General features: G+C 71.9%; 56 protein-coding genes and 1 pseudogene. 21 read left to right on the top strand and 36 right to left on the bottom strand.

Going from position 1 to position 56,557, the window contains the following annotated elements; genetic code table 11:
• Positions 1–19: 19 nt before the first annotated feature.
• Positions 20–1,471, bottom strand: a complete 1,452-nt coding sequence (locus AB0383_RS46835) for a sodium:solute symporter (protein ID WP_366190969.1) — start codon at positions 1,469–1,471, stop codon at positions 20–22.
• 107 nt (positions 1,472–1,578) lie between these two features.
• Here AB0383_RS46835 and AB0383_RS46830 point away from each other — a divergent pair, with 107 nt between their 5' ends.
• The 6 genes from AB0383_RS46830 (at position 1,579) to AB0383_RS46805 (ending at position 6,611) form a co-directional block, all read left to right on the top strand.
• Positions 1,579–3,060: a PucR family transcriptional regulator ligand-binding domain-containing protein gene (locus tag AB0383_RS46830; protein WP_366190967.1), complete on the top strand. Its 1,482-nt coding sequence runs from the start codon at positions 1,579–1,581 to the stop codon at positions 3,058–3,060.
• A gap of 98 nt (positions 3,061–3,158) precedes the next feature.
• Positions 3,159–3,833, top strand: coding sequence for a response regulator transcription factor (locus AB0383_RS46825; protein ID WP_364174304.1), 675 nt, complete (start codon positions 3,159–3,161; stop codon positions 3,831–3,833).
• Positions 3,833–4,978, top strand: a complete 1,146-nt coding sequence (locus AB0383_RS46820) for a HAMP domain-containing sensor histidine kinase (RefSeq protein ID WP_220238357.1) — start codon at positions 3,833–3,835, stop codon at positions 4,976–4,978. Before AB0383_RS46825 ends, AB0383_RS46820 begins: the two co-directional genes overlap by 1 nt.
• A 30-nt stretch (positions 4,979–5,008) precedes the next feature.
• Entirely contained in the window at positions 5,009–5,521 is a 513-nt protein-coding gene (locus AB0383_RS46815) for a hypothetical protein (RefSeq protein ID WP_366190964.1), read from the top strand.
• 160 nt (positions 5,522–5,681) lie between these two features.
• Positions 5,682–6,023: a hypothetical protein gene (locus AB0383_RS46810; protein ID WP_366190962.1), complete on the top strand. Its 342-nt coding sequence runs from the start codon at positions 5,682–5,684 to the stop codon at positions 6,021–6,023.
• A 57-nt stretch (positions 6,024–6,080) separates the two neighbouring features.
• Positions 6,081–6,611 (top strand): permease-like cell division protein FtsX, encoded by a 531-nt coding sequence (locus AB0383_RS46805; protein WP_366190960.1) that lies wholly within the window; start codon positions 6,081–6,083, stop codon positions 6,609–6,611.
• 41 nt (positions 6,612–6,652) lie between these two features.
• On the opposite strand, the gene AB0383_RS46800 is transcribed toward AB0383_RS46805, so the two are convergent.
• The 7 genes from AB0383_RS46800 to AB0383_RS46770 form a co-directional block, all read right to left on the bottom strand.
• On the bottom strand, positions 6,653–8,764 hold the full coding sequence (locus AB0383_RS46800) for a 3-hydroxyacyl-CoA dehydrogenase NAD-binding domain-containing protein (RefSeq protein ID WP_366190958.1): 2,112 nt from the start codon (positions 8,762–8,764) through the stop codon (positions 6,653–6,655).
• Positions 8,764–9,954, bottom strand: a complete 1,191-nt coding sequence (locus tag AB0383_RS46795; RefSeq protein ID WP_364174918.1) for a thiolase family protein — start codon at positions 9,952–9,954, stop codon at positions 8,764–8,766. The genes AB0383_RS46800 and AB0383_RS46795 overlap by 1 nt, the downstream gene beginning before the upstream one ends.
• A 162-nt stretch (positions 9,955–10,116) precedes the next feature.
• Positions 10,117–11,706 carry an allophanate hydrolase gene (locus AB0383_RS46790; RefSeq protein WP_366190956.1) on the bottom strand — a complete coding sequence of 530 codons (1,590 nt, stop codon included), beginning with the start codon at positions 11,704–11,706 and terminating at the stop codon, positions 10,117–10,119.
• Positions 11,703–15,281, bottom strand: a complete 3,579-nt coding sequence (uca, locus tag AB0383_RS46785) for an urea carboxylase (RefSeq protein ID WP_366190954.1) — start codon at positions 15,279–15,281, stop codon at positions 11,703–11,705. Before uca ends, AB0383_RS46790 begins: the two co-directional genes overlap by 4 nt.
• Positions 15,278–15,898 (bottom strand): urea amidolyase associated protein UAAP2, encoded by a 621-nt coding sequence (locus AB0383_RS46780; protein WP_364174282.1) that lies wholly within the window; start codon positions 15,896–15,898, stop codon positions 15,278–15,280. The genes uca and AB0383_RS46780 overlap by 4 nt, the downstream gene beginning before the upstream one ends.
• Entirely contained in the window at positions 15,895–16,725 is an 831-nt protein-coding gene (locus AB0383_RS46775) for an urea amidolyase associated protein UAAP1 (protein WP_364174279.1), read from the bottom strand. The genes AB0383_RS46780 and AB0383_RS46775 overlap by 4 nt, the downstream gene beginning before the upstream one ends.
• A gap of 10 nt (positions 16,726–16,735) precedes the next feature.
• The gene (locus AB0383_RS46770; protein ID WP_364174276.1) at positions 16,736–18,235 is read right to left on the bottom strand and encodes an amino acid permease; all 1,500 of its coding nucleotides are present in this window, start codon (positions 18,233–18,235) and stop codon (positions 16,736–16,738) included.
• Positions 18,236–18,394: 159 nt separating this feature from the next.
• Between AB0383_RS46770 and AB0383_RS46765 the strand changes: the two genes are divergently transcribed.
• A complete protein-coding gene (locus AB0383_RS46765; protein WP_366190950.1) occupies positions 18,395–19,060 on the top strand; it encodes a helix-turn-helix domain-containing protein in 666 nt (221 codons plus the stop codon).
• A gap of 19 nt (positions 19,061–19,079) precedes the next feature.
• Positions 19,080–20,036, top strand: a complete 957-nt coding sequence (locus AB0383_RS46760) for a hypothetical protein (protein ID WP_366190948.1) — start codon at positions 19,080–19,082, stop codon at positions 20,034–20,036.
• 7 nt (positions 20,037–20,043) lie between these two features.
• On the opposite strand, the gene AB0383_RS46755 is transcribed toward AB0383_RS46760, so the two are convergent.
• The 4 genes from AB0383_RS46755 to AB0383_RS46740 all read right to left on the bottom strand — a co-directional run bounded on the left by AB0383_RS46755 (position 20,044) and on the right by AB0383_RS46740 (position 24,594).
• The gene (locus tag AB0383_RS46755) at positions 20,044–21,255 is read right to left on the bottom strand and encodes a hypothetical protein (RefSeq protein ID WP_366190946.1); all 1,212 of its coding nucleotides are present in this window, start codon (positions 21,253–21,255) and stop codon (positions 20,044–20,046) included.
• A gap of 44 nt (positions 21,256–21,299) precedes the next feature.
• Positions 21,300–22,565 carry a ribonuclease D gene (locus tag AB0383_RS46750; protein WP_364174265.1) on the bottom strand — a complete coding sequence of 422 codons (1,266 nt, stop codon included), beginning with the start codon at positions 22,563–22,565 and terminating at the stop codon, positions 21,300–21,302.
• A 71-nt stretch (positions 22,566–22,636) separates the two neighbouring features.
• Positions 22,637–23,353 (bottom strand): response regulator transcription factor, encoded by a 717-nt coding sequence (locus tag AB0383_RS46745; RefSeq protein ID WP_033261886.1) that lies wholly within the window; start codon positions 23,351–23,353, stop codon positions 22,637–22,639.
• A 677-nt stretch (positions 23,354–24,030) separates the two neighbouring features.
• On the bottom strand, positions 24,031–24,594 hold the full coding sequence (locus tag AB0383_RS46740) for a DUF3000 domain-containing protein (protein ID WP_364174262.1): 564 nt from the start codon (positions 24,592–24,594) through the stop codon (positions 24,031–24,033).
• 553 nt (positions 24,595–25,147) lie between these two features.
• Here AB0383_RS46740 and hemE point away from each other — a divergent pair.
• The 4 genes from hemE to AB0383_RS46720 are packed head-to-tail and all read left to right on the top strand — an operon-like array spanning position 25,148 to position 29,777.
• A complete protein-coding gene (gene hemE, locus AB0383_RS46735) occupies positions 25,148–26,245 on the top strand; it encodes a uroporphyrinogen decarboxylase (RefSeq protein WP_364174259.1) in 1,098 nt (365 codons plus the stop codon).
• Entirely contained in the window at positions 26,242–27,651 is a 1,410-nt protein-coding gene (gene hemG / locus AB0383_RS46730; protein ID WP_364174256.1) for a protoporphyrinogen oxidase, read from the top strand. The genes hemE and hemG overlap by 4 nt, the downstream gene beginning before the upstream one ends.
• Before the next feature lie 51 nt (positions 27,652–27,702).
• Positions 27,703–28,395: a hydrogen peroxide-dependent heme synthase gene (hemQ, locus tag AB0383_RS46725; RefSeq protein ID WP_220238375.1), complete on the top strand. Its 693-nt coding sequence runs from the start codon at positions 27,703–27,705 to the stop codon at positions 28,393–28,395.
• Positions 28,396–28,400: 5 nt separating this feature from the next.
• Entirely contained in the window at positions 28,401–29,777 is a 1,377-nt protein-coding gene (locus AB0383_RS46720; RefSeq protein ID WP_366190942.1) for a CoA transferase, read from the top strand.
• Here the strand turns inward: AB0383_RS46720 and AB0383_RS46715 are convergent.
• From AB0383_RS46715 to AB0383_RS46680, 8 genes are all read right to left on the bottom strand, one after another.
• On the bottom strand, positions 29,767–30,039 hold the full coding sequence (locus AB0383_RS46715; RefSeq protein ID WP_366190940.1) for a hypothetical protein: 273 nt from the start codon (positions 30,037–30,039) through the stop codon (positions 29,767–29,769). The two genes, AB0383_RS46720 and AB0383_RS46715, sit on opposite strands and share 11 nt — an antisense overlap.
• Positions 30,040–30,087: 48 nt before the next feature.
• Positions 30,088–30,891, bottom strand: coding sequence for a DUF692 domain-containing protein (locus AB0383_RS46710; protein ID WP_366190938.1), 804 nt, complete (start codon positions 30,889–30,891; stop codon positions 30,088–30,090).
• Positions 30,884–31,864: a TIGR04222 domain-containing membrane protein gene (locus tag AB0383_RS46705; RefSeq protein WP_366190985.1), complete on the bottom strand. Its 981-nt coding sequence runs from the start codon at positions 31,862–31,864 to the stop codon at positions 30,884–30,886. The genes AB0383_RS46710 and AB0383_RS46705 overlap by 8 nt, the downstream gene beginning before the upstream one ends.
• A 115-nt stretch (positions 31,865–31,979) precedes the next feature.
• A complete protein-coding gene (locus AB0383_RS46700; protein ID WP_366190936.1) occupies positions 31,980–32,273 on the bottom strand; it encodes a hypothetical protein in 294 nt (97 codons plus the stop codon).
• Between the two features lie 636 nt (positions 32,274–32,909).
• Positions 32,910–33,335 (bottom strand): peptide-methionine (R)-S-oxide reductase MsrB, encoded by a 426-nt coding sequence (gene msrB, locus AB0383_RS46695; RefSeq protein WP_220247509.1) that lies wholly within the window; start codon positions 33,333–33,335, stop codon positions 32,910–32,912.
• 19 nt (positions 33,336–33,354) lie between these two features.
• Positions 33,355–33,660, bottom strand: a complete 306-nt coding sequence (locus tag AB0383_RS46690; protein WP_220238380.1) for a hypothetical protein — start codon at positions 33,658–33,660, stop codon at positions 33,355–33,357.
• A gap of 106 nt (positions 33,661–33,766) precedes the next feature.
• Entirely contained in the window at positions 33,767–35,443 is a 1,677-nt protein-coding gene (locus tag AB0383_RS46685) for a serine/threonine-protein kinase (protein ID WP_364188388.1), read from the bottom strand.
• 117 nt (positions 35,444–35,560) lie between these two features.
• Positions 35,561–36,235 (bottom strand): TVP38/TMEM64 family protein, encoded by a 675-nt coding sequence (locus tag AB0383_RS46680; protein WP_366190934.1) that lies wholly within the window; start codon positions 36,233–36,235, stop codon positions 35,561–35,563.
• Between the two features lie 65 nt (positions 36,236–36,300).
• Between AB0383_RS46680 and AB0383_RS46675 the strand changes: the two genes are divergently transcribed.
• The 4 genes from AB0383_RS46675 to AB0383_RS46660 all read left to right on the top strand — a co-directional run bounded on the left by AB0383_RS46675 (position 36,301) and on the right by AB0383_RS46660 (position 39,413).
• Positions 36,301–37,323: a DNA polymerase domain-containing protein gene (locus AB0383_RS46675; RefSeq protein WP_366190932.1), complete on the top strand. Its 1,023-nt coding sequence runs from the start codon at positions 36,301–36,303 to the stop codon at positions 37,321–37,323.
• A 221-nt stretch (positions 37,324–37,544) separates the two neighbouring features.
• Positions 37,545–37,937, top strand: a complete 393-nt coding sequence (locus AB0383_RS46670; RefSeq protein WP_364188227.1) for a DUF6221 family protein — start codon at positions 37,545–37,547, stop codon at positions 37,935–37,937.
• A 48-nt stretch (positions 37,938–37,985) separates the two neighbouring features.
• On the top strand, positions 37,986–38,981 hold the full coding sequence (locus AB0383_RS46665) for an LLM class flavin-dependent oxidoreductase (protein ID WP_366190929.1): 996 nt from the start codon (positions 37,986–37,988) through the stop codon (positions 38,979–38,981).
• A 180-nt stretch (positions 38,982–39,161) separates the two neighbouring features.
• A complete protein-coding gene (locus tag AB0383_RS46660; protein WP_366190927.1) occupies positions 39,162–39,413 on the top strand; it encodes a S1 RNA-binding domain-containing protein in 252 nt (83 codons plus the stop codon).
• A gap of 52 nt (positions 39,414–39,465) precedes the next feature.
• On the opposite strand, the gene AB0383_RS46655 is transcribed toward AB0383_RS46660, so the two are convergent.
• Genes AB0383_RS46655 through AB0383_RS46645 form a run of 3 tightly spaced genes read right to left on the bottom strand, consistent with a single transcriptional unit; the run spans position 39,466 to position 42,224 of the window.
• The gene (locus AB0383_RS46655; protein ID WP_366190925.1) at positions 39,466–39,969 is read right to left on the bottom strand and encodes an AAA family ATPase; all 504 of its coding nucleotides are present in this window, start codon (positions 39,967–39,969) and stop codon (positions 39,466–39,468) included.
• A complete protein-coding gene (locus AB0383_RS46650; protein ID WP_366190923.1) occupies positions 39,966–40,586 on the bottom strand; it encodes a maleylpyruvate isomerase N-terminal domain-containing protein in 621 nt (206 codons plus the stop codon). Before AB0383_RS46650 ends, AB0383_RS46655 begins: the two co-directional genes overlap by 4 nt.
• Positions 40,587–40,628: 42 nt before the next feature.
• Positions 40,629–42,224, bottom strand: a complete 1,596-nt coding sequence (locus tag AB0383_RS46645) for a helix-turn-helix domain-containing protein (protein ID WP_364188240.1) — start codon at positions 42,222–42,224, stop codon at positions 40,629–40,631.
• A 156-nt stretch (positions 42,225–42,380) separates the two neighbouring features.
• Here AB0383_RS46645 and pruA point away from each other — a divergent pair, with 156 nt between their 5' ends.
• Both pruA and AB0383_RS46635 read left to right on the top strand, forming a co-directional pair.
• Positions 42,381–44,009, top strand: coding sequence for an L-glutamate gamma-semialdehyde dehydrogenase (gene pruA / locus AB0383_RS46640; protein ID WP_364188242.1), 1,629 nt, complete (start codon positions 42,381–42,383; stop codon positions 44,007–44,009).
• 13 nt (positions 44,010–44,022) lie between these two features.
• Positions 44,023–44,952, top strand: coding sequence for a proline dehydrogenase family protein (locus AB0383_RS46635; protein WP_366190920.1), 930 nt, complete (start codon positions 44,023–44,025; stop codon positions 44,950–44,952).
• A gap of 84 nt (positions 44,953–45,036) precedes the next feature.
• Here AB0383_RS46635 and trxA read toward each other — a convergent pair whose 3' ends face one another.
• Positions 45,037–45,420 (bottom strand): thioredoxin, encoded by a 384-nt coding sequence (gene trxA, locus AB0383_RS46630; protein WP_364188247.1) that lies wholly within the window; start codon positions 45,418–45,420, stop codon positions 45,037–45,039.
• An 87-nt stretch (positions 45,421–45,507) separates the two neighbouring features.
• On the opposite strand from trxA, the gene AB0383_RS46625 reads away from it, so the two are divergent.
• Positions 45,508–45,750 carry a DUF2630 family protein gene (locus tag AB0383_RS46625; protein WP_366190917.1) on the top strand — a complete coding sequence of 81 codons (243 nt, stop codon included), beginning with the start codon at positions 45,508–45,510 and terminating at the stop codon, positions 45,748–45,750.
• Positions 45,751–46,782: 1,032 nt separating this feature from the next.
• Here the strand turns inward: AB0383_RS46625 and AB0383_RS46620 are convergent.
• From AB0383_RS46620 to AB0383_RS46570, 11 genes and pseudogenes are all read right to left on the bottom strand, one after another.
• The gene (locus AB0383_RS46620; protein WP_366190915.1) at positions 46,783–47,451 is read right to left on the bottom strand and encodes a DNA alkylation repair protein; all 669 of its coding nucleotides are present in this window, start codon (positions 47,449–47,451) and stop codon (positions 46,783–46,785) included.
• 13 nt (positions 47,452–47,464) lie between these two features.
• Positions 47,465–49,030: an alpha/beta hydrolase gene (locus AB0383_RS46615; RefSeq protein WP_366190913.1), complete on the bottom strand. Its 1,566-nt coding sequence runs from the start codon at positions 49,028–49,030 to the stop codon at positions 47,465–47,467.
• A gap of 68 nt (positions 49,031–49,098) precedes the next feature.
• Complete coding sequence (locus tag AB0383_RS46610; protein WP_364188258.1) at positions 49,099–50,178, bottom strand: ATP-dependent DNA ligase; 1,080 nt, start codon at positions 50,176–50,178, stop codon at positions 49,099–49,101.
• Positions 50,179–50,204: 26 nt separating this feature from the next.
• Positions 50,205–50,804, bottom strand: coding sequence for an alkaline shock response membrane anchor protein AmaP (locus AB0383_RS46605; protein WP_366190911.1), 600 nt, complete (start codon positions 50,802–50,804; stop codon positions 50,205–50,207).
• Positions 50,801–51,337, bottom strand: coding sequence for a DUF6286 domain-containing protein (locus AB0383_RS46600; RefSeq protein ID WP_364188264.1), 537 nt, complete (start codon positions 51,335–51,337; stop codon positions 50,801–50,803). Before AB0383_RS46600 ends, AB0383_RS46605 begins: the two co-directional genes overlap by 4 nt.
• The gene (locus tag AB0383_RS46595) at positions 51,337–51,726 is read right to left on the bottom strand and encodes an Asp23/Gls24 family envelope stress response protein (RefSeq protein WP_364188267.1); all 390 of its coding nucleotides are present in this window, start codon (positions 51,724–51,726) and stop codon (positions 51,337–51,339) included. Before AB0383_RS46595 ends, AB0383_RS46600 begins: the two co-directional genes overlap by 1 nt.
• Positions 51,723–51,899, bottom strand: coding sequence for a hypothetical protein (locus AB0383_RS46590; protein WP_220238397.1), 177 nt, complete (start codon positions 51,897–51,899; stop codon positions 51,723–51,725). Before AB0383_RS46590 ends, AB0383_RS46595 begins: the two co-directional genes overlap by 4 nt.
• Positions 51,900–51,940: 41 nt before the next feature.
• A complete protein-coding gene (locus tag AB0383_RS46585) occupies positions 51,941–52,393 on the bottom strand; it encodes an Asp23/Gls24 family envelope stress response protein (RefSeq protein WP_364188270.1) in 453 nt (150 codons plus the stop codon).
• Positions 52,394–52,596: 203 nt separating this feature from the next.
• The gene (locus AB0383_RS46580; RefSeq protein ID WP_366190988.1) at positions 52,597–52,788 is read right to left on the bottom strand and encodes a hypothetical protein; all 192 of its coding nucleotides are present in this window, start codon (positions 52,786–52,788) and stop codon (positions 52,597–52,599) included.
• A 37-nt stretch (positions 52,789–52,825) separates the two neighbouring features.
• A pseudogene (locus AB0383_RS46575) lies at positions 52,826–53,065 on the bottom strand (sigma-70 family RNA polymerase sigma factor); the annotation flags it as partial.
• The gene (locus tag AB0383_RS46570) at positions 53,065–53,814 is read right to left on the bottom strand and encodes a pyrimidine reductase family protein (protein WP_364188273.1); all 750 of its coding nucleotides are present in this window, start codon (positions 53,812–53,814) and stop codon (positions 53,065–53,067) included. The gene AB0383_RS46570 and the pseudogene AB0383_RS46575, both read right to left, overlap by 1 nt.
• A 103-nt stretch (positions 53,815–53,917) precedes the next feature.
• Between AB0383_RS46570 and zapE the strand changes: the two genes are divergently transcribed.
• A complete protein-coding gene (zapE, locus tag AB0383_RS46565; protein WP_364188275.1) occupies positions 53,918–54,940 on the top strand; it encodes a cell division protein ZapE in 1,023 nt (340 codons plus the stop codon).
• On the opposite strand, the gene AB0383_RS46560 is transcribed toward zapE, so the two are convergent.
• Positions 54,903–55,478 carry a phosphatase PAP2 family protein gene (locus AB0383_RS46560; RefSeq protein WP_366190906.1) on the bottom strand — a complete coding sequence of 192 codons (576 nt, stop codon included), beginning with the start codon at positions 55,476–55,478 and terminating at the stop codon, positions 54,903–54,905. The two genes, zapE and AB0383_RS46560, sit on opposite strands and share 38 nt — an antisense overlap.
• A gap of 102 nt (positions 55,479–55,580) precedes the next feature.
• On the opposite strand from AB0383_RS46560, the gene AB0383_RS46555 reads away from it, so the two are divergent.
• Positions 55,581–56,462: an FAD-dependent oxidoreductase gene (locus AB0383_RS46555; protein ID WP_366190904.1), complete on the top strand. Its 882-nt coding sequence runs from the start codon at positions 55,581–55,583 to the stop codon at positions 56,460–56,462.
• Positions 56,463–56,557: the final 95 nt, after the last annotated feature.

Genomic DNA, 56,557 nt, shown 5'->3' with positions numbered 1-56,557 from the left:
CTCCTCGTGGGTGGGGTGTTCAGGCCTTCGCGGCGGCGGGGGTTTCCTGCGCCGCTTTCTCTTCATCTGCCGCGGAACCGTTCAGGCGCCGCGTCCAGACCGACAGGATGCTTTCGGGGGTGCGCGGCGTCGCGAGGCTCACCGCGACGTACACGATCAGGCTCGCGCTGAGGCCCCAGTAGATCGGGCTGTTGGCCTCGACCCCGTCGATGATCATGAACGCGACCACGAACCCGGTGCCGGCCACCATCGACGCGTACGCGCCCTGCCGCGTGCCGCGCTTCCAGAACAACGCGCCGAGGATCGTGACCAGCAGGCCGCCGACGAGGATGTCGTAGGCGATGGTCAGCGCGTTGACGACGTCGTCCACGACCATCGCGATGCCGATGGCGACGATGCCCAGGACCAGCGTGGTGACGCGGTTGCGCAGCACCTCGCCGCCCTTGAGGCCGATCTTGCGCAGCAGGTCCGACGTCGTCGTGGTGGCGCACGCGATCAGCGCGCCGCTGGAGGTCGACATGAGCGCCGACAGCGCGGCGGCCAGCACCAGCCCGCGCACGCCGGTGGGCAGCAGGCGCTCGGCGATGGTGGCGAACGCGTCCTGCGCGCTGCCGAGGTCGGGGTAGAGCACCTTCGCGGCGGTGCCGATGAGCGCGCCGGCCACGCCGTAGACGAGGCAGTAGACGCCGGAGATGATGCCGCCGCCGGTCGCGATGCGCGGGGTGCGGGCGGTGAACACCCGCTGCCAGATGTCCTGCCCGATGAGCAGGCCGAAGGTGTAGATCAGGAAGTACGTGAGGATGGTTTCGCCGCCGATCGAGGTGAACTCGAAGTAGGTGGCGTCGAGCTTCTCGGCCATCCCGCCGAAGCCGCCGGCGGAGACGAGGGCGATCGGCAGCAGCACGAACAGGATGCCGATCGTCTTGATCACGAACTGCGCGATGTCGGTGAGCGTGATCGACCACATGCCGCCCAGCACCGAGTAGAGCACCACGATCGAGCCGCCGATCGCGATGCCGGCCCAGTTCGGGATGGAGAACAGGACCTTGAAGATCGACGCGAACGCCAGCGTCGAGGTCACGGTCAGCATGAGCGTGTAGCCCCACATGACGACCCCGGACACGGCGCTGGTGCGGCCGCCGTAGCGCAGGTCGAGCATCTCGCCGACGGTGTACACGCGCAGCTTCACCAACCGCCGCGCGAACACCGCGTGGAGCACGAGGATGCCGACGCCGATGGTGACCACGAGCCACGCGCCGGAGACGCCGTAGGTGTAACCGAGCTTCACGCCGCCGACCGTGGACGCGCCGCCGAGCACGACGGCCGACATCGTGCCGGAGTACATGAACCAGCCCAGCCGCCGGCCCGCCACGAGGTAGTCGGACTTCGTCTTCGCCAGGCGCAGGCCGATCCAGCCCACTCCGATCATGCCCGCGATGTACAGCGCGATCACCGCGTAGTCGCCGCCCACGGGGTCCTCCTCGGTTCTCTGCGGGGTTGTTCGGGCCACCGTAGGTTCGTGCGCCACCGCTCCGGCATGGGACGATCCGTCCAGGAACCGTCGAAAGCCGGGATGAAATGGCCCAGAACCTCGAGCACGAGTCCGCGGAAGTGAATGTTCCGTTACGGACGGTTGTCGGCAACCCGGAGCTCGCGCTCGACGTCGTGCGGGAGACGCTGCGGCCGGGTGCGCTCGACGCGCCCGTGCGCTGGGCCCACGTGAGCGAGCTCGACGATCCCGCGCCCTACCTGCTCGGCGCCGAGCTGGTGCTCACCGCCGGGGTGAACCTGCCGCGCGAGCCCGGGCACTACGTCCGCCGCCTGCGCAACGCCGGCGTGACCGCGCTGGGTTTCGGCCTCACGCCGACCGTGTCGGAGACCCTGCCGGAGCCGCTGCGCGACGCGTGCGTGCGCCACGGCCTGCCGCTGGTCGTCGTGCCGCCGCGCACGCCATTCCTCGCGATCAGCCGGGCCGTGGCCGTCGCGCTCGCCGAGGCGGGGGAACGCGAACAGCGCCGGACGGCCGTCGCGCGCGAGGCACTCACGCGCGCCGCGGGCGACGGCATGGGGGCGCTCGTGACGGCGCTGGCCGAGCGGCTGCGGGGCTGGGTGGCGCTCGTCGGGCCCGCGGACGCGCTCGTGGCGGGGCACGACGCGCCGCAGCCGTTGCCGCGCGAAGTCGCGGACCTGCTCACGACGTTGCGCGCGGGCACCGGCATCCGCAGCGCGACCACCGAGCTGCCCGACAGCACGTATGTGGTGGCGCAGCCGGTGTACTCGCAGGCGACGGCGGCGCACCTGCTCGTGCTCGGGCGGCGCCGCCGGTTCGACGGTGGTGACCGCGCGATCCTCGCCGTCGGCGCGGCTTTGCTCGGGCTCGTCGGCCGCGGCGGGTCCGACACCGCGCAACTCGGCGCGGCGGCCACCGGGTTGTTGCTGGGGCAGGGCGGCGCGGACGTGCTGACGACGCTGCTGGGCACGGGGGAGTGCCGGCTCGTGGCCGGGATCGCGCACCGCCGGGGCCCCGACGAGGTCGCCGTGCGCCACGACTGGCTGCGCGCGCGGCTCGACACCCCGCTCGTGCGGGTGCTGCCGGGGCCGCGGTTCCTGGCGGTGGTGGGTGAGACGCCGGAGCTCGACGGCTTGCGCGAGCACGGCTGGCTCGCCGTGGCAGGCTCGCCTGTGACCGCGGACGGGCTGCCGGGCGCGCTCGCGGAGGCGGAGCTGCTCCTGGCCCGGGCGCAGGCGCTCGGGCGCCCGGTGGTGGCCGCGGATCCGCTGGGTTTCGACGCGCTCGTCGCGCCCGGTGCTGCGGCGGGGTTCGCCGAGCGGGTGCTCGCGCCGTTGCGGGAGCTGGACCGCGCGCACGACCGGGAGCTGGTGCCGACGCTGCGCACCTGGCTCGCACACCACGGCGGCTGGGACCGCACGGCCGCCGAGCTCGGGGTGCACCGCAACAGCGTCCGGCATCGGATCGGGCAGGCCGAACGGGCGCTCGGCGTGGACCTCTCGGACCCGGAGACGAGGATGCGGCTGTGGTTCGCGTTGCGCTGGTCGTGACGCCGGCTCGAGGTTCGCCGTGAGCTGCGCGTGAGGTGGCCCGGAGTGTCCATTCAGGTCTCTCAGGTGCTCTCAGGAAACTGTGGGATTGTGGTCTGGTGCGTGTTCTGGTAGTCGAAGACGAAGAGCCCTTGGCCGACGCGATCGCCCGCGGCCTGCGCCGTGAGGGCATGGCGGTGGACATCGCGTTGACCGGTGACGACGGGCATGAGAAGTCGTCCGTCACCCGGTACGACGTGGTGCTGCTCGACCGCGACCTGCCCGGGATGTCGGGCGACGAGCTGTGCCGTGAGATCGTCGCGTCGGGCGAGCTCACGCGGGTGCTCATGCTCACCGCGAGCAGTTCCGTCTCCGACCGGGTCGACGGGCTGTCCCTCGGTGCGGACGACTACCTCGCCAAGCCCTTCGCGTTCCCCGAGCTGGTCGCCCGCGTGCGCGCGCTCGGGCGCCGCGCGACGCCAGCCGCGCCACCGCTGCTCACGGCGGGCGACGTGGAGCTGGACCCGGCGAAGCGCATCGTGCGCCGCGCGAGCGGGCTGATCGACCTGACGCGCAAGGAGTTCGGCGTGCTCGAGGTCCTGCTGTCGGCCTCGGGTTCGGTGGTCAGCAGCGAGGAGCTGCTGGAGCGGGTGTGGGACGAGAACGCCGACCCGTTCACCACGACGGTGCGGGTGACGGTGATGACCTTGCGCAAGAAGCTGGGTGAGCCGGGGATCATCGAGACCGTGGTGGGCTCGGGCTACCGCGTGCCGGTCGCGGAGGCCGGCGCGTAGTGAACCTGCCCGGCACACGCAGCCTGCGGGCCCGGGTCACGATCCTCGCGACCGTGCTGGTGGCCGCGGCCGGGCTGCTCCTGCTGTGGCTGGCGTGGTCGCTCGTGGGCGACGCGGTGGACGCCGTGCCGCACATGCCGCCCGGCACGATCGTGCGCGTGGACGGGGTCGACGTCGACGCGTCCACGCTCGCGCAGCACCTGCGTACGCACGCCGTGAACCGGGTGCTGATCTTCGGCTCGCTGGCGTTCTGCTTCGTCGTGGCCGCGGCGGCGATCCTCGCGTGGACGTTCACCTCGCGCGTGCTGCTGCCGCTGCGCGAGATCACCGGCACCGCGCGGCGGCTGTCGGTGGAGTCGATGGGCGAGCGTATCGGCGAGATCCGGTCGCGCGACGAGCTGGCGGAGCTGGCCCAGACCTTCGACGACATGCTCGACCGCCTGCAGGCCGCGTTCGACGCGCAGCGCCACTTCGTCGCCAACGCGAGCCACGAGCTGCGCACGCCGCTTTCGGTCATCCGCACCGAGCTCGACGTCACGCTGTCGGACGAGGAAGCCGACGAGGCAGAACTCCGTCGGATGGGCGGCGTGGTCCGCGATGCCACGGAACGCGCGGGCCAGCTCGTGAACTCCCTGTTGCTCCTGGCCCGCACCGACGGCGCCGGCCTGGTTCTGCGGGAGCCGGTGGACTTGGCGGTGCTCGTCGGGCGCGCGTGGGCAGCCGTGCGCGCGGAAGCTTCGGCGCGTGGCCTGCGGGCCGAGTTCGCCACCGTCGCCGCGCCCGCGTTCGGCGACCCCGCGCTGCTCGAACGCATCGCCGGCAACCTCGTCGAGAACGCCGTGCGCCACAACGTCGACAACGGCTGGCTCGAGGTCACCACAACACCGGGCCCCCAGTGGTCCACGCTGCGCGTGCGCTCGTCGGGCGGCCTGCTGGACCCTGCGGCCGTGCCGGAGCTGTTCGAACCCTTCCGCCGCGCCGGCGTCGCCCGCACCGCCCGCTCCGGCGCGGGCCTGGGCCTCTCGATCGTCCGCGCCGCCGTCCAGGCCCACGGCGGCGCGATCTCCGCGGAACCCGTGGTGGGCGGCGGGTTGACGGTGACGGTGCACCTGCCGGCGGGTCCGCAAGGGGTCCCCGCCCGGTAACGTTCCCGCGCTCCTCGCTGATGATCGTGCGTGGGGATTCGCTCGTGGCGCTGGTTGGCGCCTGTTCTCGTGGTCGCGCTCGGCGCTGGTGTCGGCTTGGCCTTCGTGACCGGGGCATGGCTCCGGCCGCCTCCGCTGCCCGTCGACCGCACCCCGGTGCCCCTGGCCGGCCACCAGCCGTGCCGCGACGCCGACGTGTACTTCCGCACCGACGAGCAGATGCGCCACGCCGCCGCCGCACTCCACGACGACCCCGACGCGCGGCTGGTGTTCGTCGAGACCAAGCACGAGTCCTTCCTGTCCCTGCGCGATGGCTTCAAGGACCACCCGGAGATGCTGAAGGGCTTGGGCGGTGAGGAGTCCTCGCCCGCGGTGGTCACCGTCGTGGCGATGCCCACCACCGACCTCGTCGCCTACGTGGCCAGTCTCAAGACCCGCTTCCCCGAGGCGCAGGACGTCTACTCCATCGACGTCAACGCCTACAACGACAAGTTCGGCAAACCCCGCGACGCCCCGACGTGCCCGCGTGCGGGGGAGTACTGAGGACGTGATGGGAATCCGTGTGTGGCGCTGGTTGGCGCCTGTTCTCGTGGTCGCGCTAGGCGTGGGGGCCGGGGCCGCCTTCCTGGTCGCCGGGTCGGTGCGGGCCGTGGCGGTGCCGGTGGCTCGGACACCGGCGCCGGCAACCCGATACCAGCCGTGCATGTCCGTGCAGGTCTTCTTCCGCGACGACGATGCGATGCGGCGCGCTGCCGCCGTGCTCGAGAACGACCCGAAAGCCCGCCGGGTCGACCTCGACCCCCAGGCCGTGACCTGGATGGAGTTCAAGAAGATCTACAAGCAGGACCCGGCGAAAATCGCCGCGACGAGTGAGAGTGCGATGCCCGCGACGGTGGGCGTCCTTCCGGTTCCGGGCACCGACCTCAATGCGTACGCCGCCGAATTGAAGCAGCGCTTCCCGGACGCCCAGAAGACTCAACTGCTCGACCTCGAGGCCATGCGGGAGAAGTACCACCCGGAGGTCCACAGCGACCTCTGCGCTTGACGGCCCGGTGGCTCCGGAACCGGGACCAGTCCCGCCCGGGTGTGTGATGATCTGACCATGGGGATTCGCATCTGGCGCTGGCTCGCCCCGGTCCTGGTGGTCGCGCTGGGCGCGGGCGTCGGGCTGGCCTTCGGGGTCGCTGCGGTCGTGCGGCCGGCGCCGTTGCCGGTGGATCGCACACCCGTGCCGCTGGCCGGGCACAAGCCGTGCGCGGCCGTGCAGATGTTTTTCGACGCCGGTACCGACGGGCGCGACATCGACCGCGAAATGGGGAGGGTGGACGCGGCGCTCGCGAACGACCCGAAGGCGCGCCGCGTGTACACCCAGACCCAGGCCGAGAGCTGGGCGGAGTTCAAGCGGCTCTTCGCGGATCACCCGGATCTCATCGCACAGGTCAAGGCGGCGGACCTGCCGGCGGTGATCACCGTGATCCCGGTCCCGCGCACCGACCTGACCGACTACGCGGCCGAGCTGCACCGTCGCTTCCCGGCCGCCGACAAGGCGCAACCGTACGACGTCGACTCGTTCGCGAAGACCCTGCCTTCGAACCAGCGCGGCCCCGCCTGTCCACCGGCCGGCGAGCGGTGAACCGGGGCGGCCGTCCACACAGGACAGCCGCCCCGCGAACATCAAGCCACCGGCACCGAAGCCACACCCGGAGCCAGGAACGGCTTCCCGTTCACCCGCTCCGAAACCCCGGCCCGGTCCAGGTACGGCGTGATGCCGCCGTTCCAGAACGGCCAGCCCGCGCCCAGCAGCAGGCACAGGTCGATGTCCTGTGCCTCCGCGACCACACCCTCGTCGAGCATCAAGCGGATCTCCTCGGCGATGGCGTTCAGCGCGCGGTCGCGCACCTGCTCGGCCGTGGACGGGTTGTCGCCCCGGGTCCAGAGGGCGCCGACCTCCGGGTCGACGGACGCGGTGCCCGAGGAGTCCCAGGTCCACACGCCCTTCTTGCCCGCCTGCACGAACTTGGCGAGGTTCTCGCTCACCGTGAAGCGGTCCGGGAACGAGCCGTGCAGCGTCTCGCCCACGTGCAGCGCGATGGCCGGGCCCACGAGCTGCATCAGGTTCAGCGGCGACATCGGCAGGCCCAGCGGCTCCAGTGCCGAATCCGAGACCTCGAACGGCGTGCCCTCGTCCACGGACACCAGCACCTCGCCGAGGAAGCGCAGCAGCAGCCGGTTCACGACGAACGCGGTGGCGTCCTTCACCAGCACGCTCGACTTCTTCAGCTGCTTGCCGACCGAGAACGCCGTGGCGAGCGTGGCGTCGTCGGTCTTCTCGCCGCGCACGATCTCCAGCAGCGGCAGCACGGCCACCGGGTTGAAGAAGTGGAAACCGACCACGCGTTGGGGGTGCTGCAGCTTCGACGCCATCGCGCTGATCGACAGCGAAGACGTGTTCGTCGCCAGGATCGCCTCGGGCGAGACGTGCTGCTCCAGCTCCGCGAACACCGCCTGCTTCACGCCCAGCTCTTCGAACACGGCCTCGATCACGAAGTCGGCGTCGGCGAACGCGGCCTTGTCGAGTGACCCGGTCACCAGCGCCTTGAGGCGGTTGGCGGCGTCCGGCGACACGCGCTTGCGCGCCAGCAGCTTGTCGATCTCGTCGTGGACGTAACCCACGCCCTTGTCCACGCGCTCCTGGTCGACGTCGGTGAGCACCACCGGCACCTTGAGGCGGCGCACGAACAGCAGCGCGAGCTGACTGGCCATCAGGCCCGCGCCCACGATGCCGACCTTGTTCACCTTGCGCGCCAGCGACTTGTCCGGCGCCCCGGCAGGCCGCTTCGCGCGCTTGTTCACGAGGTTGAACGAGTACAGCCCGGCGCGCAGCTCGTCGGACATCAGCAGCTCGGCCAAGCCGTCCGTCTCGGCGGCGTAGCCCCGGTCGAGATCGTTGTCCCGCGCCAGCTCCAGCAGCTCCACGGCCTTCGTCGCACCCGGCGACGCGCCGTGCGTGCGACCGTCGACGATGGACTTCGCGCGGGCGATGGCCGCATCCCAGCCGGCGCCGCGGTCGATCTCGCGTCGCGCGGGGGTGACCTCGCCGTTCACGACCTTGGCGAGCCACAGCAGCGACTGCTCGAGGTAGTCGGCCGAGCCGAACACCTCGTCGACGATGCCGAGCTGGGCCGCCTGCTTCACGTTGAGCATCTTGTTCTGCGCCAGCGCGTTCTCGATGATCACGGTCACGGCGGCGTCGGCTCCGATGAGGTTCGGCAGCAGCTGCGTGCCGCCCCAGCCCGGGAACAGGCCGAGGAACACCTCGGGGAACGCGATCGCGGCGGTGTTCTTCGAGAGCGTGCGGTAGTGGCACGACAGGGCCAGCTCGAGCCCGCCGCCCATCACGGCGCCGTTGACGAAGCCGAACGTCGGGATCTTCGACTCGGTGAGCCGGCGGAACACGTCGTGGCCGGTCTGCGCGATCTTGCGCGCCAGCGCCGGGTCCGATACGGCCTCCACACCGGACAGATCCGCGCCGACGGCGAAGATGAACGGCTTGCCGGTGACCGCGATCGCCGCGGGTTCGGCCTCGAACGCCACGTCCAGCGCGGCGTTGAGCGACACGAGGCCCTGCGGGCCGAACGTGCTCGGCCGGGTGTGGTCGTGGCCGTTGTCGAGCGTGATCAGCGCGACCGGCTTCGCGAGCCCGGGCACGTTCACCAGACGCGTGACGGCGGTGGTCACGACCTCGTCGGGGAACGCGGCCTTGGCCCCTTCAGCGGTGAAAGTCATTACTTCGCCCCCTCGAACGCCGGGTTCTCCCAGATCACGGTGCCGCCCATGCCGATGCCGATGCACATGGTGGTCATGCCGTAGCGCACGTCGGGGCGCTCGGCGAACTGGCGCGCCAGCTGCGTCATCAGCCGCACGCCGGACGAGGCCAGCGGGTGGCCGCACGCGATCGCGCCGCCCCACTGGTTCACTCGCGGGTCGTCCTGGTCGATGCCGAAGTGGTCGAGGAAGGCGAGCACCTGCACGGCGAACGCCTCGTTGATCTCGAACAGGCCGATGTCGTCGATCGACAGGCCGGTGCGCTTGAACAGCTTCTCCGTGGCCGGGATCGGGCCGATGCCCATGACCTCGGGCTCGACTCCCGCGAACGAGTAGCCGACCAGCCGCATCGCGACGGGCAGACCCAGCTCGCGGGCGGTTTCCTCGTCGGCGAGGAGCGACGCCGTGGCGCCGTCGTTGAGGCCCGCCGCGTTGCCCGCGGTGATACGGCCGTGGGGGCGGAACGGCGTCTTCAGCTTCGCCAGCTGCTCGATGGTCGTGCCCGGCCGGGGCGGTTCGTCCTCAGTGGCCAGTCCCCAGCCGAGTTCCTTGGACCGGATGGCCACCGGCACCAGCTCAGGGCCGATCTTGCCGGTCTTCACAGCCTCGGCGTAGCGCTCCTGGCTGCGCGCGGCGTAGGCGTCGGTGCGCTCCTTGGTGATCTCGGGGAACCGGTCGTGCAGGTTCTCCGCGGTCTGGCCCATGACGAGCGCCGTCGGGTCCACGAGCTTGTCGGCGATGATGCGCGGGTTGGGGTCCACGCCCTCGCCCATCGGGTGGCGGCCCATGTGCTCGACGCCGCCGGCGATGGCGATGTCGTAGGCGCCGAAGCCGATGCCGCTCGCGACCGTGGTCACGGCCGTCATCGCGCCGGCGCACATGCGGTCGATCGCGAAACCCGGCACGGACTTCGGCAGGCCGGCCAGCAGGGCGGCCGTGCGCCCGATGGTCAGGCCCTGGTCGCCGATCTGGGTCGTCGCGGCGATGGCGACGTCGTCCACCCGCTCGGGCGGCAGCTCGGGGTGCCGCCGCAGCAGCTCACGGATGGCGTTGACGACCAGGTCGTCCGCGCGGGTCCCGGCGTAGATGCCCTTGTCACCCGCCTTGCCGAACGGGGTGCGTACCCCTTCGACGAACACGACGTTGCGCACCCCACGCGCGGTCGGCGCAAGGGGCGGCGTTGCTGGTGCGGCCACGAATGCTCCTGAAGTAGACAGAAATCCTGTCCGCACGATAGCCCTTGTTACCCACGGGTAACCAGGGGAGTGGCCCGGACGAGTGGGCGACGGCACACTCCCGGACGGCCCCGGTCCTCAGGAACGCAGGTGGGCGAGCCAGCCACCCTTCGCCGAGATGTCCTCCGCGGCGACGAGCGCCGCCGGTTCGCACAGGAACCCCGAGACCTCCGAACCGTCTTGCAGGCGCACCCGCCCGATCGCCAGCGGCGCGGGGACCGCCGCCACGAACGCGCCGAAGCCGGCCACCGGGAGATCCCACACCTCGGCCGCGATCGCGACGCCGTCTTCGGCCACGCGCACGAGCCCCGGTTTCGGCGGGGTCGTGGCCAGCGCGTGCAGCCGGTACTCGGGCGCGGTCTCGGTTTCGGCGACGAAGCGGCCGCCGCGCGAGGTCAGCTCGTGGTTGAGCGGCTGCCCCCGCAGGTGGGCCCCGACGACGGCCAGGCGCACGCGGTCCTCGACGCCGTGGGCCAGCGCGGCCAGCTTCGCGTCCGCGTCGGCCGGGCCGACGAGCATGACCCCGAACGGCCGCCCGCCGACCGTCCCGGCGGGCACGGCGAGCGCGGACAAGCCGAGCAGGTTGGCGAAGTTCGTGAAGCGGCCGAGGGCGGCGTTCGCGCCGACCGGGTCCGCGGCCACCTCGGCGAGCGTCGGGTGCCCGATGGTGGTCGGCAGCAGCAGGGCGTCCACAGTGGAGAGCACGGTGTCGGCCTCGCGTTTGAGCCCGGCGAGCGTGGCCCGGTCGGCGAACACCCGGTGCGCGGGGAGGTCGCGGGCCGCGGTGATGATGGCCGCGACGGTCGGGTCGACCTCGTCGTGGTGCTTCTCGACGAACTCGCCGACGGCGGTGTAGCGCTCGGCGACGAACGAACCCTCGTACAGCAGCCGCGCCGCGGCGAGAAAAGGCGATAAATCCACAGTGGTCACCACCGCGCCGGCCGCGGCGTAGCGCGCCACCGCGGCGGCGTAGGCCTCGGCCCAGCCGTCCTGCAGGGGGCCCAGGGAAGCCGGAACGCCGATCCGGAACGTGCCCGCTTCCGACAGGCACCGCAGCGCGAGCTCCGCCTCGCCCACCGTGCGCGCGAAGATCGACACGCAGTCGATGCTCGCGCACGCCGGCACGACGCCGTCCGTCGGCAGCAGCCCCGGCGTCGGCTTCAGCCCGACGATCCCGTTGAACGCCGCCGGGACGCGGCCCGAGCCCGCCGTGTCCGTGCCGAGCGCGAGGTCCGCGATCCCCAGCGCGACGGCGACCGCGGACCCCGAACTCGACCCGCCCGACACGTACGCCGGATCGATCGCGTTGCGCACCGCGCCATACGGGCTGCGCGTGCCGACCAGCCCGGTTGCGAACTGGTCGAGGTTCGTCGTGCCGAGCACCAGCGCACCCGCCGCCTTCAGCCGGGCGACGACGGGTGCGTCCGCTCGGGGCTCGTAGGCAAACGCCGGGCACCCGGCGGTGGTCGGCAACCCGGCGACGTCGATGTTGCCCTTGACCGCGGCGAGCCGCCCGTAGAGCGGGAGCGGTTCCCCGGCGGTGTACCGATCCTCGAGTGCTTCGGCTTCGGCCAGCAGCTCGGCCTCCGGGCGCAGGTCGACCCAGATCTCGGGCCGGTCGACCTGCTCGATCCGCCGGTAGGCGGCGTGCACGCGTTCGCGGATCATCCGAGCACCACCAGCGGGGTGCCGGGCGCGACCTGGTCGCCGGGGGACACGAGCACCTCGAGCACCTTTCCGTCGGCGGGCGCGGGGATGCGCGCCTCGGTTTTCATGGCTTCCAGCGTGACCAGCGACTGCCTGTGGTCCACCCGCGTGCCGGCCTCGACGTCCACCCGCCAGACGGTGGCGGCGAACGGGGCCTCGACGACGTGGCCGCCCGGCGGTGCCTGCACGCGGGCCGGCGGCCTCGTGACGGGTTCGGGCTTCGGGTCGAACTCGCCCGCGGCGGCCCACGCGCGGCGTTCCGCCTCGAACGCCGCCGACTGCGTGGCGCGGAACCCGGCGATGCTCTCGGCGTTGTCGGCCAGGAATCGCTGGTAGTCGGCGAGGCGGAACTCCCCGTCGGTGATGTCGAGCTCCAGCTGCCCAGCGGAGCCGCGCGCCCGCAGGTCCAGCAGCTCGTCGGCCGACACCGGGTACCACGAGATCCGGTCGAAGAACCGCAGCAGCCACGGCGACCCCGGCTCGAACGCGCCGCGCTGGTGCCAGCCGCTCCACACCTGCACGGTGCGCCCCACGAACTGGTACCCGCCCGGCCCTTCCATTCCGTAGATGCACAGGTAGGCGCCGCCGATGCCGACCGAGTTCTCGGCCGTCCACGTCCTGGCCGGGTTGTACTTCGTGGTCACCAGCCGATGCCGCGGGTCCAGTGGGGTGGCGACGGGTGCGCCGAGGTAGACGTCGCCGAGGCCGAGCACGAGGTACTCGGCGTCGAACACCGTGCGGTAGACATCGTCCACAGTAGACAGACCATTGACGCGGCGGATGAACTCGATGTTCCACGGGCACCACGGGGCGTCGTCGCGCACGCCCGTCATGTACCGCTCGATCGCCTCGCGCGTCGCCGGGTCGTCCCACGACAGCGGCAGCCGCACCCCGCGGCTGGGCACCACCAGGTCCGCGGTGCCCGGCAGGTCGCCCTCCAGCTCGCGCACCAGGCCGAGGGCCTTGCCGACCGGCAGCGCGTCCGGGTCGACGTGCACCTGCAGCGACCGGATGCCCGGCGTGAGGTCGACGATCCCCGGCACGCCTTCGGCGGCCAGCCGCTCGGCCAGCGCGTGGACGCGCATCCGCAGCGCGAGGTCGAGGGTCATGTCGCCGTATTCGACGAGCAGGTTGTCGTCGCCGCTGCGCCGGTAGGTCACCGACGGCTCGCCGTCGTGCGCGGTGCGCCGGGCGAGCACGCCGCCGTCGTCGAGGGCGTCTCGGCTGGCGAGCAGCGGCACCGCAGAACGGCGGCGCAGGGCCGCGGCGTGGTCGGTGTCGATCGGGACGAAGCGCACGGTGTCGCCCGGGCGCAGCTGGCCGAGTTTCCAGCGCTCGCCGGTCGCGACCGTCGCCGGGCAGACGAAACCGCCGAGGCTCGGCCCGTCCGGGCCGAGCAGGATCGGCAGGTCGCCGGTGTAGTCGACGGCGCCGATCGCGTAGGGCGTGTCGTGGATGTTGGACGGGTGCAGCCCGGCTTCACCACCGTCCTCGCGCGCCCACTGCGGGCGCGGCCCGACGAGCCGGACGCCGGTGCGCGCGGAGTTGAAGTGCACCTGCCAGTCGGTGCGGTAGAAGGTCTCGATGTCGGCCGGCGTGAAGAACTCCGGCGCGGCGTGCGGTCCTTCCAGCGCGCCGATCGTCCACTGTGTACCCAGCCGCGGCCGATCGCCGGCGGGGACGGCGCAGGCGACCGGGTCCGCGGGCTCGGCGCCGGGCGTGAGCACGTCGCCCGCCGCGAGCGCCCGGCCGCCGTGGCCGCCGAACCGGCCGAGCGTGAACGTCGCCGCGCTGCCGAGGAACCCGGGCACGGCGAGCCCGCCCCGCACGAGCACGTAGCTGCGCAGCCCGGCCGTGCCCGCGCCCACGTCGAGCGTGCCGCCGGCCGGGACCACGATCGGCGTCCACGAGGGAGCCGGAGCGCCGTCGAGCAGCACGGGTGCCGTGGCGCCGGTGACGCAGACGGTGGTGTCGGCGGAGAACCGCAGCGTGACACCGTCCACAGTGCACTCCAGGCCGGCCGCGCCCTCGGGGTTGCCGAGTGCGAGGTTGCCGAGCCGCAGAGACAGGTCGTCCATCGGGCCGGACGGCGGCACCCCGACGTGCCAGAACCCGGTGCGGCCCGGCCACTCCTGCACGGTGGTCATCGTGCCGCCGCGCACGACGTCGATCCGCGGCTCGTCGTCGGTGACGCCGTCGAGCGTCGCGGTGTCGTGAGTGGCGCTCGTGAACGCTGGATCGACGGCCGCGGCGCGGAGCTGGCCGAGGTTGGTGCGCAGCCCGCCGACAGCGGTGGTCGCGAGGGCGGCACGCAGGTTCGCCAGCGCGTCCGCGCGGTCGGTTCCGGTGCAGATCACCTTGGCCAGCAGGGGATCGTAGTGCGTGGTGACGATGGTGCCGGCCTCGATCCACGTGTCCACGCGGACGCCCGGCGGCAGCGAGACGCCGGTGACCAGGCCGGCGCTCGGCCGGTGGTTCGCGCTCGGGTCCTCGGCGTAGACGCGGGCCTCGAACGCGTGCCCGCGCAGCTCGGGTGCGGTGGTTCCCGGCGCGGTGGTTCCGGGTGCGGTGGCGAACATCCCTCGGTCGCCCTGGGCGAGCCGCAGCATCCAGCCGACCAGGTCGATGCCGTACACCGCCTCGGTCACCGGGTGCTCGACCTGCAGCCGCGTGTTGACCTCGAGGAACGCGGCCTCCTCGCGCACGGGGTCGTACACGAACTCGACCGTGCCGGCCGAGCGGTAGCGCACCGACGAGCACAGTGCCACGGCCGCGTCGGCGAGCTGTCGGCGCACCGCGTCGGGCAGGCCGGGTGCCGGGCACTCCTCCACGACCTTCTGGTTGCGCCGCTGCAACGAGCAGTCGCGCGTGCCCAGCGCGAGGATCGCGCCGGCGCCGTCGCCGAAGACCTGCACCTCGACGTGCCGGGCGCTCGTCACCAGCCGCTCCAGGAACACACCGGAGCTGGCGAAGCTCTTGGCCGCCACGCTGCGCACGGTCTCCCACGCGGCGGACAGCTCTTCGGCCGACGCACACGCGCGCATCCCGATCCCGCCGCCGCCCCCGGTCGCCTTGAGCATCACCGGATAGCCGATCCCGGCCGCTTCCGCCAGGGCTTCGTCGAGGTCGCCGAGCAGCCCGGTGCCGGGCAGCAGCGGCACCCCGGCCGCGATCGCGGCCTCGCGCGCGGTGTGCTTGCTGCCGAACACCTCCAGGTGCTCCGGCGCCGGCCCGACGAACGCGATCCCGGCGCTCTCGCAGGCACGGGCGAACGCGGTGTCCTCACTCAGGAAGCCGTACCCCGGGTGGATCGCGTCCGCCCCGGTGTCGAGCGCGGCCCGGATGATCGCGTCGGCCCGCAGGTAGCTCTCGGCCGCGGGCGCCGGGCCGAGCCGCACGGCCTCGTCGGCCAGGCGGACGTGGGGTGCGGTGCGGTCGGCGTCGGAGTACACGGCGACGGTGGGGATACCCAGCTCGTGGGCTCCGCGCAGCAGGCGCACGGCGATCTCGCCGCGGTTGGCGACCAGCAGTTTCACGCCGCACGCTCCGGTTCGGTCACGACCATCCGCACCGGCGTCGGGTCGAACCCGTTGCAGGGGTTGTTGATCTGCGGGCAGTTGGACACGAGCACGAGGACGTCGGTTTCGGCGCGCAGCCGGACTTCCAGGCCCGGCGCGGAGATGCCGTCGACGATGCCGAGCGTGCCGTCGGCCTCGACGGGCACGTTCATGTACCAGTTGACGTTGCTCACCAGGTCGCGTTTGCCGAGGCCCCACTTGCTGCCCTCGATGAGGAAGTTGTCGGCGCAGGCGTGCTGGAACCGGGTGTGCTGGCCGTAGCGCAGGCTGTTGGACTCCTTGCTGCACGCGCCGCCGAGCGTGTCGTGGCGGCCGCAGGTGTCGGCGACGACGGTGACGAGCGGCGCGCCCTCGCCGGTGCGCAGCACGCTGCCGGTGGTGAGGAAGATGTTGCGCTGCGCGGCGATCGTCGCAGCGGCGCTGTAGCGCTTCGCGGTGTCCGCCGCGTCGTAGCAGAGGAAGTCGACGGCCTGGTTGCCGCCGAGGTCGATGATCGAGAGCTCCTGGCCGCCGCGCAGCACGGTGGAGAACGGCGCCCGCGCGGGGACTTCGACGTCGAGAACGGTCGTGGTCATGCGAGCCCCCGGGCGGTGAGGTAGTCGGCGGTGTTCTCGAACGCGCGCTGCGCTTCCGGGCTGTGGGTCCACTCCGGACTGACCGGGCCGGTGGGCCGGTCGCGCCAGGCGAGGACGCGCAACGGGGTCACGGTGTAGTCCTCGCGGGGGTCGAGCGGGTGCGCGGTGTTGGCCAGGAGGACGACCACCGGCAGTTCGATGCGCAGGTCGACCGAAGCCCCGGCACCCGCAGAGCCGGTGAACTCGAGCCCACCCTCCGCGTTGACCCGCACGCCCTGGAAGAACGACAGGCTGGGCGGCAGATCCCGGGGCCCCAGGCCGTTTTTCGCCGCCGCCAAGGTGAACAGCGGCATCCCGGCCGGCGAGGGGCCTTCGGGTACGCCGTCGCCGTAGCGCGCGGTGTTGCCGTCCACAGTGGATGTTCCGCACAACGCGTCGTGCCGGCCACTGGTGTCGGCCACGACGGTCGCAAGCACCCGGGCCTGGTCCGAGAGCAGTGCGACGGATTCCCCAAGGTAGGCGTTCCACTGCACCTTCACGGTGTCGGCGACGTTGAGCCGTTCCCAGGGCCCGTCGGCGTTGAACAGCAGGAGGTGCGCGCAGGCGTCGCCCTGAAGGTCGGTGAGCCGCAGCCGGGTGCCGCGGGCGAGGACCTTGTGCGTGTAGCCGCCGCCGGCCACGGTCTCGGCCCAGGTCAGGGCGGCGGGCTCGACTCCGGGCGGCGCGGGCCACCCGGTCGCCGGGATCCTCGGCATCGTGTCGACGACCGTGCCGGCCTGGGCGCGGGCGTGGTCGCGCGCGCCGTATGTGGTTGCCGTGGTGCTCATGGACGTCCTCTCAGACCGCGGGTTCGAGGGCGGGGGCGGTGGTCCGGCGCAGCCGCAGCCAGCAGAACCAGCCGATCAGCAGGGCGGCGCCGACGAATTCGACGGGGAACAGCAGTAGCCAGGGCGAACCCGAGCCGGCGAGGTCGTAGATCTCCGCGCGGGGCCAGGCGATGTTGACGATCATCACCACGCCGTAGGCGACCGCGGCGACGTTCACCGGGACCGCCCAGCGCCCCAGCGAGAACAGACCGGGCTCGGCGGGGAACCGCCCGCGCAGCCGGCGCACCAGCAGCGGGCCGGTGACCAGCAGGTAGGCGAGGTAGACCACGACCACCGAGGTGCCGGTGATCGTGCTGAACAGCGTCGGGTTGCCGACGTTCACCCCGAGCAGCGCGATCGCCAGCGCGCCGGAGATGACGGCGGGCCACAGCGGGGTGCCGGTGCGCGGGTTGACGCCCGAGAGGCGTGCGGAGAACGGCAACGCGTTGTCGCGGGCCATCGCGTAGATCAGCCGGATCGTGCCGGTCTGGATGGTGAGGGTGCAGACGATCACGGCGATCGCGACGTCGGCGAGGAAGATCCGGCCGAAGGTGTCGCCGAAAACGGCCGTGATGACGTACGGCAGGCCGTGGCCGGCGAGCTCGCCGTCGGTGAGGCTCGGGGCGGCCATCAGCGCGGTGAGCACCACGGCGAGGCCGCCGAGCCCGGACACCAGCACCGCGCGCAGCACGGCTCGCGGTGCGGCCCGGCGGGCGTCGCGCGTCTCCTCCGCGACCGAGGCCGCGGTGTCGAACCCGTACAGCACGTACGCGGCCATCAGCGCCGAAGCGAGTACGCCGCCGATCCCGGCCGCGGAGGCGCCGTCGCTCACCGGGACGCTGTGCACCACGACCTGCGGCCCGCGCACGGCGAACAGCGCCAGGCCGCCGATGAGCACGACGACGCCGATCAGCTCCGCGGCGACCCCGACGTCGTTGATCCGGGCCATCACACGGACCCCGGCGGCGTTGACCACCGTGGTGAAGACGATCAGCAGCGTGCCGAGCAGCACGGCGTTCGTGGCACCGGTCGGCGAGGTCACCGACGGGTCGCCGCCGACGAGCTGGAACCCGCTCCACACCGAGGGGAGCACGATCTGCAGCGCGATCGCCGCGGCGGCGAGCGCGACGACGCAGCCGAGCAGCATCATCCAGCCCGCGAGCCAGCCGGCGAAGCCGCGCGCGAGCTGCTTGGCCCACTGGTAGACGGATCCGGCGAGCGGGTAGCGGGCGGCCAGCTCCGCGAAGACGAGCGCGACGAGGACCTGCCCGGCGAGCACGAACGGCCACGACCAGAAGAACAGCGGGCCGCCGAAGGTGTAGCCGAAGCCGAAGAGCTGGAAGACGGTGGTGAGGATCGAGACGAAGGAGAAGCCGGCAGCGAAGGCGGAAAACCCGCCCAAGCTGCGGCGGAGCTCCTGGCGATAGCCGAACTGAGTGAGGTCGTCGGAGGGGACCGAGGGCGCGGGCATGCGGGGCTCCCGTCTGCTGGCGGGTATTTCGATCGGTTGACCGAAATTAAGCCGCCGGTGGGTCGCTGCCGTCTCGCTCGCGTAAGGCGAGTGTTAACGGGTGTTTCCGGAAGGGGCTGTCGCGCGTAACACGGCGGGGCGCCTGGCAGGATCGGCGGGGTGGACGGGAAGGCGACGGGAGTGGGGCGGCCTCGCGCGAGTGGCGCGGCGGCGAGCCGCCAGGACGCGCGCGAGGCGGTGCTCGACGCGGCGGGGGAGTTGTTCACCGGCGCCGGGTACGCGGCGACCACCACTCGCGCGATCGCCGAGCGGGCGGGCCTGCGGCAGGCGTCGCTGTACTACCACTTCCCGGCCAAGGAGGACATCCTCGCCGAACTGCTGGCGGCCACGGTCCGGCCTTCCCTGGCGGTCGCGGTCGGGCTGGTCTCCTCGCCCTCGCCCGAGCCGGCGAGCGTGCGGTTGTGGGCGCTGGCCTATGCGGACGTGCGGCTGCTCGGCGGGGCGCGGCACAACATCGGCGCGCTGTACCTGCTGCCCGAGGTGTCGTCGCCGAACCTCGCCGGGTTCCGCGCGGAGCGGTCCGAGCTGAAGGCCGCGTACGGCACGCTCGTGCGGATCGCCGGTGCGCCCGCGATCCGCACGGACCTGGTGTTCGGCCTCGTGGAGAGCACTGCGATCACGCGCCGCGACGACCCGGCGCTCGACGTGGAGGCCCACGCCCGCGAAACGGCCGACGCCGTCGTCCGGCTGGCCGGCCTCGGCGAACCGGACGACACGCTGCGAGCGGCGGCCCGCGCGCTGCTCAACCCGGTTGGTCGGACATAATGCGCATTGTGGACACGTCGTGGGGGTGGCGCTCGTGAAGTTCTTCCGCTCGCGGCCGGTGGACGAGGCGTCCGCGCTGCGCGGATCGGTCGCGTGGTCGCGCGGCCGGGAAGGCGCGCGTGACCTGCTGGAGCGCTTCGGGGTCGCCGTCCGGCTGGGCGAACTGGGCGAATGGCGCGACGCCGAGCCGGTGTTCCGTGAGCTCGTGCCGCCCATGACCCGCGAATTCGGTCCGCGCAGCAAGGAAACGCTGGGCCTCTGGGTGCAACTCGCGATGTCGTGGTCCGGCCAGGGCCGCCCCGACGAGGCCGTACCCCTGCTGGCCGAGACGGAGGACGTCTACGAGAAGACCTGGGGCCCCGAAGCCGCCACGATCTCGTGCCGCCGCATGCTCGTCGAGGCCCTGGGTGTGGCCAACCGCATCGACGAGCGTGTCGCCGCGTCGGCGTCGGTGGTCCGCTACTGCGCCTCCGAACTCGGCGACGCCGACCCGCTGACCCGCGAAGTTCGCTTCGGCGACCTGATCGCACTGTGCGATGCCGACCGCCAGGACGAGGCCCTGCGCGAACTGGCCGAGAAGATCGTGCCGCACTTGAAGAAGCCGTTCGACCTCGACTGGGCGGAAGCCGCGCGCCTGGAGATCACCGCCGAGCTGGGCGACCCTGCTCTTGCGGTGCCGCCATTGCGCGAACTCGCCGCCCGGCACGCGCGCCACGGCTTCTTCCGCCAGTGCCTCGCCGACGTGCTGGTTCTGACCGACGACCACGCTGAAGCGGCCTCCCTGCTCACGTCGCTGGTCGCCGAGTTCTGGAGCGGCTGGCGCCAGACGCTGCGCAACCGCGGGACCCTGGCCCAAATCCACCCGGACCCGGAGGTGGCGGCGTTCCACGCCCGCGAGGTCCTCGCGGCGGTGGCGTGGCCGGTGGGCCATCCGGAAGTGATTGCGGCGCAAGAGGTCCTGGACCGCCTGGGCTGAGCACTCGTCAGGTGGGTGTCCATACGCGAAGCGATCCGTCGCGCAGTTCGGCGAACCGGCCGGTGCGCGGGTCGGCCGCGGTGGGCCGGAAGCCGGGCACGAAGGCGGTCCGGGCACCGTCGGCGGGGTCCCAGACCTCGAACCCCTCGGCGGCGGTCACGTAGAGCAGGTTCTCGACCGCCCACATCGGACCGTTCGGCCCCGCGAACAGCCCGCGGCTTTCGCGTGTGACCGGGTCGAACAGCTCGACTCCGTCGATCGTCTCGCCCTCGTCCGGGCCGGGTTTCTGCAGGGCGAGCAGGTCGTCGGAGATCCAGGCCATCGGCGTGTCCCACACGTATCCACGGTCGGTGAGCACGGGCAGGTCGCGGGGTGCCCGTGCATCGCCGCCGAGCCAGGCCGAAACGTCGATCACGGCCGGGACGCCGGCCGGGGCCCATACCCAACCGTCGTCCACGAGCCAGCGGCCCGACGGACTCGCGGTGAGACGGCCGTGGAAGTAGTCCGGGTCTTCGTCGTCCAGCGGCAGCCGGTCTCCGGTGGCGGCGTCGTACAGGTCGAGCCGGTTCCACGCGCTCGCGGCGACGAAATACCCCGGGAGAAAGGTGAACGGGAAGGGCACCTGCTCGCTGTTGTAGTCCCCGATGTCGAGCCACCGGATTACCTCGCCGGTGCGCGTCGCGAGAACCACTCCGTGGCTGCCGTAGTCGGTCACCACCGCGGTGCGTTCGCCGTCGGCCGACGTGGACAACGCTGGACGCGGTTCGCGCATCCGCAGCGCCTTGTGCTTCTCGGCGGGCAACTGGATCGGACCGGTCAGTCGTTCGGGATCGCCGTCGTCCGGCAGAGCCACGAGGCCCTCGGCGGTCAGCGCGAGCCAGCCATCGGGCAGGGGCGCGAGGCACTCGTCGCCCCACGGCACGACCGCGCACGGGCGGGTGCACCAGGTGCCGCCGAGAGGTGAATCGCGATGGATCGGCTGCGGGGTGCCGACGAGGCGTTCGACGTGGATGGGGTGGTGCGTGGCCGCGACACAGCGCGGGCAGATGGTTCGGAGCTCGGCGGCAGGCCCGTCGGCGCAGGACTCACAGAGCAGGTCGAGTTCACTGGCGACTCCAGTGAAGACCAGACTATGGCGCGGGGAATCAGGAAAACCCAGGTGCGGGCACCGGCGGGTGGCCGAAGCCGGACCCGGGTGCCCGCAGGAAAGCACGTTCACAGCCGTGAGCCTGACAGCTCACGCGCCGCATGCGCACGTGAATTTCAGGCCGTCGCCGTCGTGTGCAACGCCTTGCTCAACGCCCCTACCGTCAGCTCCACCTGCCACGGCCGCGCCCCACCTGCCTGCAGCACCGCCGCCACCCCGTCTTCCGACAGGTCGGCCGGCGGCCGCCAGCACGTGCGCCGCACGAGGTCGGGCAGCATGAGGTTCTCCACCGGCAGCCGGCGGTCCTCGGCGATGGCGGCCAGCGCCGCGCGTGCCGCGGAGAGGCGGGCGGCGGCGTCGGGGTCCTTGTCGGCCCAGCGGTTGACCGGGGGTGGGCCGTCGGACGGCTGGGTGGGGCTGGGGAGCTCGCTCGCGGGCAGCGTCTTGGCCGCCTGCAGGTGCCGCAGCCAGCTGGCTGTGTACTTGCGCTGCACGCGGCCGCTGAACACCGGCAGGGCCTGCAGCTCCTCAACGGTCTTCGGGTCGGCAGTCACGGCGTTGACGATGGCGCTGTCGGGCAGGATGCGGCTGGGCGCGCGGTCGCGTTTGCGGGCCAGCTCGTCGCGGGCCTGCCACAGCTCGCGCACGGCGGCGAGGCCGCGCGGGCTGCGGATCTTGTGCACACCCGACGTGCGGCGCCACGGCTCGGCGCGCGGGGCGGGCGGCGGCGCGGTGCGCACGGCTTCGAACTCCTGCCGTGCCCACTCGAGCTTGCCCTGGGACTCCAGCTCGACCTCGAGACGTTCGCGCAGCTCGTTGAGGAGCTCGACGTCGAGGGCGGCGTAGTTGAGCCAGTCGACGGGCAGCGGCCGCTTCGACCAGTCGGCGGCGCTGTGGCCCTTCTCGAGCGTGTAGCCGAGCAGCAGCTCGACGAGCGTGCCCAGCGCCACGCGCTCATAGCCCGCCAGCCGACCGGCCAGCTCGGTGTCGAAGAGGCTCTTGGGGCGCAGGTCCAGCTCGGCCAGGCACGGCAGGTCCTGGCTGGCGGCGTGGAGCACCCACTCGGTGTCGTTGAGGACTTCGCGCAGGGGCGCGAGGTCGTCGGCCAGCGCGATCGGGTCGAGCAGCACCGTGCCGGAGCCTTCGCGGCGCAGCTGCACGAGGTAGGCCTTGGGGAAGTAGCGGTAGCCGGACGCCCGTTCGGTGTCCACGGCCACGGCACCGGTTCCGGCGGCGAGCCGCGCGCACGCTTCAGCGAGCGCCGCCGGATCGGTCACCACGGGGGGTGTGCCTTCGGCGGGCTCGCGTAGCAGCACGGGCGATCCGGCGTCCTCGGTGGTGGTCTCTCCGGTCCGGGCGCCGTCCGCCTGTGCACTTCCCATAGCTGACGACCCTACGGGACGGGCGTACCGCGCCTGGTCCGCCCGCCCCGCAGGGCCTCTGTCTGCCTTCGTCAGCGGATCACACCGGCGCGCATTGCCAATGCGACCATCTGTGCCCGGTCACCCGTGCCGAGCTTGCGCCCGATGCGGGAGAGGTGCGACTTCACGGTGAGCGCGGAGAGGGAAAGTTCCTCCCCGATCTCCTTGTTCGACTGCCCGTCGGCGACGAGCTGGAGCACCTCGACCTCACGGGCGGAGAGCTCACGCGGGGTGTTGTCGGTACCCGCGACCCGCGTGCCGGTCGCCAAAACCGGGGCCACGCTCGGGTCGGCGTACACGCCGCCTTCCAGGACCCTGCGCACGCCGTCGGTGACAACCACCGGCGACGCGGACTTCAGCAGGTACGCCTGGGCACCGGCCTGGAACGCCGACCGAACCGCGTACGGGTCGTCGGACGATGCGAGCACCACCACGCGCGGCCATCCGTGGCTACGGAGTTCCGTAACCAGCTCGATGCCGCTGCCGTCCGGCAGTCCGAGATCGAGGATCGCCAGGTCGCACGGGCCGGTGGCCTGTGCTCGCGCCCTCGCCTCGGCCACCGTGGCGGCTTCGTGGACCGTGCCCGCACCCATCTGTGCGAGTCGTGCTGCGATTGCCTCCCTCAACAGCGGGTGGTCATCGACCACCAACACGGAAAAAAGCTCTTCCCGCGGGTGCGGAACCATGCTCGCCGGCAATGCACCGGCTGGCGTGGATCGAACGGCCTGAGAAATGCCGACGGTAGCCACGTCACTACCTCCCTGGAGTCGGTCGTGCCCCCCGACCGGCACCGGGACCTTCGGCCGTTCAGCCGCGCCAGCTTTAGACCGAAAGTGGTGTCGTCGAAGGCACTGTAGCCGCCCGGAGGCCGTTACGGGGGGATCGAATGGGTATCTATCTGAAACGACTCGTCACTCAGGGCGTTCACCGTCACACGATCGGGCTAGTGCTGAGCCCGTTGCTAACGGAACGGCTTCCGGAGGCGATGCAACAGAGTTACCGAACCCGAAACGCCCGTGCAGGTGGGCCGTGCACCTGCGGGTGCTTCCGCCCGGACGTCTCGTGAGCAGTCCACCAGACGTCGGAAATCGCCCTCCGCCGGGGCAAGATCAACTTTCTTCACGTTTGCACAGAGGGTCTTCGAGCGGCTCCGGGCGGGGCCGTGTCGGGGGCTCCGCGGGTACTGAGTGGCTTTGTGGGCGTGACCAGGGCATGACAGCCCGTGATCATTGGGTCTTCACGAACGTGGGCATCCGTGCGTGCTAGCGCGTGCGGTCCCAGGTGGACGGACGTGAACGGCTCTCAGAATCGCGTTCGGTCCGCCACCGGTGCCGTCGGTTGTCCAGACCACGACAGGCGCTCCTGGCCGTTCTGAGGGCGCGCGAAGGTCCCGGACGGGCGGCCCGTCCGGGTGAACTTCGGTGGATCAGGAGCTCTGGCGCTGTTCGAACAGCGTGACGCCGACCGGCGGCAGCCCCACGACGCTCGCCATGACCTGGCAGAACGCGTAGCCGTGGGCCCGCAGCGCGGCGTCGGTGGGCGTCCAGGAGGCCCGCAGCTCGAGGTCGTCGGTGCGCGAGGGCCCGGAGATGTCGCCGAACCGCGCCGACGAGGTCTCGGTGACGGTGCCGCCCAGCGCCTTCATCGAGGCGCCCGACGCTTCCAGCGCATCGGTCAGCCACGACCAGCCGACGGCCGGCAGGAAGGGATCGGTGGCCAGCTCACGGTCGAGCTCCGCCCGTACGTACATGACCAGCCGCAGGACGCCGTCCCAGCCTTCTTGGCCGTCGGGGTCGTGCAGCAGTACGAGCCGCCCCGACGCCAGCACGTCCGCCGGGCCCTCCACCTCACAGCTCACGGCGAACGACCACGGCGCCAGCCGCTGCGGCGCCCGCATGGTCTCCAGTCGCACCTCGGGACGCGGCCGCACGGACTTCAGCGCCGCGACGGCTTCGCGGAAGAGTTCGGGCACTGGCGTCATCGCGGTCACGCAACGACTGTAGGGCGGCGACGCCCCGTTGCGGACGCAGGCGCGCCGAGGGACGACCCGACCGGCCCAGTGGTCCGCCGGCGCGTCGCCGGGGCGGACGAATCGGGCGCGGAGGCTTGATCAGGCCGGTCGTGGTGGGAGTTCTGGTCGCGGCTTCGGCGGTCGGGCCGGGGTGGGGGAGCCGCGACTGCGTGCTGACCGAACTTCGGCGATCGGATCCGATGCGCCCGGACTGCGTCGTCCCCGGCCGCTTGTCCGGGCCGGGTGATTCGGGCGCGGCGGCTTGAACCGGCCGGAAGGCTGGTCGGACTTCGCGGGGCGGGCCGGCGGAGCGCGAGGACCGTGGGTGTGGGCAGGCGTGGCTTGACCGGAGGTCGGCGGCCGCTTGCGGCCGGAGCGCCGGTGGGGGTTGTGCGGCCGGTCCGATAACCCGGCCCCGGAGGCCTCCGAGCGGCCCGCCGGCTGCTCGCCGCCCGCGAGCGACGGAGGACGAACGCGGCCGAATCCGGCGCCGGGGCCGCCCCGCCCAGGCGGGAGCACCAGGCGTGGGACGATGGGCTTCGTGGCTGAGCTTTCGTCTGTGTCTGAGTCCTTTGCGTCCGAGACCGCCCCGGCTGTCGCGGCGCGGCGTGTGCTGGCGGAGTCGCCGTTCCTGGCCGCGGCGCGCGGGGAGAAGCCCGTGCGCACGCCCGTGTGGTTCATGCGCCAGGCCGGGCGGTCGCTGCCGGAGTACCGGAAGCTGCGCGAGGGCGTCGCGATGCTCGACGCGTGCTTCGACCCCGAGATGCTCGCCGAGATCACGCTGCAGCCGGTGCGCCGGCACGGTGTGGACGCGGCGGTCCTGTTCAGCGACATCGTGGTGCCGCTGAAGGCCGCGGGCCTGGACATCGACATCGTGCCCGGCACGGGGCCGGTGGTGGCCGAGCCGGTGCGCGACCGCAAAGCCGTGCGGGCGATTCCGCTGCTGGAGACCGAGCAGGTCGAGCGCGTGGCCGAGGGCGTGGGCCTGCTGGTGGAACGCCTGGGCGACACGCCGTTGATCGGCTTCGCCGGCGCGCCGTTCACGCTGGCCAGCTACCTCATCGAGGGCGGTCCGAGCCGCAACCACGAGCACACCAAGGCGCTCATGCACGCCGAACCCGAGCTCTGGCACGAGCTCGCCGGCCGCCTCGCCGACATCGCGCTCACCTTCCTTCGTGCGCAGCTCGACGCTGGCGCCGACGCCGTCCAGCTGTTCGACTCGTGGGCCGGCGCGCTGTCCGAGCGCGACTACCGCGAGTTCGTCCAGCCGCACTCGGCGAAGGTGCTGGCCGGCGTCGCGGGCTACGGCGTGCCGCGGATCCACTTCGGCGTCGGCACGGGCGAGCTGCTCGTGGCGATGCGCGAAGCGGGCGCCGACGTCGTCGGGGTCGACTGGCGCGTGCCGCTCGACGAGGCCGTGCGCCGGCTCGGCGGCAAGGCCGTGGTGCAGGGCAACCTCGACCCGGCGCTGCTCTACGCGGGCTGGCCGGTGATCGAGGCCGAGGTCCGCCGGATCGTCGACGAGGGCCGCGCGGCCGACGGGCACATCTTCAACCTCGGCCACGGCGTGCTGCCGAGCGTCGAGCCCGAGGTCCTCACCCGCGTCGCCGAGCTGGTGCACTCGCTGTGAAGCACGTCGCCGTCGTCGGCGGCGGCATCTCCGGCCTGACCGCGGCCTACCGCCTGCGGACGCTGCTCGGCGACGGCGTCGCGATCACCGTCTTCGAAGCCACCCCCGCCGTCGGCGGCAAGCTGCGCACGGCCGAGGTCGGAGGCGTGCCCTACGACGTCGGCGCCGAAGCCTTCCTCGCCCGCCGGCCCGAGGTCACGGCGCTGGTCGCCGAGGTCGGGCTGGGCGAGCACCTGGTGCACCCCACGAAGGCGCGCGCCAAGATCCACGCCGGCGGCACCGTCACGGGCCTGCCGCCCGGCACGGTCATGGGCGTGCCCGCCTCCGCCGACGCCGTGGCCGGCGTGCTCTCGGAAGACGGCCGCCTCGCCGTCGAAAAGGAACGTTCCCTCGGCCCCGTCGAGCTCACCGCCGCCGACGTGGCTCTCGGTCCGCTGCTGCGCACCCGCTTCGGCGACGAGCTCGTCGATCGGCTCGTCGACCCGCTGCTCGGCGGTGTCTACGCGGGCGGCGCCGACGGCCTCGGGCTGCGCGCGACCATGCCCGGCCTGGCCAAGGCCGTCGCCGAGGGCGCCGGGTCGCTCACCGACGCCGCGGCCGCCCTGCTGCCGAAGACCCCCGGCACCGCGCCCGTGTTCGGCACGTTGACCGGCGGCCTGACCACACTGCTGGACCGCCTGCGCGAGCTGTCCCGAGCCACCGTGCGCACCTCCGCCACCGTCCGCGCCCTGACCCGCACCGCGAACGGCTGGCGCCTCGACGTGGGCGCCGCCGCCCCGGCCCACGCTCCCGAGGACACCCCGGTGAACGTCGACGCCGTTGTGCTCGCCGTGCCCGCCCCCGCCGCGCGCAAGCTGCTCGCCGACCTCGTCCCGGCCGCGTCCCAGGCGTTCGGCGAGGTCGAGCTGGCCTCGATGGCCGTGGTCGCCCTCGCGCTGCCGCCCGGCACCGAACTGCCCGACGCGTCGGGCATCCTCATCGGCGCCGGCGAGAAGGACGCCGAGGGGGTGCCGTACGCGTCGAAGGCCTTCACCTTCTCCGCCAACAAGTGGGCCCACTACGGCGCCGCCGGCCCGGTGCTCGTCCGCGGCTCCGTCGGCCGCTTCCGCGAGCAGGGCGCGCTGAACGGCGACGACGAAGCCCTGGTGCACGCCGTCCGCGACGACCTCGCCCGCCTCACCGGTGTCACCGCACAGCCGCTCGACACGCTGGTCACCCGCTGGGGCGGCGGCCTGCCGCAGTACGGCGCCGGGCACCTCGAGCGCGTGACGCGCATCGAAACCGCCGTCAACGAGCTGCCCGGCCTGGCCGTCGCGGGCGCGACGCTGCACGGCGTCGGGCTCCCGGCGTGCGTCGCCACCGCCGACGCCGCCGCGAAGCGGATCGCGGCGAGCTTCACAGTGTGACGTGACGGAGGCGCTTGGCGCCCGGAAGCCGTGCGGTGCGAGGATGGAGCCATGGCGCGGCTGAACTACAACGAGCTCAACGACAGCATCCGTTACACCGCCTGGTCGGTCTTCCGGGTCGAGCCCGGCCGCCTCGGCGAGGACCGCGGGACCGCGGGGCAGGAGACGGCGGAGTTCCTCGACGGGCTCGCCGACAAGGGCGTGGTGGTGCGCGGCGTCTACGACCTGTCCGTGCTCCGGGCCGACGCCGACTACATGGTGTGGTGGCACGCCGAGGAGATCGAGCAGGTCCAGGCCGCCTACAACGGCTTCCGGCGCACGCCGCTGGGCCGCGCGTCGACCCCGGTGTGGAGCCAGGTCGCACTGCACCGCCCGGCGGAGTTCAACAAGAGCCACATCCCGGCGTTCCTCGCCGGTGAGGAAGCGCGCAAGTACATCTGCGTGTACCCGTTCGTCCGCTCCTACGAGTGGTACCTGCTCCCGGACGAGGAGCGGCGCAAGATGCTCGCCGACCACGGCAAGGAAGCCCGTGACTACCCGGACGTGCGCGCCAACACCGTGGCGTCGTTCGCGCTCGGCGACTACGAGTGGATCCTCGCGTTCGAGGCCGACGAGCTGCACCGCATCGTCGACCTGATGCGCCACCTGCGTGCGACGGAGGCCCGCCGCCACGTGCGCGAGGAGATCCCGTTCTACACCGGCACGCGCGTGGCGCCCGCCGAGCTCGTCGCGGCACTGCCGTAACCGCCGTGCAGGACGTGCTGGCCGGGGTGTGGCAGACGCTCACCGGCGAATCCCTCCCGGCCGTGTCCTTGACCGGCGACGAATCCTTGCTGCCCGGCACTTTCCGGGTCGAGGCCGCCGCGACGGCGGGCATCGCGGCCGCCACGCTCGCGGCCGGTGAGCTGCTGCGCCTTCGCGGCATCGAACCCGGCACGGTGGGTGCGGACACGCGCCACGCCGCGGCCGCCGTGCGCAGCGAAGCTTTCGTGCGCGTGGACGGCGAGCCGCCTGCGAGCCCGTGGGGTCCGATCGCCGGCGACTACCTCGCTTCCGACGGCTGGGTGAAGCTCCACGCGAACTATCCCCGCCACGAGGCCGCCGTGTGCTGGTCGCTCGGCGTGCCCGCGCAGCGCGACGCCGTCGCGAAGACCGTGGCCGCCAAGACCGCCGCCGAGGTCGAGTCCGCCGTGGTGACGGCGGGCGGCGCGGCCGCGCTCATGCGTTCGCGCGACGAGTGGCTCGCGCACCCGCAGGGCCAGGCCGTCGCCGGCCTGCCGCTCGCCGAGATCCGGCAGATCGGCGACGCGCCGAAGAACACGCTTTTCGACTCCGACCGGCCAATGGGCGGGGTCCGGGTGCTGGAGCTGACGCACGTGCTCGCCGGGCCCGTCGCCGGCCGCGTGCTCGCGGCCCACGGCGCGAACGTGCTGCACGTCGGCGCCGCGCACCTGTCGCGCATCCCCGCGCTGACGATGGACACCGGCCACGGCAAGCGTTCGGGGTTCGTCGCGCTCGACACCGAGGGCGGCCGCGCGCGGCTGAAGAAGCTCATCGCGCGCGCCGATGTGGTGCTGCAGTCGTTCCGTCCCGGCGCGCTGGAGCGAATCGGATTCGGTCCGGAGGTGTTGGCCGAACTGCGACCGGGTCTTGTCACGGCCGACCTGTCGGCCTACGGCTGGGCCGGCCCGTGGGCCCGCCGCCGCGGGTTCGACAGCCTGGTGCAGATGGCCTCGGGCATCGCCGAGGAAGGCGCTCGCGTCGCGGGCACCGACCGGCCGACGCCGCTGCCCGCGCAGGCGCTCGACCACACCACGGGCTGGCTCGCGGCCGCGGCGATCATGACGGCGGCGCGCCGCACGGTCGTCGAGGGTGGCAGCTGGAACGTGCGGTTGTCTCTCGCGGGAACGGGTCGATGGCTGGATTCCTTGGGGCGCAAGGAACCTTCGGTGTCCAGTGTGGACTCAGTGGATTACGGCGACCTCGTCGAAGAAGTCGACAGCGACTTCGGCAAGCTCACCCGCGTGAAGATGGCCGGCGACCTGCCGGGCGCCCAGCCGCACTGGGATCACCCGTCGCACCTGCCCGGAGCCGACAGCGCGGTGTGGCACCCGGTCAGCTCCTGAACCAGCGCCGCCGCTTCGCGGGTTCTCGGGCGGCGACCCAGGCGGCGAACGCGTCGGCGTACTCGCGCGCCCGGATCGTGTCGGTTTTCGGGTGCGCGGCGGCGTAGGCGGCGAAGAGCGGGCCGAAGCGCTCGCCCAGGCTTTCGGCCAGGTCGGGGCGCAGATACGCCATGAGCCGGCGGCGTTTGGTGAGCAGGACGCCGGCTTCGACGCGCAGCCGGTCAGGCGCGAAACCCGGCGGGGGTGGGGCGCCGGTGAGCAACGCGTCGAGCAGCGCGGCATGCCGGGCGGCGAGCGAGCTCCTCGCGGCTCACGCCGTCACCGTCGTGTGCAGGGCGGCGAGCTCCGCGGCCAGCTCGGTGTCGGTGGGGTAGTCGTCGTCGCGTTCCAGCAGCACGCCCGGCGGGTCGGTGCGGCGGCGCAGCTCGGCGAGCAGGTCGAGCACCTCGGGCAGTACCGGGTGCGCGTGCGTGTCGTGGTAGACGCCGTCGCGCTCGACCCCGCCTGCCATGTGCACGTAGGCCAGGCGCTCCCAGGGAATCCCGTCGAGAAACGCCACCGGGTCGGTGCCGACGTTGCGCGCGTTGGCATACAGGTTCGCCACGTCGATGATCAGCAGGCACCCCGTGCGCTCGGTCAGCTCGGTGAGGAACTGCTCCTCCGACAACGTGTTCTCGGGCCACTCCAGTACGGCCGCGATGTTCTCCAGTGCCAAGGGGACGTCCACAATGGACTGGGCGAGTCGGACGTTGGCCACGAGCACGTCGAGCGCTTCGCGCGTGCGCGGCAGCGGCAGGAGGTGCCCGGAGTCGAGCCCGCCCGCGCGGACGAAGCACACGTGGTCGCTCGCGAGCGGCGCGTCGAGCGCCCGGGCCAGCTCGGCGAGGTGCTCGACGCGCTTCGTGTCCAGCGGCTCCGCCCCGCCGAGCGAGAGCGACACGGCGTGCGGCAGCACGGGTAGGCCGCGCTGCCGCAATGCCTGCAGGCTCTCGGGCGGGTGTGGCGCGTGGAGGTTCTCGGCGACGACCTCCACCCAGTCGACGCCCGGCAGCCGCGCGATCGACAGGTCCAGCTCGGCCCGCCAGCCGATGCCGACACCCAGCCGGTCAACCACCACAACCCCCGCCGCCGCACGAAGAACCGCAGGAGGAGCCGCCGCTGCTGCACGAAGACCCACTGCTGCACGAAGACCCACTGCTGCTCGACGAGCTGCTGCAGGACGAACCACCGCTCGACGAACCACCGCCGGACCCGGCGAACGGCTGGACCGGCGGGATCAGCGCCGCGCTCAGCTCGTCGTCCGGGTACATCACGAGCCCGCCCAGCGCCACGGCGCCGGCCGCTCCGGCGAGCAGCAAGGCCGGCTGCGCCGCGCCCTGCGTGCGGCTCGACCCCCGGGCGCGCGTCAGGGCCCCTTGGCCCTTCGCCGTGATCCGCACGCGCTTGCGGTTGCGGTTGCGCACCACGCTCGCGACGACCGTCAGCACGAGGACCACCACGAGCAGCAGGAACAGCCAGCCAACGGGCCGGTCGTTCGCCGCACCCGTCACGAACCGCACGGCGCCGATCGCCACGAGGATCAGGTAGGCGAGCAAGATTGTGGTGTGGAACGGACGTGCTTCGCTGCCGGAGGTGAGCAGGCCGGTGCGCTGCATATCGCCTTCGAGGTCGCTCATCGCCTTCGACCGCGCGGCCTTAACCCGCAGACTGCGGGTCGTGCCGCCGGTGGCGCCCTTCGCCCCCTCGTGCACCGAGCGTTCGATCCTGTGCGACGGGTGTTTGCCTGCCGCCGTCAAGAGCCCTTCGCTGTTCACGCGCAGCAGACCACGATCCACCAGCGCCGCGATCGCCGTGTCGGCCACGCGCTCGGGCCCGCCGGCCAGGTACGCGAGGTGGTAGACGTCCGGCAGCTCACCGGTGTGCTGGCCCGCTCGCGGGCGTGCGACGCGCGGCCCCACCACCTGCACCAAGAGCACCACGGCCAATGCGATTCCGTACCACGCCAGGAACTGCGGTCCCGAAATCCCCCAGTTTCGTCCACGGCTTGCCTCCTCACTCTCGTAGTCGCCGGTACCGACCAGGTTCACCGAGTGGGTCGGCACAACTGACGCCGTCGGCGGCGCCACGGTTCCGTCAGCAGCTGGTGGAGCCGCCGCCGCGTCCTGAGCCGCCGCCGCAGCTCGAACCGCCTCCACCACAGCTTCACCCACGGCCGCAGCGTGAGCCGAGGTGTAGCTCGCCACCGCCGAGACGGGTGGGGCCGGCATCCGATCTGAAGTGGCTTGGGTTTCGGCCGCGGCGCAAGGCGATCCGCAGCCGGTGGTCGATGTGATCGCCCAGTCCACCGACCGCGCTGGCCTCGGCGGCTCCCGTCACGACGCTGCGGTCCGCCCACGCCGCGCGCATCGCTTCGCAACTGGCTTCGGCGGGCCGCGCCTGTTGCCGCGCTTGTTGCCACGAATGGGCGAGCACCACGGCCTCGAGAACCACGACCACGCCCACCGCAACGGACGAGTTCGCGGGGAGGTTGGAGCGACAAAGGTCGCGCCCCAACTGCGACTGACGGTGGTGAGCGGCGAGGCCCCGCACATCCGGGGTCAACCGACCGGTTGGCCTGCCTGGCCGCCGCAGCCGGCATTGTCCCCACTCGGTCGGGTTGTGGACAGATGCCGAACCTGGCCGTCTTTCGTCGGATCTTGTCGGGGGTGGCCGATAGAATGGAACGGGGACGCCCCCCTTGGGGAGGGCGGGGGTTTGTCCTCGCGCGACCGGTCCTCGTGCGCCATGAGGAAACGTTCCGTGGCGCGGCCTGCTGCCGGCTCGCGAATCGCGGAAGCCCCGCACACCAGGGCGACGTCGGGAACGGTGGCGGGTCCGCACATCTGGGCCCCGGTTGGGAACAGTGCAGCCCGTGGTTGCCTGAGTGCGGCTCGGCAACAGCGGAAGCTCCGCGCATCCGGGCACGCCGAGCAGCGTGCCGGTGATGGTGGCGATGAGGGTCATGGCGCCTCCCGGAGCGTCGTGTTTCGTGCACGCGTGGGAAGCCGCCGTGGTTGCCGGGAGTTTCCCTAAGCCTTCCTCAAATAAAAGCGCCCTCCCGGTGGGGGAGGGCGCTCTTGGGTGATCGTCGTGTCACTCGGTCTCGGGAACGAGCTTCAGCGAGATCGAGTTGATGCAGTAGCGCTGGTCGGTCGGCGTGTCGTAGCCCTCGCCCTCGAAGACGTGGCCGAGGTGGCTGTGGCACGAGGCGCAGAGCACCTCGATGCGCTTCATGCCGAGTGTGCGGTCTTCGCGCAGCAGCACGGCGTCGGAGTCCGCCGGGTCGAAGAACGACGGCCAGCCGCAGTGGCTTTCGAACTTCGTGTCGCTGCGGAACAGCTCGGCACCACAAGCCCGGCACTCGTAAGCGCCGGTGGTCTTGGTGTCGGTGTACTCGCCGACGAACGGCCGCTCGGTGCCGGCCTGGCGGAGCACCGCGTACTCCTCGGGGTTGAGCTGCTCGCGCCACTCCTGCTCGGACTTCACCACACGGGGCGTGGTGCCGACCACGGGTTTCATACCTTTCACGTCGCCCACGTTACCCCGCCAGGAAAGCGATCGCGTGGGTCACGATCTGCCATGCGGTCACGATCACCCCGAGCACGATCAACGCCGCGATGAGCGCCGAAACCCAGTAGCGCAGCCCGCCCGCGCGGCTGCTGGAGTCGGCGAAGTCGGAGACCTGGTCGAGGCACGCTTCGACGGTGAACGTCGGGCCCGTGCGCTCCATCCGGTCGAGGTGCGCGGCGAACGCGCGCGCCTCCGGGTCGTACGGATCCAGCCCGACGAGATCCTCGTGGAACCGAGGATTCCAGCCCGGCTGTACAGCTCCGCTCTCGGCCATGGCTCCACGGTAGGCCATCACCCCTGCTCACCACACTCCCCGCGCGGCGAGTCTCACTGGTTCGCAACGGTGTCGTCGCTCCTGGTGACGGCGGGTGGGGGACCCGCTACTGGCTCGCCCCGCCGTCCGGCCGGGTGTCGCCGTTGAGCATCAGCGCACCGCCTTGCACGGCGATCACCTGGACGACCTTCGGCGCGGTGCCGCTGTCGGTCGTGAGGTTGATCTGGATGTCGACCGAGCCGTCCGGATTGTTCCGCCCGAGGTACGCGGAGGCGCCTTTGTACTTCTTGAGCACGTGCTGGCTCCAGTACGAGGTGAAGGCGTCGAGGCTGCCGTACGGAGCCTGCGCGGCGGGGGTCAGCATCGCCCACGCCGCCGCCGGATTGTCGCCGACCGCGCCGTAGAACTGCACGACGGCGTTGCCCGCGGGTTGCCACTGAACGTTGCCGTTCGACGCGACCGGCGGCGGCGCCGAGCTGCTTGACGGAGCGCTGGAGCTCGGCCCGGGCGCCGAGCTCGACTGCTGGGGCTGCTGGCCCGCCTGCGTGGAGGTGCCTTTGTCGCCGCCACCGCCCGAGCTCAGCACGAGGAACACCACCACCGCGATCACGACCACGGCCGCGGCACCGCCCGCGAGCAGGGCGAACTTGCGTTTGTTGTCGGCACGCGGCGGCGTGCTCGACGCATTGCGGTAGTTCGGCGCGGCGGCCGTCGGGGCCGGGCGGGGCTGCTGCTGCGTCGGCCGGACCGGGGGCGCCGGCTGGGCGGGCTGGGGCCGCGGCGGCGTGTTGGGCGGCGCGGCGGGCGAGCGCATCGGCATGAACGCCGCCGTCGGGGTGCGCGGCGGGTTCGACGGGGCCTTCTGCGCGGGGATCGGGGCGCCGGGCTTCGGGCCGTCCACGCGCTGCCACGGCGGACGTGAGCCGCCGCGGTCGAGGCGTTCGGTGGGGCCTGACGACAGCAGCTCGGGGCCGGCCGGTTCGCCCGACGCGAGCTTCGCCAGGCCTTCGCGGGCCTCGGCCATGCTCGGGCGCTCGCCGGGCTCGCTGCGCAGCAGGCTCATCAGCAGCGCTGTGGCCGGGCCGGCCTGGGTCGGCGGGTTGATCTGGCCGTTGGCGGCCGCGTACAGCAGCGCGAGCTGGTTGGTGGTGTTGCCGTAGGGCGTCTGGCCCTCGATGGCCTGGTAGAGCGTGGCGCCGAGGGCGAACACGTCGGAGCTGGGCACCGGGTCGGCGCCGCGCGCCAGCTCGGGCGCGAGGTACGCCGGGGTGCCGCCGATGAGGCCGGTCTGCGTGAGCGTCATGTCGCCGGCCGCGCGCGAGATGCCGAAGTCGGTGATCTTCGCGGTGCCGGTCTCGTCGATGAGGATGTTGCCGGGCTTCACGTCGCGGTGCACGATCCCGGAGCGGTGCGCGGCGACGAGCGCGGCGGCCACCTGCTCCCCGATGCGCGCGACCTGGCCGACGGGCAGCGTGCCCTGCTCGGCCAGCACGGCCGAGAGGCTCGGACCGTCGAGGAACTCCATCACGAGGCAGGGGTCGCCGCCGTGTTCGGCGATGTCGAAGACCACGATCGCGTTGGGGTGCTGGAAGCGGGCCGCGTTCTTGGCCTCGCGCATGGCGCGCTGGCGCATGTTGTCGCGTTCGGCTTCGGAAACGCCCGGCTGGGGGAGGATCTGCTTGATCGCCACCGACCGTTCCAGGCGCACGTCGACGGCGCGCCACACCACACCCATGGCACCGCTACCAATGTGCTCGACGAGGCGGTAGTGCCCCGCGATCAGCTGACCGGTGTCGATGGCGACCGCTCCTGACGAAATCCCGGTGATCGTGGCCTTACTCAGCGCGGATACCCCTCGCGCACCCGAACGAGTGTAGCGGTCGGGTGGATGTTGCCGCCGTCAGCCAGCCGGTGCGGAGACGGCGGGCTCTTCCTCGCCGACGGCGGGGCTGCGCTTCTTCAGCACCCTGACCAGGCCGACGGCTCCGGCTGCGGCGAAAACGGCGTAACAAGCCAGGAGCGCGGGCGGCGTGTCGCCGGTCAGCGCGTCGGCGAGGATCACCACGGCGACCGTGCCGGGGATGCTCCCGAGCAGCGTGCCGACCAGGTACGGCACCAGCTTCACCGTCGACACTCCGCACAGGTAACTCAACGGCGCGAAGGGGACCACGGGGATCAGCCGCAGCGAGGTGATAGCCAGCACGCCGCCGCCGGAGAGCCGTTCGTTCACGATGCGCACGGGCGCGCGGTGCAGGTGCCGCAGCACGAGGTCCCGGCCCAGCAGCCGCGCGAGCGCGAACGACAGGCCCGCCGCGATCGTCGTCGCCACCAAGCCGATCGCGATCCCCGCGACGCTGCCGACGAGCAGCCCGGCCGCGAGGTTGAACACGGTGCGCGGAATGGGCGCCACGGTGAGCAACGAATATGCGACCAGCAGCACCAGCGGCGTCGCCGGTCCGGTCGCCTGGGCCCAGCGGCGCAGGTCCGACGGGCCGGGGATCGGCAGGAACACCGCGGCCGCCGCGAGGAGGGCGAGCACGGTGAGCGCGAGGATCAGCTTGGTTCTGCCGGACACCCGGCCCACGGTAGAGGAAAACGTGATCGGCAGGCGCGCGGCGTGGATCCGGCTACGGTGGGCCCATGCCCAAGAACGGCGATCCGGTCGAGTACCAGGTGGGGGAGCGCACCGTCAGGGTCACGAGCCCGGACAAGGTGTACTTCCCGGAGCGCGGCATCACGAAGCGGCAGGTGGTGGAGCACTACCTCGCGGTGGGCGAGCCGTTGCTGCGCGCGATCGGCGAGCGGCCCACCACGCTCAAGCGCTACGTCGACGGCGTGGCGGGCGAGTGGTTCTACGCCAAGCGCGTGCCCAAGGGCGCGCCGGACTGGGTCCAGACCGCGCGGATCACGTTCCCGTCCGGGCGCACCGCCGACGAGGTCTGCCCGACCGAACCCGCGGTGTTCGCGTGGGCGGCGAACCTCGGCACGTTCGACTTCCACCCGTGGCCCGTTCGGCGGTCCGATGTGGACCATCCGGACGAGTTGCGCATCGACGTCGACCCGCCGGACTCGGCCGGCTTCGACGACGCCGTCGCGGTGGCGCGCGTGGTCCGCGAGGTGCTGGCCGACGCGGGGCTCACCGGCTACCCCAAGACGTCCGGCGGGCGCGGGGTCCACGTGCTCGTGCGCATCCGGCCGGAGTGGGACTTCATCGCCGTGCGCCACGCGGTGATCGCGCTCGGGCGCGAGGTCGAACGCCGCATCCCGGACAAGGCCACCGTTTCGTGGTGGAAGGAGGAACGCGGCGGCCGCGTGTTCCTCGACTACAACCAGGCGGCGCGCGACCGCACCGTCGCCTCCACGTGGTCGGTCCGAGGGACGCAGCGCGCGACTGTGTCCACGCCCCTGACCTGGGCGATGCTCGACGACGTGCACCCGGACGACTTCGACGTGCTCACCGTGCCGGCCTTCCTGGCCGAGCTCGGCGACCTCCACGCGCCGATGGACGAAACGGCGTTCGGCCTCGAAACCCTGCTGGAGTGGTACGAACGCGACGACCGCGACCTCGGCGGCGCGGAACTGCCCTACCCGCCGGACTATCCGAAGATGCCGGGCGAGCCCAAGCGCGTGCAGCCGAGCAAGGCGCGGCCCGACACCGAGTGACCGCCTCGTCGCCGCGGGTGCTCACGGTCCGTGATCAACTTCGGCGAACGCGAAAAATTCCCACCTTTACGGCTGCGTAACGTTCCCGCAGGTCAGGCTGGGAGTGGAGTAGCGTCCGGCGGGCTCGGGTTGTCCCCTGGCACAGCCGGCGCGTAACACCCCGGCGCCGCGCGGCGACTATCCCGCGCCGGAGGAGCCCGGCTCGAGGAGGGAGGCCTTTCGTGGACGACCTGATCGCGTTCCTCGCCGCGCGGGTGGGTCAGCGGCAGGCGCTGATCATGCAGGCGGTGCAGAAGGCGAAGACCGGCGAGGCGCTCAACCGCGGCGAGACGAAGGTCGCGGTCGAACAACGCGTACGCGCGCTGGGCGACAACGAGCTCGACGTCGTCAACCAGATGATCAACGAGGTCGAGGTCACGCGCCGCATCATGCTCGCCCACCGCACTACGGTGTCCGAAAAGGTCCCCGGGTTTCCTTTGTACGGCAGCGAATACTGGTGCGAGACCTGTCACGTCCCCGCCGACGAGGCGGGATCGAACTGGTGCTTGACGCTGCGGCTGCTCGCCCTGCCGTACGCCGAGCACCCGGACTACAGCGAACGCTGGCGGCCGTAGCTCGTCACGCCGGGGAATCCGCGGCCACGCGGCCGTGTTGATCCAGAGGTGACGTTCCGGATCTCCGTGCTCGACCGTTCGCCCGCCAGGCGCGGGCGGGGTAGCGCGCAGGCGCTGCGGGACACCGTCGCGTTCGCGCGGGACATCGAGGCGCTCGGGTATCACCGGTTCTGGGTGTCGGAGCACCACAGCGTGCCCGGGGTGGCCGGGTCGGCGCCGACGGTGCTGGCCGCGGCGGTCGCGTCGGTGACGTCGCGGATCCGCGTCGGCACGGGCGGCGTGATGTTGCCGAACCACCGGCCGCTGGTCGTCGCGGAGCAGTTCGGGGTGCTGGAATCGCTGTTCCCGGGCCGGATCGATCTGGGGCTGGGCCGGTCGGTGGGCTTCACCGACGGCGTGCGGCAAGCGCTCGGGCAGGGGCGCGAGGCGGCCGAGGACTTCGGCGGCCAGGTGCGCGAGCTGCTCGCGTTCTTCCGCGGCGACCAGACGGCTTACCCCGGCGTGCACGCGATCCCGGCCGAAGGGCTGAGCCTGCCGACGTTCCTGCTGGCCACCGGCTCCGGCGCGGACCTCGCTGCCGAGCTGGGCCTGCCGCTGGTGATCGCGCCGGCGCGCGGGGAGCGGGCGATGGTCGAGGCCATCCGCCGGTACCGGGACACGTTCGCAGGAGCGGGAACCGAGCCGCATGTCGTCGTGTCGACATCGGTCGCCGTCGCCGATACCCGCGAACAGGCGCGCCGGCTGCTGGTGCCCGAGGCGTGGTCGACGGTGTACTCGCGCAGCCACGGCGTCTTCCCGCCGCTCTCGCCCGTCGACGAGATCCTGGCGCTGCCCAAGACCGACCGCGAACGCTCGCGCCTCGACGACATCGTCGCGAGCCAGATCGGCGGCACCCCCGCCGAGGTGACCGACCGGCTCGGCGAGCTGGTCGAGGCCACCGGGGCCGACGAGCTCCTGGTCAGCACGAGTACCTACGACCAGGCTGCCCGCGTCGAGTCGTTCGCCGCGCTCGCGGAGCTGGCCGGGCTTTCGGTCTCAGCCTAAAAACGCTTACCCGCGGCGGAACACACTGCTACGGTGAACGCATGACTGCCGGGTCGGCCGAGAGCCGTGAGCAGACGGGGTACCCGGCCTTGCCGTGACCCCCCGGTGGGCCCGTGGCCCACCCTCCCGAAGCGAACTTCCGAGGACATTCCTGCGGTTCGCGAAGGGAGGTGAAATCGTTTGCCCACATCGGAAACCAGCGCCGCGGAAACCACCTGGCGCTCCTGGCTGTCCGAGCACGCCGCGGGCGGAGTGCTCGACGGCGTGGTCGTGCAGCAGCTGCCGTTCGGCGCGTTCGTCGAGGTGGCGCCCGGCATCCAGGGCCTGCTCGTGACCGACCGCGGCGCCGCTCCTGAAGTCGGTGCCCGCCTGTCGGTGCGCATCGAGCAGATCGACGTCGAACGCCGCCGGTTCAGCCTCGTCACGGCGTGACGCGCGGGGCTGGGGCAGAAGCGCTGCTGCCCCACCCCTCAGCTCACCTTCTTCAGTTCACCGCGGCCGAAATCGTGCGCGCCACCTCGGTCGGCGGTGTGTCCACTGTGTCCAGCACCGTGCCCGATTTCTTGAGCCACGGCAGGGCTTTCTCGTACGCGTCGAGGTGATCCAGCCGCCACTGCCGGATGCTCGGTTCGTCGGCCTCGATGCGCCGGAGCAGCTCGTCGCGGTTCGCGTGCAGCACGAAGTGGTGCACGGTGATGCCGCGCGCGGACAGCCCGTCGAAGATCTCGCGCGCGTACCGCTCGACGAGGATCGTCTGCGGGGCCACGAGCGGTCCGCCGGTGTGCGCGTGCACCCGCGCCAGCGTCTCGACCACCAGCGGTCGCCACAGGTCGAGGTCCTGGAAATCGCCCTCAGGCTCGGGAAACGGCACGCGCAGCAGGTACCCGACGTACTCCGGGTCGAACACCCGCGCCCCCAGCAGCCCGGTGAGCTCCCGCGCGGTCGTGGTCTTTCCGGAGCCGAACGTCCCGTTGAGCCAGACGATCATCCCAGCGCCACCGGAGTGAACTCCGCCGGAGCAGGCAGCCGGCCCGTGGCGAACAGCAGCGCCTCCCGGTCGTCTTCCGAAGGCAACGGCCGCCCGACAACGCCCTCCATGATCGCCCTCGTCGCTGCCAGTGTCGACGCCGGTGGACCGTCCACATCGGACAGGTGCAGCGTCAGGTCGAGGTGGTGCAGCGTCGCTTCGACCACGTACGTCGTGAGGAAGTCCGCGACCGTCAGCACCTCGTCGCGAGTTTCCACGCGAGTGGCGGGATCCGCAGCCGCCGCGGCTTTCCCGGCGGCGACGGCGAGGTCGTCGAAGTGGTGCAGCAGCGATTTTGGTCCCGAGTACGCCGAGGCGCCGCGGCGGACGAACGCCGATTCGGCGTCCGTGCCGTCGCCGGGGGAGCCGGGCTCCCAGTAGGTCACGGCGTCGCGTGTCGCGGGCGCGTCGGTGGTCGTCACGAGCGTGATGAGGATGTCCTGCGCACCGATGACCAGGTGGAACACGAGGTCCTGCACCAGCCACCCGGCGCAGCCGGACGGCGAGACCCACTGCGCGTAGTCGAGAGAGTGGACGGCTTCCTGCAGGGCGCCCCAGGCCCGGGGGAAAAGATCCATGCCGCACCCTAGCGAGGCCGCACTCCGCCCCGCACAAGGTTTCTACAGCCGCAGCTGCAGCTGCGTGAGCAGCCGCTGGGCCGGATCCCCGAGGTCGACACCGGACACCTCCGCCGCCCGCCGCACGCGGTACCGCACGGTGTTCGGGTGGATGTTCAACGCCTTCGCGGCCGCGCGCGCATCCCCGAACGCGTCGAGGTACGCGAGCACCGCCGGCACGAGAATGCCGCCGTGGTCGGCGTCGTGCGCCAGCAGCTCGGTCAGCCGCGGATCGCGGATGCGGGGCTGGTCCGCGAGGTACGCCAGCACTTCCGACAGCAGCACGTCGGCGCGCACATCCGCCAGCGACGCGACGGCTTCGGGCCAGCGCCCGCGCGCCATCGCGAGTAGCACCCGGTCCGCGTCGCCCCGGGAAGCCGCTGCGTCGGACAGCCGGGGGACCACGCCACCGAGCGCGGCACGCACCGGCACGTCGAGGTGCCGCTCCGCCGCCGTCACGATCTCCTTGGCCAGAGCCAGAACCGCCGCGTCGGAATGCTCCGGCAGGTCGGGCAGCAACGCGTAGACGCGCGCGCCCAGCACACTCACCAGGGCACTGCGCCGGTAGGCGGCGGTGTGCACCGCGATCAGGTGCACCAGCTCCGCGCGCCGCAGCAGCCGGTCCGACGCGGCGGGCCCGGTCGACGACAACGCGAACGTCAGCACCTGCGCGGGCCGCGCGGGATCGGCGCCGATGTCGTCGGCCACCGACTCGGCGTCGACGCGGCCTTCCAGCAGCCCGGCCAGCAGGTCTTCGCGAAGCCGCAGCTGGGGGCTCGGCAGCGTGCGGGCCCGGATGAGCTGCGGCGCCAGCGAGCGGCTCGCGCCGAGCAGCGCCACCTCCGCCTGCTCGGTGAGCGGCGTGGCGCCCTCCTGCACCCAGATCGTGCCCAGGGGCTGCGATCCCGCGTGGATGCCGGCCGCGATGCGCCGGCGGATGCCCAGCTCGGGCCGTTCGTCGATCCGCACGATCCCCTCGCCCGCGCGTAGCCGCTGGTAGACGCCCCATTCCCGCAGCATCGCCAGGTACCGCTCGGGTCCCTCGCGCCCGAGGATCGACAGCCGGCGCAGCTCGTCGACCTCGTCGGACGAGCGCGAGTACGCCAGCACGCGGCTCGCGGTGTCCTCGATGCTGACCAGGCCGCCGGTGAGCGTCGCGACCGTCTGGGCCAGGGCGAACAGGTCGCCCAGCACCTCGCCGGTCTCCGCCTCGCCGCCGGCGCGGGCCGCGTCGACGACCCCGCGCGCCAGCGCCTCCACCTGCTCCCACCGCGCCTCGGCCCCCACGGTGAGCAGCGCGACGCCCGCGTCGGCCGCCACGTCCGTGCCGCCCTCGCCCTTCACGGCCACCGCGGCCGCCCCGCCGCGCCCGGCCGCGCGGATGGCCGCGGCCGCCGCCCGGCCGCGCGCGCCGATCACCAGCACAAGGTCACCAGGGTGGGCTTCCGGCGGGTCTTCGGGGTCGAGGATCACTACGTCGTCGACCCGCACGCCCAACCCCTGCGGCGCCACGAGCACCCGTACGAGCGGCTCGCCCAGCGTCGCCAGCACGTGGCGCAGCGAGGTGGCGGGCAAGCCGTCGGACGCTTCCGCTGTCATCGGATCACCTTCATCCGATCGGACAAGTTCATCACCATGATTCTAGCCGGTCGGACAAACCTGCCAGCGCTTTCCGGAGTTACCGTTCGGGCATCCCCGCAGTACAGAGCAGCAGTACCGGGAAGCACAGCAGAAGAAAGACCAGAGGGAGCCGCCGTGGACGCCGTGACCCAGACACCGACCCCGAAGAACGAGCCGGTGTACACCTACGCACCGGGCAGCGCCGAGCGCGCCGAGCTGGAAGGGGCGCTGAAGAAACTGGGTCAGGCCGGTCCGGTCGACCTGACCGTGACCGTGGGCGGCGAGCAGCGCGCCGGGGGCGGCGAGAAGATCGACGTCGTCGAGCCGCACAACCACAGCCACGTGCTCGGCACCATCTCCAGCGCGTCTCAACAGGACACGAAGGACGCGATCGTCGCCGCCGGCAAAGCCGCGCCGGAGTGGCGCGCGCTGTCGTTCGACGACCGCGCCGCCGTGCTGCTGCGCGCCGCCGACCTGCTGACCGGCCCGTGGCGCGCGACAATCAACGCCGCCACCATGCTCGGCCAGTCGAAGACCGCGACGCAGGCCGAGATCGACTCCGCGTGCGAGCTTGCCGACTTCTGGCGCTTCAACGTCGAGTTCGGCCGCCGCATCCTCGCCGAGCAGCCCGCCAGCTCGCCCGGCGTGTGGAACCGCATGGAGCACCGCCCGCTCGAGGGCTTCGTCTACGCGATCACGCCGTTCAACTTCACCGCGATCGCCGGCAACCTGCCCACCGCGCCCGCGCTGATGGGCAACACCGTGCTGTGGAAGCCGTCGCCGACGCAGAGCCTGGCCGCGCACCTCACCATGCGGCTGCTCGAAGAGGCCGGCATGCCGCCGGGCGTGATCAACCTGCTCCCGGGCGACGGCAAGGCCGTGTCCGAGGTGGCGCTGACGCACCGCGACCTCGCCGGCATCCACTTCACCGGCTCGACGCCGACGTTCCAGCACCTCTGGAGCACCGTCGGCGCGAACATTGCCGGCTACCGCAGCTACCCGCGTCTCGTCGGCGAGACCGGCGGTAAGGACTTCGTGCTCGCGCACCCGTCGGCCGACCTCGACGTGCTGCGCACGGCGTTGGTCCGCGGCGCCTTCGAGTACCAGGGCCAGAAGTGCTCCGCGGCTTCGCGTGCGTACGTGCCGCGCAGCCTGTGGGAGCAGCTGAAGGACGGCCTGGTCAGCGAGACGGAGGCCATCACCTACGGCGACGTCAGCGACCTGGCGCACTTCGGCGGTGCCGTGATCGACCGTCGCGCGTTCGACAAGCACGCGTCGCTGTTCGAGCGGGTCAAGGGCGACAGCGAGGTCGAGATCCTCACCGGTGGCACCGCCGACGACAGCGTGGGCTACTTCGTACAGCCCACCGTCCTCGTGTCGAGCAACCCGAAGCACGAGATCTTCAGCACCGAGTACTTCGGCCCGATCCTGTCGGTCCACGTGTACGAGGACGCGCAGTTCGACGAGATGCTCAAGGTCATCGACGAGACCGCGGCCTACGCGCTCACCGGTTCCGTGATCGCCAACGACCGCACCGCCGTGGCCAAGGCCTCGCAGGCGCTGCGCTACACGGCGGGCAACTTCTACGTCAACGACAAGCCGACCGGCGCCGTCGTCGGGCAGCAGCCGTTCGGCGGGGCCCGCGCTTCGGGCACTAACGACAAGGCCGGTTCGATCTTCAACCTGCTTCGCTGGACGAGCCCGCGCTCGATCAAGGAGACGTTCGTGCCGCCGACCGCCGTGCGCTACCCGCACCAGGGCTGAGGGAGAAACCGCCATGCTGCGTGCCCCGTTGCTCGCCGCCGCCCGATCCCGGCGGATGCGCGCGTTGATCGAAGCAGTGCCCGCGACGCGATCCGTCGTGCGCCGCTTCGTCTCCGGGTCCACGACCGCCGACGCCGTGCGCGCCGCGCGCGAGCTGGCCGCCGACGGCCGGTCGATCACGATCGACCACCTCGGTGAGGACACGACCGACGCCACCCAGGCGGCCACCACGGTCCGGGCCTACGAGGAATTGCTCTCGGCGCTCGCCGACCAGGGCTTGGCCGCCGGTGCCGACGTCTCGGTGAAGCTTTCGGCCGTCGGCCAGTTCCTGCCCGGTGACGGCGAGGGCGTGGCGCTGGAGAACGCGCGCAAGATCTGCGCGGCGGCCGAGGCCGTCGGCGCGACGGTGACGCTCGACATGGAGGACCACACCACCACGGACTCGACGTTGCAGATCCTTCGGGAGCTGCGCGGCGAGTACCCGTGGGTCGGTGCGGTGCTGCAGGCCTACCTCAAGCGCACCGAGCAGGACTGCCGCGAGCTGTCCGGCCCGGGGTCGCGCGTGCGGCTGTGCAAAGGCGCCTACGCGGAGCCTTCGTCGGTGGCGTTCGAGGACAAGGCCGACGTCGACAAGTCCTACGTGCGCTGCCTGCGCGTGCTGATGGCGGGCGAGGGCTACCCGATGGTCGCCTCGCACGACCCGCGGATGATCGCCATCGCGAAGGAGCTGGCCGCCGACGCGGGCCGCAAACCCGGCGACCACGAGTTCCAGATGCTCTACGGCATCCGCCCGGAGGAGCAGAAGAACCTCGCGGCCGAGGGGCGAACGATGCGCGTGTACGTGCCGTGCGGCGACGAGTGGTACGGCTACTTCATGCGCCGGCTCGCCGAGCGTCCGGCCAACCTGGCGTTCTTCCTGCGTGGGCTCGTCACCCGCTCCTGAGAACCTGCGAAGGCCCCCTCGACCACGTTCATCCGTGGTTGAGGGGGCCTTCGTGGTTTGTGACCCCTTGCTCGGGGCGGTGCTTCAGGCCTGCTCCTGGGCGGCCTGCTCGGCCTGCTCGGCGGCGGCCTTCTTCACCTCGTCCATGTCGACCTCGCGAGCCTGGCGGATGAGGTCCTCCAGAGCCGGCTCCGGCAGCGCGCCCGGCTGCGCGTAGATCAGCGTCTTGTCGCGGATCACGGCCAGCGTCGGGATCGAGCGGATGTCGAACGCGGCGGCCAGCTGCTGCTCGGCCTCCGTGTCGACCTTGGCGAAGACGATGTCGGAGTGCTTCTCCGACGACTTGTCATACACCGGCGCGAACTGGCGACACGGCCCGCACCAGCTCGCCCAGAAGTCGATCAGGACGAAGTCGTTGTCGGTCACGGTCTGGTCGAAGTTGGCGGTGGTCAGCTCAACGGTGCTCATGGTGGATTCAACGGACGGCGCCGGGCGGGAATTCCCCGGCGGCGGGTAGCGTCATGGGCCGGTAGTACGAGGTGAGGAGGACCACCCATGGCCAACGGCGAGATCCTGGGCCGCATCGACGAGCTCATCGCGGAAGAGCACCAGCTGCGGTCGCGTTCGGTCGGTACCGGGCTGTCCGGTGACGACCAGGCGCAGCTGACGAAGGTGGAGCAGGAGCTCGACCAGTGCTGGGACCTGCTGAGGCAGCGGCGGGCTCGGACGGAGTTCCACGAGAACCCGGATGAGGCGTCGGTGCGGTCTGTGGGTGAGGTTGAGGGGTATCGGCAGTAGGGTTTTCTTGTTGTCCGGCTCGGCGCGCGGAGCGCGCCATTGCCGGATATAGGGGTGTGTGGATGGGCACCCCGATTTTTGATTGTCACTACGGTCTGGGTCGGTTTGTCAAGGCGGGAAAGAGTACCTTGACAAACCGACCCAGACCGTGTTGTGGAAAAGAATCGGGGGCCGGCCGGGGGAAGGTTGCGGGGAGGGGATAGTGCGCTGGTGGGTTGCGTTGCCAGGTGGTGGTTGAGTGGGGCAAGGGCGACGCAATTCGGTGGTTTGGTTGGCTTTGAATCGCGGTCAGGTTATGCGGCCCCGGTTTTCTCAATTCTGAGCATTTTTGCCGCTTCCGGCTGGTGATGCGCCCCTCGGTTAGCCGGACGTCTAGCGCCGAAACGCTGAGTCCCAGCCCCTATCCTGCGCCCCAAAGCGGCGTTCGTTGCACTCAACGCCCCGAACGCCCCGCCGGTTGCCTGCAATGCACCGAATGCCGCATTGGGGCGCTGTTGTCACTCCTCGCCCGCCGCCCGCCTGCACCGCACCCGCCTCGGCGGCTTTTGCGACCTCTCGGCTCCCGGCCGCACGCGCAACCCGCCACCCCCCACTCACCTCGGCGACTCTTGCCTCTCCTCAATAACCACCCGGCGACGCAACTCGCTGACGCCCAAGCCGCCCGTGCTCTTGCCTCTACCGACCTCTCACCCGGCAACGCAACTGGCCGCACCCACCTAAGCTGCCCGCGCTCTTGTCCCTGCCCGCGTCCGCCCGGCAACGCAGCTGGCTGCACCCACCTAAGGCCCCCGTGTTCTTGCCTCTACCCACCCCTCACCCGGCAACGCAACTCACGAACTCCCAACCCCTCCCCGCAACCTTCCCCCGGCCGGCCCCCCGATTCTTTTCCCCAACACGGTAGAGATCGGCTTGTCAAGGTACTCTTTCCCGCCTTGACAAGCCGATCTCTACCGTCGTGACAATTAAAAATCGGGGTGCCCCACCACCCATCCCTATATGCGGCAATGGTGCGCCCCGCGCGCCGAGCCGTAACTACTCGACTTTACGAGAAACCATCTCAGCAATCCAAACCGGCGCATACGGCGACGTACAATTCGCCGGCGTCGGATAATCCTTCAAAACCCCCAACCGCTCCCCAATACCCACCGCACGACCCCGATAACCCGGATGCTCAATCCCAATCTGCGCAAGACAATGATTCATCGCCCACTGCAACCTTTCGGGCGCATCCTTCATCTCACCCCCGATGACATCCAGCAACCCACCGAGATCCAGCCCATCAGGAGCCTTCGCCACACGATCAGTAGTCAGCGCCCACCCAGCACTGGCCACGATCGGATCCGAATCACTGAACCAGGCAACCCGCAGCTCCTCGACGTGAGGACTTCTCTTCACGACGTAGGCCACGAGCCAGTCATGCACCTTGGGCGTCCTAGCCCCACGCAGCATGGTGTCCAACTCGACACGCTCGAACAACTTCGGCCGGCAAATCAGCAATGACACCAGCCTCGCAGCTGTGTCCCCCGTAGCCCAGAGCTCAACGGCAAGCTCATGCTGCGTCTTCAACCTCTTGGCCAGCGCACGCAACTTACCGAGATTCACCCCATGGTCATCGCCATGTTTCTCGTTCACCGCCCGAGACCTCGGGTCCTCCAGGGCGGCCAGTTCGGCCAGCACCTCGGCCACAGTGCTGTCGGTCACGGTGAACCCCCTGTCAAGCCGGGCACAGAGTCCCGTCAGTAGGAACCTTTCCATCGATCAAAAACGCCTGAACAGCCGACGTCACACAAGGCGACTGCCCGACTGCCCCATGCCCGGCCCCTTGCCACGAGATGGTCACCGCACTCGGCATCTGATCCGCAGCCCGCGTCGTCCCGATCTCCGGCGTCACCGGGTCAGCAGCCGTCGCGGCGACCAGAATCGGTGGCGCACCAGGCGCCCCGGCAGCAGGCAGCGGCTCGCGACGCACCGGCCAGGCCCCACACCACGCGAGCTCCTGCGCCACAGCTGACCCGAACTGCGGATACTTGGCCCGCATCCCCTCGTCGACCTTGTTGATCTGGTCGGCAGGCAGCCGGGTAGCCGCGTCATTGCACCGAGTCGCCAGCACCCCGCCGATCCGCGACGTACGGCCCTGCGCATCGACGATCACCGGGTCCGCGAACGACTCCAGCGCAGTCACATCGCCGGACTTGGCCGCAGCCAGCGCATCGGCAAGCGCCGGCCACCGCGTCCGGTCGGCCAAGCCGAGATACACCGCGTAAGTCGCGATACCGGGAGTCACCGTGACGCCGTCCGGAGTCGTCTCCGGTGCCGCACGCAAGCGGTCGGTCACCGCCTTCAACGCGGCCTTCGGATCGCCCATCGCACACCCACGAGCCGCACAATCGGCCCCGAACGCGTCCAACGTCGCCTGCGCACCCGCGGCGACAGCGTCCAGCACCGCGGCACGGTCCTGACCAGGATCCGGCAAGCCGTCCAGAACCATCCGTCCCACCTGCGCGGGATAGCGCACGGCGTACTCCGACAGCACCTTCGAGCCATCACCGCGTCCGAGAGCGTTGAGGTGCGGCACGCCGAGCTGGGTCCGCAGCTGTTCGAGGTCGCCGGCGGTGCGCCAGCTGTCCAGCGCCGTCTGGGCCGTGTCGAGGTCGATGGCGCACTGCTGGCCGGCGCGGCGGGAGGCGTCGAGAACGTCCGTGAGGTCGCCCTGGGCCGGGTCGGCGCCGAGCAGCGCTTCTCGTGCCTCCGGGGGCACGCACTGCACGCCGCCCGAAAGGCCGGTGCCGCGGCGGTCCACGCCGATCAGCGAGAACTTCTGGAGGAACGCGGGCGGCAGCTGCGAGGCCAGGCGCGCGGCGAAGACGGAGCCGGGTTCGCCGCCGATGTCGTTCACGACCACGAGCGGGATCGGGCCGTCGCCGGCCTTGAGCACGAGGATGCGCGCGAGCAGGTGCTGCGTGTCGTCGGGCGCGTCGAGCGGGCTGGTCAGGCGCGCGCACGTGAAGTGCAGCGAGGCCGGCGCGGCGGGGGAGCCCATGCGCTGGCGGGTGTCGTCGTCGCAGTCGGTCCAGCGCAGGCTGGGCGACTGCGGTTGCGCGAGCGGCGGCAGCGGCACGGGCGCGGCGCTGGGGGCCGGCGGCTGCGTGGCCTGACCGTCGTTGTCCACCACCGCCGGGCGCACCGACGGTCCCGTGGTGCAGCCCGCGACGGTCAGCGCTGCCACCAGCACTGCCACCAGGGCACGCAGGCGGGGGCGGCTGGTGGAACGGCGGCGCACGGGCTGGTCCTCACGTGGTATCGGTGGAGCTGTCCGACGAGCTTGGCACGCCGGGTGTGACGCGGAAGTTAGCGGGTCCGCACGACTTCGCCGCGGAACACCGCCGACAGGTCGTAGCGCGCCGGTTCGTCCAGCTGCGCGTAGCCGCAAGACGCCGGTTCCCGGTCCGGGCGCCACCGCTTGAACTGCGCGGTGTGCCGGAACCGCGCGGGCTCGCCGCCCTCGGTGTGCTCGTAGCCCACCTCGACCACGCGCTCCAGCTTCAGCGGTACCCACGCGTGCTCGGTCGAGCGCCAGCGCGTGATGCCGCCCGGGATCCGCTGGCCCTCGCGCACGGCGTCGCCCACCCACGGGTGGCCCTCGCCGTCGGTGATCAGCGGGGCCAGCTCTTCGGCCAGCTCACGGCGACGCTTGACCGGGAACGAGCCGACCACGCCGACGTGGTGCAGCAGCCCGTCGGCGTCGTACAGCCCGAGCAGGAACGACCCGACGGCCTCACCAGGCCCGCCGTCGACGTGCCAGCGCAGCCCGGCCAGCACGCAGTCCGCGGTCCGGGAGTGCTTGTACTTGAACAGCACGCGCTTGCCCGGCGAGTACGGCTCGTCGAGCGGCTTGCCGATCACGCCGTCAAGCCCCGCCCCCTCGAACAGCTCGAACCAGTGCCGCGCGGTGTCCGGGTCGGTCGTGGCCGGCGTGAGGTGCACGCCGTCGCCCGCGATGCCTTCCAGCCGCGCTCGCCGCGCCGACGTCGGTTCGTCCATGAAGGACTCCGAACCGAGCGCGAGCACGTCGAACGCCACGAACTCCGCGGGCGTCTCCTTGGCCAGCAGCTGCACGCGGGAGTCGGCCGGGTGGATGCGCTCGGTCAGCGCGTCGAAGTCGAGCTTGCCGCCGCGGCCCACCACCAGCTCGCCGTCGAGCACGACCTGCTCGGGCAGCGTCGCCAGCAGCCGCTCCACGACCTCGGGGAAGTAGCGGTTGAGCGGCTTTTCGGCGCGCGACTGCAGGGTGAGCTCGTCGCCGTCGCGGAAGACCAGGCAGCGGAACCCGTCCCACTTGGGCTCGAACAGCAGCCCGCCGGAGTCGGGGATCGCCTTCGCCGGCTTGGCGAGCATGGGCTTGATCGGAGCCTGCACGGGGAGGGCCATGCGGGCATTCTGTGCGAAACGCGCGGTCAGCGCACGCGTGCCGGGCCCGTCGTGTCGAGTTCGAGCCGCACGGCCGTGGGCAGCGAGTCGATCCCGAGCGCCTCGCGGGCGCGGGTGAGCACGTATGTGTCGAGGTCGGTCCAGATGCGCCGGACGTCGGTGCCTTCGCTCAGCCACAGCGTCACGCGCAGCGCCGGTTCGGCGGACGTGCCGACCGCGCGCGCCCTCGCCCGGGTGACGCCGGCGATGGCCTCGGCGTCGGTCTGCACCGCACCGGCGAGCGCGCCGGCGGTCACGATGAGCTCGGCGCCCGGCGTCTCGTCGAGCGCCAGGTCAGGGCGGCGTTCGGGGCGCAGCGAGCGGAAGAACCACCACAGCCCCAGCACGAACAGCAGCACGCCGAGCACGACGGCGCCGATCCGCGCGGACAGCTGGTGCCCGGCCAGCCAGCTCACGGCCATCGGATCGAGCAGCGGCCGCTGCGCGCGGAACTCGCCGAGCCAGCCCTGCCCGACCACGAGCGCGGCCGCGCCCGCGAGGACCGCGACCAGGCCGGTCAGGAACGTCAGCGTGCGCTCGGCGCTGTGGGACCGGCCCAGGGCGCGGCTTGCGGTGGAGCGGCTCATCGGCGGTCCTTCGGTGAGTCGACGACCACGGACACCTTCGGCCGCCGTTCGAGCGGGACGTCGTCCAGCACCGTCGCGACGGTCTCCAGCAGCCGCGGCCGCAGCTGTTCCTCGTTCTCCAGCCGGCTGGTCGCACGCACGCGCACTTTGCGCGCGCTCGCCGTCACGCTCGCGCCGGTGACGTTGGCCTGCGCGCGCACGGCGAGCCCGACCAGGCGCGCGAGCGCCCGCGGCGACGTGCTCACGCAGATCCCGTCGGCCGGGTCGGCCATCCGCACGGCACGGCTGCCCGCGGTGAGGGCGAAGAGCACGAACAGCAGCCCGGCCACGAGCACGATCACCGCCGTGACCCGCACGGACGTGCCGGTCCACGGCAGCGCGGCGAGGTCTTCGCGCCAGCGTTCCCACGGCACGATCAGCGGCGCGCGGCCCGGCTGCCACCAGCGCCACCCGACCTCGATCGCCAGCAGGGCTCCGCCGACCGCGACGGCCAGACCGAGCACAGTGGACAGGAACCGCACGAGGAACCGCATCAGCGCACCCGCGGCCGGGCGTCGGGCAGCAGCGCGGAAACGGTCACCGCGATCGAGCGCACGTGGTACGCCGTGATCCGCTCGACCTCCTCGGTGACCTTCGCGCGCACGTCACCCGTCACGGTCCGGACCGGCGCCGGGTACCGCAACGCCAGCTCCAGCGCCAGGTCCACGTCGTTGTCCTCGCCGCCGACCTTCGCGCTCGCGCCGGATCGGCCGCGGGTGAGGCCGGCGACGCGGCGTTCGGTCTGCACCGTGCCGGGCACGAGGTCCGCGGCGTGCTGCGCGACCTTGCGTACCACGGCGTGGGCGATGCTGAGGCTGCCGCGCTCCTCGGGTTCGGCCAGGTCGCCGCGCGGCAGGTCGACCGGGAGCGGCTGGCCGGTCACTTGTCGCGGCCCCGGCCGAAGAGGTCGCCGAGGTCGAGCTCACCGTCGACGACGCGGCCGATGACCAGCCCCACGACCCCCACGGCGAACGTGACCAGGAAGGCGGTGAACCCCTGGGTTGCGGCGAGGCCGAGAATCAGCCCGGCGAGGATCCCGGTCTGCGTTGCGTTCAACGTTTCCTCCTGGTGCTGGGTGGTCGGAGAGTCGCGCGGTGCTATTCCACGCGGGAGGATTCGGGTTCGTCGTCCTCGTCGGGCAGGTGGACGTCGTTGACCGCGATGTTCACCTCGATCACCTCGAGCGCGGTGATCTGCTCCACGGCCTCGATCACGTTGCGCCGCACGGCTCGTGATACCTCGACGATCCGGGCGCCGTACTCCACGACCAGGTCGAGGTCGATTGCCGTCTGCTTCTCGCCCACCTCGACGGCGACGCCTGCGGTGGACGTGGTGCCGGAGCCGGGGATCCGCTCCTTCAGCGCGCCGAACGCGCGCGACACCCCGCCGCCGAGCGCGTGGACACCGGCGATCTCGCGTGCCGCTAGCCCGGCGACCTTCTGCACCACCAGCGACGAGATCGTGGTCCGGCCCGCGGACCCCTCCTCGTTGAGCGGCGTGGTGATCGCGGTTCCCGGAACATCGGCCCGGCGGGGGATCGGCTGCACCATGGAGTTCGCTCCTCGCTGTCGGTGGGGGACGGCGCCACTGGTGTCGGCGCCGGAAGCTTGCCCACTCCTACGATGTCCGAACCGGGGAAAAGCTCACGGCGGGTCACTCGAACGGGTGAGTTCGGCCCGGTGAGCGGTCGGTTCGGGGCGAGGAAACGACCGTGGCCGCCAGGGATGCGGCCTCGGAACAGAGGTTCGGAGATTCAGAGCTTGCGCGCCACGCCACCCGCGATGATCTGCTGCGCGATCGTCGGCTTCGTGTACCGCGGGCCGTCGGCCCACCACTCGGCCACGGGCACGATGTCGGCGTCGCCGGCGGCGCTGGACGGGATGATCTCCAGCTCGTGGAACAGTTCGCGGATCTCGGTCTTGGTGCGCGCGGTGATGTCCCGCATGGAGCCCCGGCGGATGACCTCGAGGGTCGCCTGGAGCGGCGCCGTGGGTGACCACGCGGTAGAGCCACGTGGACACCGCCGACTCGCGGCGGAACGTCGCGAGCGACCGCCACGCGGCCAGCCACGCCTCCTGCACCACGTCCTCGGCCTCGGCCGGGCTGCCGGTGATGCGCAGCGCGACGCGGTACATCATCGGCGTGTGCCGGCGCACCAGCGTGTCGAACGCGGCGTGGTCACCCGCCGCCGCGGCCGCGACGAGCGCCTCGCTGTCGGCCATCAGCCGCGGCCCCGCCGGTAGCGCAGCAGCGTGAAGCCGTCGTCCACGAGGATCGACGCGAGCTCCATCCGGCGCGGTGGCCGCGCGACCGGTCCCGCCGCGATCCGGCTCGCGGCGCCGCCGACGAGCAGCGGGGCGACGGTGAGGCAAAGCTGGTCGACGAGGTCGGCCGCGATCATCGCCGCGAACAACCCGGGCCCGCCTTCGCAGTCCACGCGCCGCAGGCCGCGTTCGGTCAGCATCGCCAGCGCTCTCGGCAGATCCACGTCTTCGTCGCCCGCCACGAGCACGTCGGCTCCGGCCTCCCGCACCGCCGCGGTGTCGGCGCGCGAAGTGGTGACGACCAACGGCGGCACGCGGGTGTCGGTGAACAGCGGGCCCGCCGGGTCGAGCGAGCCCGTCCGCGTGACGACGGCGATGGGCGGCACCGGCGCCAGACCCAGCCGCGCGCGACGGGCCGAGCGCACCGCGTTGGTCCGGGCGCCACGGTAGTTCTCGGCGCGCGCGGTGCCGCCGCCGACGAGGATCACGTCGGCGAGGTCGCGCGCGAGCAGGAACACACGGCGGTCGGCCGGGTGCGAAAGGCCCTTCGACAGCTCGTCCACGGCCACCGCGCCGTCGGCCGACGCCACGAAGTTGACCTGCACGAACGGGTCGGTGAGGTCTTCGGGGTAGCTGTAGACGCGCTCCAGATCCTCGTCGGACAAGGGCCCGGTCCCGCCCGGTGATGGTGGCCACACGCTCCGCACGCCCGCTATCCCAGCACGGGCACCGACCCGGCCCCGACCGGGGGATACGCGGGTGCGGACACCCGGACCGCCCGCGCGCGGGGCCTGGCTAGGCTCTGCAGCCATGCCCGCAGCTGCCCTGACCGACCGGTTTCCCGAGCTCGGGGCCGACGAGCTGATCTCCTCGCTGGTGCCGCCGCCGCGGTTCGGCGAGGCCCGGTTCTCCACGTACCTCCCGAACCCCGACGAGCCGAGCCAGGCCGCCGCCGTGAAGTCGTGTTCGGCGTTCGCCGGGCGCATCGGAGACCGGCCGGCGAAGAAGTCCCGGCTGCGTTCGCTCTTCGGCGGCGGCGAGGCCGCCCCGGCCGGGCCGATGGGCCTCTACCTCGACGGCGGGTTCGGCGTGGGCAAGACCCACCTGCTCGCGTCGGCGTGGCACGACGCGCCTTCGCCCAAGGCATACGGCACCTTCGTGGAGCTCACGCACCTCGTCGGCGCGCTGGGGTTCGCCGAGGCCGTGCGGCGGCTGTCGGAGCACCGCCTGCTGGCGATCGACGAGTTCGAGCTCGACGACCCCGGCGACACCACGCTCGTGAGCCGGCTGCTGCAGGAGCTCACCGACGCGGGTGTGTACATCGCCGCGACGTCCAACACGCTGCCCCACAAGCTCGGCGAGGGCCGCTTCGCCGCCGAGGACTTCCTGCGCGAGATCCAGGCGCTCTCACGCCGCTTCGAAGTCGTGCGCGTGGACGGGCCGGATTACCGCCACCGCGGCCTGCCCGACGCGCCGCCGCCGGTGAGCGACGAGGAGCTCGACGCGTCGGCCGCCGCGCACGAGGGGTCCACTGTGGACGATTTCGACGCGCTCGTGGCGCACCTGGCCAAGCTGCACCCGTCGCGCTACGGCAAGCTGCTCGACGGAGTGCGGCGCGTGCACCTCAAGCACGTGACGCCGGCGCCGGACCAGAACGTGGGGCTGCGGCTCGTGGCGTTCGCCGACCGGCTCTACGACCGCGCGATCCCCGTCGTGGTGTCGGGCGTGCCGCTGCCGGAGCTGTTCACCGAGGAGATGGTGAACGGCGGCTACCGCAAGAAGTACCTGCGGGCGGTCAGCCGGCTGACGGCGCTGGCACGCGACGCGGTGTGACGGCGCGCACCCCGGTCACCACGGCGGTGGCGAAGAACGTGCCGCCGACGATGTCCGTGAGGTAGTGGTAGCCGAGGCCGATCATGCCGATCGCCGCGCAGCACAGGAGAACCACGCTGAGCACGACGGTGACCACCTTCGGCTTTGCCACCAGGACCAGCACCACGAGCACGGTCACCAGGCTCACCGTGTGGCCGCTGGGGTAGACGAGGATGTCGTTCTTCCAGCGGTCGAACAGCGGCTTGAGCACCCAGGTGTTGAGCGCGAGGGCGAGCGCCGGGCCCGCGACGGCCAGCAGCGCGTCCGTGCGGCGGCGCAGGTAGAGGCAGGCGCCGGCGATGACCACGATGGCCGGGATCAGCACGTACGGCTCGGTCGGCAGCACCAGCACGTTCAGCGTGGTGTGGCCCAGGCCGGCGATCGCTTGCGCCGCGCCCGCGTCGAGCGCGCCGGGGGAGTGCCCGCCCGCGTAGACGAGTCCCAGTGCGACGGTCGCCAGCGCACAGAGCACGGCGACGAGCGCCGGAATGCGGCTCACGGTTTCTCCCCTCCCCGGAGCGAGCCTACGCGGATGGCGGGTGGCGCCGGTGGCCCGGCTTCGGCCACGATCACGGGCGGGAGCACGAGCGGAGGGAGCGGCATGCGGATCACCGTGGCCGGCGGCGGGGTCGTCGGGCTGAGCTGCGCGTACCGGCTGGCCGAGGCAGGCCACAGCGTCACGGTCGTGACGGCGGGCAAACCGGCCGAGACGACGTCGGCCGTGGCCGGCGGGCTGATCTACCCGCCGGTGGCGCGGCCGGACGAGCGCGTGGTGCGCTGGACCGAGACCACCGTCGGCGTGTACCGCTCGCTGCTGGCCGCGCCCGGGATCCGGTTCCTGCCGGGCTGGATTCGTGTCCCTTCAGCTGTGCCCAACCCGCCCTGGCTGACCGCGATGACCGACGTGTCGCGCGAGGGCTCGGTGCTCGCCTTCACCACGGCGCCCGTGGACACGCCGGTGTACCTGACGTGGCTGGCCGAGCAGGTCGCCGCGCTGGGCGTGCGGACCGAGTACCGCACGATCACCTCGCCGGCCGACCTCGACGCCGACGTCGTCGTGAACGCCACCGGCCTCGCCGGCGGCACCCTCGCGGGCGACGACACGCTCGTCCCGGTGCGCGGCCAGGTCGTGCACCTCGCCGACCCGGGGCTCACGTCGTGGTCGGTCGAAGAGGCCGACGGCGACCTGACGTACGTGATCCCGCACGGCCGCCACGTCGTGTGCGGTGGCACCGAGGAGATCGGCCGCAACGACCTCGAGCCGGACGCCGCCGTGGCGGCGGCGATCGTGCGCCGGTGCCGGGAGCTGGAGCCGCGGCTGGCCGACGCCGCCGTGCTCGGCACGCGCGTGGGGCTGCGGCCGGGGCGGCCGAGTGTGCGGCTCGAACGCGTCGGCGACATCGTCCACTGCTACGGCCACGGCGGCGCGGGGATCACGCTGGCGTGGGGCTGCGCGGAGGATGTGGCTTCGCTGGTCGCCTAGTACTGCAACGGCAGTTGCTGGTGTTGTGGTAGATCATCGTGGTGGTGGTCGATGTGGTGATGGATCAGCTGGATCGGGTGCATGAGCGGATCGCG

It is taken from the genome of Amycolatopsis sp. NPDC051373 (assembly GCF_040689465.1).
Classification (GTDB): domain Bacteria; phylum Actinomycetota; class Actinomycetes; order Mycobacteriales; family Pseudonocardiaceae; genus Amycolatopsis.
This window is presented reverse-complemented; position numbering and strand designations above follow the sequence as displayed.

Bases quoted from the DNA above. Each gene is read 5' to 3' on its own strand.
- AB0383_RS46830 (WP_366190967.1), top strand. From the start codon at position 1,579: ATGGCCCAGAACCTCGAGCACGAGTCCGCGGAAGTGAATGTTCCGTTA.
- AB0383_RS46810 (WP_366190962.1), top strand. From the start codon at position 5,682: ATGTCCGTGCAGGTCTTCTTCCGCGACGACGATGCGATGCGGCGCGCT.
- AB0383_RS46805 (WP_366190960.1), top strand. From the start codon at position 6,081: ATGGGGATTCGCATCTGGCGCTGGCTCGCCCCGGTCCTGGTGGTCGCG.
- AB0383_RS46800 (WP_366190958.1), bottom strand. From the start codon at position 8,764: ATGACTTTCACCGCTGAAGGGGCCAAGGCCGCGTTCCCCGACGAGGTC.
- AB0383_RS46790 (WP_366190956.1), bottom strand. From the start codon at position 11,706: ATGATCCGCGAACGCGTGCACGCCGCCTACCGGCGGATCGAGCAGGTC.
- AB0383_RS46780 (WP_364174282.1), bottom strand. From the start codon at position 15,898: ATGACCACGACCGTTCTCGACGTCGAAGTCCCCGCGCGGGCGCCGTTC.
- AB0383_RS46775 (WP_364174279.1), bottom strand. From the start codon at position 16,725: ATGAGCACCACGGCAACCACATACGGCGCGCGCGACCACGCCCGCGCC.
- AB0383_RS46770 (WP_364174276.1), bottom strand. From the start codon at position 18,235: ATGCCCGCGCCCTCGGTCCCCTCCGACGACCTCACTCAGTTCGGCTAT.
- AB0383_RS46750 (WP_364174265.1), bottom strand. From the start codon at position 22,565: ATGGGAAGTGCACAGGCGGACGGCGCCCGGACCGGAGAGACCACCACC.
- hemE (WP_364174259.1), top strand. From the start codon at position 25,148: ATGGGCTTCGTGGCTGAGCTTTCGTCTGTGTCTGAGTCCTTTGCGTCC.
- hemQ (WP_220238375.1), top strand. From the start codon at position 27,703: ATGGCGCGGCTGAACTACAACGAGCTCAACGACAGCATCCGTTACACC.
- msrB (WP_220247509.1), bottom strand. From the start codon at position 33,335: ATGAAACCCGTGGTCGGCACCACGCCCCGTGTGGTGAAGTCCGAGCAG.
- AB0383_RS46690 (WP_220238380.1), bottom strand. From the start codon at position 33,660: ATGGCCGAGAGCGGAGCTGTACAGCCGGGCTGGAATCCTCGGTTCCAC.
- AB0383_RS46675 (WP_366190932.1), top strand. From the start codon at position 36,301: ATGCCCAAGAACGGCGATCCGGTCGAGTACCAGGTGGGGGAGCGCACC.
- AB0383_RS46655 (WP_366190925.1), bottom strand. From the start codon at position 39,969: ATGATCGTCTGGCTCAACGGGACGTTCGGCTCCGGAAAGACCACGACC.
- AB0383_RS46650 (WP_366190923.1), bottom strand. From the start codon at position 40,586: ATGGATCTTTTCCCCCGGGCCTGGGGCGCCCTGCAGGAAGCCGTCCAC.
- AB0383_RS46645 (WP_364188240.1), bottom strand. From the start codon at position 42,224: ATGACAGCGGAAGCGTCCGACGGCTTGCCCGCCACCTCGCTGCGCCAC.
- AB0383_RS46635 (WP_366190920.1), top strand. From the start codon at position 44,023: ATGCTGCGTGCCCCGTTGCTCGCCGCCGCCCGATCCCGGCGGATGCGC.
- trxA (WP_364188247.1), bottom strand. From the start codon at position 45,420: ATGAGCACCGTTGAGCTGACCACCGCCAACTTCGACCAGACCGTGACC.
- AB0383_RS46625 (WP_366190917.1), top strand. From the start codon at position 45,508: ATGGCCAACGGCGAGATCCTGGGCCGCATCGACGAGCTCATCGCGGAA.
- AB0383_RS46610 (WP_364188258.1), bottom strand. From the start codon at position 50,178: ATGGCCCTCCCCGTGCAGGCTCCGATCAAGCCCATGCTCGCCAAGCCG.
- AB0383_RS46605 (WP_366190911.1), bottom strand. From the start codon at position 50,804: ATGAGCCGCTCCACCGCAAGCCGCGCCCTGGGCCGGTCCCACAGCGCC.
- AB0383_RS46600 (WP_364188264.1), bottom strand. From the start codon at position 51,337: ATGCGGTTCCTCGTGCGGTTCCTGTCCACTGTGCTCGGTCTGGCCGTC.
- AB0383_RS46585 (WP_364188270.1), bottom strand. From the start codon at position 52,393: ATGGTGCAGCCGATCCCCCGCCGGGCCGATGTTCCGGGAACCGCGATC.
- AB0383_RS46580 (WP_366190988.1), bottom strand. From the start codon at position 52,788: ATGCGGGACATCACCGCGCGCACCAAGACCGAGATCCGCGAACTGTTC.
- zapE (WP_364188275.1), top strand. From the start codon at position 53,918: ATGCCCGCAGCTGCCCTGACCGACCGGTTTCCCGAGCTCGGGGCCGAC.
- AB0383_RS46555 (WP_366190904.1), top strand. From the start codon at position 55,581: ATGCGGATCACCGTGGCCGGCGGCGGGGTCGTCGGGCTGAGCTGCGCG.